We start from the raw sequence: 56505 nt of genomic DNA, 5'->3' as shown, positions 1-56505 counted from the left end.
CGGGTGCCGGTGCCCGCCGCCGTTGAGCAGGCGGCGCAGCGCTGGCACGAGTCGATGCGCCGTTTCGTCAGCCTGCGGGCCACGGTGCCCTCGTTCGGTCCGGCGCTGGACCCGGCCGTCACCGCCCATCTCGACGGGGTGGCCCGGGCCGTACGCGGCACCATCGACTGGACCATGGAGAGCGCCCGCTACGCCGTGCCGGGCAGGTGACCGGCCCCGCAGCCTGTACCGGCCAGTTCCGGCCCGCAGGCCGAGCCGGCCAGCTCCGGGCGTTCGGGCCGAGCCGGCCGGCTCAGGCGCGCAGGCCGAGCCGGACGACCAGGTCGAGCAGGGCGAAGGCGAACAGTGCGATGCCGACGAAGCCGTTTGCGGTGAAGAACGCCCGGTTGACCCGGCTCAGGTCGGTCGGCGTGACCACCAGGTGCTGGTAGCCGAAGGCGACCGCGGTGAGGGCCAGCCCGATCCACCAGAGCCAGCCGAAGCCGATCAGCACGCCGAACCAGCCGAACAGCGCGAAGGTGACCACGTGCGCGACGGTGGAGGCGTGCAGGGCGAAACGCAGGCCGTAGCGGGCGGGCACGCTGTGCACACCGATCTCCCGGTCGACCTCGGCGTCCTGGCAGGCGTAGATCAGATCGAACCCACCGATCCACAGGCCGACGGCGGCACCGAGCAGCCAGGCCGGTCCGGAGCCGGCGAAGGTGCCGGTCACCGCGAGCCAGGCGCCGACCGGGCCGACCATCTGCGCGACGGCCAGGATGGCGTGCGGCCAGTTGGTGAACCGCTTGCCGTACGGGTAGACCACCAGCGGCACCACGGCCAACGGCGCGAGCGCCAGGCAGAGCGGGTTGAGCAGGGCGGCGGCGGCCAGGAACACCACCAGGGCGACGCCCGCGCCGGTCCAGGCCGTCCGCAGGCTCACCGCCCCGGTCACCAACTCCCGGTTAGCGGTACGCGGATTACGCGCGTCGATCCGTCGATCCAGGATCCGGTTCGCCGCCATCGCGAACGTCCGCGCCCCCACCATCGCCACGGTGATCAGGAGCAGATCCACCCACCGAACCCGCCCCCCGTCCACCCACATCGCCGCCAGCGCCGCCAGATACGCGAACGGCAACGCGAACACCGAGTGCTCGATCGCCACGAGCCTCAGAAACGCCCCCACCCGCCCCCGCGATCTTGCACTTTCTGTCGGGGCAGAGCTGGGCGAAGCGGACGAATCAGCGACCGAAAGTGCAAGATCGCGGGGGTCGGTGGGTTGGGTGGCCATCAGATGCCGTACTCCTTCCAGCGCTTGTCGACCAGGGAGACGACCTCGGGGGCCATGGTCATTTCTTCGGGCCAGCCGCGGTGGTAGCCCTCCTCGGGGAGCTTGCGGGTGGCGTCGATGCCGGCCTTGCCACCCCAGAACTGCTGGTACGACGAATGGTCCAGGTGGTCCACCGGGCCCTCGGTGAGCAGCAGGTCCCGGGCGTAGTCGACGTTGCCGAAGGCGCGGAAGGCGACCTCGCGGTAGTCGTGCACGTCGCAGTCCTCGTCGACGATCACGATCAGCTTCGTCAGCGACATCATGTGTGCGCCCCAGATCGCGTTCATCACCTTCTGGGCGTGCTTCGGGTAGCGCTTGCGGATCGACACGATCGCGCAGTTGTGGAAGACACCGGCGGCCGGCAGGTCGTAGTCGACGATGTCCGGGATCAGGAACCGCAGCAGCGGCGCGAAGATCCGCTCGGTGGCCTTGCCGAGGCCGTGGTCCTCCTGCGGCGGCTTCGAGGTGACGATCGAGTGGTAGACCGGGTCGCGCTGCATGGTCATCGCCTCGACGTGCAGCACCGGGAAGGGCTCGACCGGGGTGTAGAAGCCGGTGTGGTCGCCGAACGGGCCCTCCGGCAGCCGCTCGCCCGGCTCCAGGTAGCCCTCCAGCACCACCTGGGCGTGCGCCGGCACCTGCAACGGCACGGTCAGGCAGTCGACCATCTCCACCCGCTCGCCGCGCAGGAAGCCGGCGAACAGGTACTCGTCGATGTCGGCCGGCAGCGGCGCGCTGGAGGCGTAGCTGACCACCGGGTCGCAGCCGATGGCGATGGCGACCGGCAGTCGCTGGCCGAGCCGCTCGGCGACTGCGTGGTGCGCGGTGGAGTTCTTGTGGATCTGCCAGTGCATGCCGAGCGTGTTGTGGCTGTGCTGCTGGAGCCGGTACAGGCCCAGGTTCCGCTTGCCGGTCTCCGGGTGCTTGGTGTGGGTCAGCCCGAAGTTGTGGAAGATCCCGCCGTCGCCCGGCCACACCTGGAGCCCGGGCAGCCGGTTGAGGTCGACGTCGCCACCCCGGTAGACCACCTGCTGGCAGGGAGCGGTCCGGACCTTCTTCGGCGGCATCGAGGTGAGCTGCATGACCTTGCCCAGGCCGCCCATCATGCCGGAGAGGCCCACCGGCAGCTCCGGCTTGAGCATCTCGCCGATCCGGTTGCCGATCTCGTCGAGCGACTCGACGCCGAGCGCCATCGCGGTGCGCTTCTCGGTGCCGAACAGGTTGATCGCCACCGGCATCTCACCCCGGGTGGGCTGCTCGAACAGCAGCGCCGGCCCGTCGTCCCGGACCGTCCGGGTGACGATCTCGCTGATCTCCAGCGTCGGGTCGACCGGGACGCCGACGCGCCGCAGTTCACCCGCGCGCTCCAGCGCCGCGAGGAAGTCCTTCAGATCGGTGTACGGGAAGCCACGAGCCGCCATGCCCGCAAGTCTCCCGCACCGCCCGACCGGCCTGCCAAGCGCGGGCGGACTTTCGGTCGGGGATCACCTCGCACGGGGCATCGGGTGTCGCACTCCACATCTAGGCTCATGACTCCCGACCCAGCCGGCGCACCGGGTGCCGATGTGCCGTCGCGGGTCCCTCCGTTGAAGGAGTCAGATGCGATCTGTGCGTAGTCCGCGCGTCCGGGCGGGGCGTTCCGCCGTGGCGCTGGCGGTCGCCGCCTCGGCCGTGGCGTTCGGGGCTCCGGCCCACGCCGAGACCGGGTCCGGTTGGTTCCAGGCCCAGCTGGACGACGTGGTGATCGGGGCCGCCGGGGCTCCGGGCAAGGTCAAGCAGCTCTACGTGTACGCGCAGGACACGGTGAACCCCCGGGTCGTGGTCGACCTGAGCGATCTGGCCGGCGTCGCCACCGCCGAGTTCCCTTCCTGGTGCACCGCCGCCGGCACGCAGATCACCTGCCCGCTCCCGCCGGATGTCGACCCGACCGCCAGCCTCCAGGCCGGCAGCATCCCGGTGCTGTTCCGGCCGGCGGACGGCGCCACCAGGGGCGACAGCGGCAGCGTCGTCTACCAGGCGTTGGCCGACAACGCCGAGCCCTCGGTGGCGACGGCGACGGTCTCCGTCAGCGACGGAGCGGATCTGGTCAACCTGGGCGACGGCCGGGTGGACAGCGCCGCCGTCGGCGACCGGTTGGCCGCACCGATCCGGCTCACCAACCTCGGCAACCGGACCAGCCGGGGAATCCGGGTCACCTTCACCCTCTCCTCCGGGCTGACCCCGTCCACCTGGTCCAACTGCTGGTACGCGCCGCTCACCGGGCACCGCACCTCGGTCGTCTGCGACCTCACCGGGCGGGTCCAGCCGGGGACGACGATGGAGGTTCCGGGCGGCTTCGGCTTCGAGATCGGCAGCTCGGCGTACGCCGGGGAGAGCCTCGACCAGTTCGTCGAGCCGCTGGCCGGTGCCGCGCCGCTGCCGGCCGAGCTCGGCTACCAGCGTCCAACGGGCGGCACCGAGCTGAAGCTGCGGACCAGCCGGACCACGTCCACGACGGCCCGCACCCTGACCAGGGAGATCGATCCGAGCGACAACTGGGCGTCCTTCTACGTCGACAACGTGCCGAACAGCCTGGACCTGGCCGCTCTGGCGGAGCCGGTCGTCGGCCCGGTCGGCGGTTCGGCGGTCCTGCGGGCCGGGGTGCGCAACAACGGTGCGGGCAGCCTGGACGACTTCCGCAGCGGCGGGGGCGAGGTGGCGCCGTTCTACCTGAGGGTGCCGGCCGGGGTGACCGTGGAGTCGGTGCCCGCGTCCTGTTTCGCCCTGTACGAGTCGGAGGACGGTTGGTACGGCGGTGAGCCGCTGCTCGGTGCCGCCTGGTACCGCTGCGCGGTGCCCAGCTCGATTTTTGCCGCCGGCGAGACCTACCAGGTGGACTTCGGTGTCCGGATCACCGCCGCGGGCGGCGAGGCCGGCGCGGTGAGCCTGAACGCCCCCGGGCCGTACCGGTCCTGGTGGGATGACGACGCCGACAACGACGAGGTTCCGGTCGTCGTGTACGCCCAGTCCTGAACGTGCTCGTCCGCGACCCCGAGACCGACCGGGCCGCGTCGGACCCGGCCCAGGCGGGCCTCGCCTGGGCCGGGCCCGAGCCTGAGCCTGAGCCGGGGTCCGAGCCGGAGCCGGGGTCCGAGCCTGAGCCGGATCCGAGCCTGTCGAGCTGAGGGCGTGAACGGATCGCGGGAACACCGCCATCCGGCAGATCCTGTGATGCTCGCTTCGCCCAGCCGGGCGCACCCGCGCGCCGCGCCGTTCCTGCCCGAGCAGGACGCCGACTTCGAGGAGTGACACGTGGACCAGGACCGGACCAACCTCTCCCGGTACGCCCGGCCGGGCCGGCTGACCTCCGCCGGGCCGTTCGCCCCGCTGCTCGAAGCGGTGCCGGCCGAGCCGGCCGAGATCGCCCGGACGATCCAGGGGCTGCTGATCCACGAGCACATCGCCGACGCGTACGGGGTCGCCCTGACCGACGACGAGCGGCAGACCGTGCACCTGCGACCCGCCGACGAGATTCTCGCCCGTATCGCCGACGCTCCGGGCGGCCAGCCACTGACCGTCCCCCGTCCTCCCGAGCAGCGGGTGGCCGGCAACTGCCGGCACTACTCGCTGCTGCTGGTCACGGCGCTGCGGGCACGGGGTGTGCCGGCCCGTGCCCGCTGCGGCTTCGGCGACTATTTCCTCGACGGCAGGTACGAGGACCACTGGGTCGCGGAGTACTGGCATGCCGAGCAACTGCGCTGGATCATGGTCGACGCCCAGCTCGACGAGCGCCAGCGGGAGTTGTTCGGCATCGACTTCGACGTCCTGGACGTGCCACGAGGCCGGTTCCTGGTCGCCGGTGAGGCGTGGGCCCGCTGCCGGGCCGGTCACGCGGACCCGGACGTCTTCGGACTCAGCTTGACCGACGAGGGCGGCTGGTGGTGGATCGCCGGCAACATTATGCGCGACGCTGCCGCGCTGCACGGGGTGGAGCTGCTGCCGTGGGACTCCTGGGGCGCGATGCCCGCCCCGGAGGAGAAGCTCGACGATGAGCGGATGGCGCTCTTCGACGAGCTGGCCCGACTCACCCGCGAGCCCGACGAGCACGCGGATGAGCTGCGCCTGCTCTACGCCGACGAACGGCTGCGCGTCCCCGCCACCGTCCGCAACGACGTGCGTGGCCGCGACGAGCCGGTGTGACGACCAGTCCCGCCGTCAGGCAGCCGGCTGCCGGGCGTACGCGGCGAGGGGTGGGTCGATCGGTGCCCGGGTGAGCCGGTTGGCGAAGGTGGAGATGGTGTACGTGCCGACGCCGAGCACCACGTCCAGGGCGTGCCGGGGCTGGTAGCCGGCGGCCAGGAAGGCGGACAGTTCCGCGTCGGGCACCGCGCCCCGGTTGTCGAGCACGGCCAGGGTGAAGCACCGCAACGCCTCCAGCCGCTCGTCGGGCAGCGTCGCGCCGGCGCGCAGCGCGTCGATCAGCTCGGAGGCGGCGCCGTGCCGGACGAGGGTGGCGGTGTGCATGGCCACACAGAGATGGCATTCGTTGCGGCCAGCGACCGTGAGCACCACGACCTCCCGCTGGATCCGGTCCAGCCCGCACCTGTCGAAGCTGGCGTTCGCGGCCAGGAAGCCGGTGAGCAGTTCGGGGGACTCGGCCATCAGGCCGACCGCGCCGGGTAGGTAGCCGATCTTGCGGTGCACTCCGGCCATGGTGGGCCGGGCGGCCTGCGGAGCGGTGTCGACGGTGTGGGTGGTGAAGGCGTGCGTGGACATGGTGACACCCCTTGCCGTAGTTTGGACAACGTGATTGACCAAACCGTAAACCAGGTTGTCGAAATTGCCAACACCTGAACCGCAGCGACCCGGCTTCGTACTGCCGCTGCTGCTGCTCGCCGGCTTCCGGGCGCTCATCGACGACCTGCACGCCGAGCTGGCCCGGCAGGGCCACCCGGAGTTGCGGCCACTGCACGGTTTCGTGCTCCAAGCCGTCGGCACCGACGGCACCACCGCCTCCGAGCTGGGCAACCGGCTGGGCGTCTCCAAGCAGGCCGCCGGCAAGACCGTCGACCGACTGGTCGCCCTCGGCTACCTGGAACGCGCCGACGACCCGCGCGACGCCCGGCGCAAGCTGGTCCGGCTGACCCCGTACGGGCTCGACGGGCTGCACCGGTCGGCGGTCGTCTTCGACGAACTGCGGCAGCGCTGGACGGAGACGCTCGGCGCGGATCGGGTCGCCGCCATCGAGGACGACCTGCGGAGAGTCACCCCCGCCAACTGGTTCCGGCTCGACATCCCGGGGTGGTTCACCGGCTGACCGGGAGCACCTCCAGGAACGCCCGCCAGGCCGCCGGGCCGAAGGTCAGCACCGCGCCGTCGCGGTCCTTGCTGTCCCGGACCGCGACCAGGCCGGGCAGGTTGTCGGCCACCTCGACACAGTCTCCGCCGTTGGTGCTGCTCCGGGTGCTGGTGCGCCACCGGGCGTCGGTCAGCTCCGCCATGACTCCGCCACCTCCGTCAACAACTCGATCGACTGCCGGGGCGGCAACGCCTCGCCCTGGATCGCCTCCCAGGAGGCCCGGATCGCCAGCACGTCCTCGGTGTGGTCGATCACCTGACCCTTGAGCTGATCGTCCAGATAGGCCACATCCTCCCCACCGGGAAGGGTAGCCAGCACGAACGCCCCGGCGACACCCGGATACGCGCCGACCGAGGCGGGCACCACGTGCAGCCGTACCCGGGCGTGCTCGGTCGCCAGCTTGACCAGCCGCCACAGTTGCTCGCGCATCACCACCGGCCCACCGACCGGCCGGCGCAGCACGTGCTCGTCGAGCACGGTGACCAGTTGCGGCGGTCGTTCGCCGGTGAGCACCGCCTGCCGGGCCAGTCGCGCCTCCACTCGCCGCTCCACCTCCGCGTCGTCGTAGAGGCCGACGCTGCGGAACAGCGCGCGGGCGTACGCCGAGGTTTGCAGCAGCCCCGGCACCACCGTGTTCTGAAACGAGCGCAGCACGGTGGCCTGCCGCTCGTTGGCCTCCCACTCCCGCATCCACTGCGGCGCACCGAGCCGGGCCAGCATCCGGACGAACGCGCCACCGGTGTCGAGCGCGTCGTCCGCCCGCTCCCAGAAGTCGGGCGGCGGCTTGCGCGCCTCGGTCTCCACCATGGCCACCGTGGAGGGCGAATAGTTGATCGCCCGAGCCAGGTCCTCCTGGGTCACCCTGCGCGCCGCCCGCATGTGCCGCAGCTCCTCGATCAGTACCCGCGACCGCTCGTCCACCCGCACCACTCCTCACCAGCACGCCCGCGTTCTCACCGCCCTCACCAGCGGCCACGTCAGGCACACAGGGCGATCGATTGCCTTCCGAGCGTAGTCGGCGTCTGGCCAGACTGTCCCCATCGGAACCGCCCGAATCCGACCCGAAAGGACGGGCGCAACCGAAGCGGGGCCGTCCGGCACGTCGGCGACGGACGGCCCCGCCTCCAGCCCCGGCAAGGGTGGCAGCACCTGGCCACGACATTCGGCCGCAGCCTGCCAGCCGACGCGGTCCTCGCCGGGGCCCGGGCCGGTTCCGGCGACGAGACGATCGGCGGTGCACCGGCCAGGCAGGGCCGCCGGACCAGCCCGAAACCGGGTCAGCCCGAACCGGGTCAGCAGAGGGGGCACGCGGATGACAGCGCGGTTTCACGTACCGCTCCGGCCGCTTTGGCTGTGTCGAGCCTGCGCCGCACCGTGGCCCTGCGCCACCGCCCGGCTCGCTCTTCTCGCCGAGTACCGGGACAGCCATGTGGCCCTGTCGATCTACCTGGCCGGGATGCTGTACGACGCCGTCGACGACCTGTACCGCCTCAACCCGCACGACGCACCGAAGCCGGCCGCGCTGCACGACCGCTTCCTCGGCTGGGCCGCGCCCCGCGCACCCCGCCCGCAACCCACCGACTGACCGCCCGGCCGTCGGACCACCCGGCCGTCGGACCGCCCGGCCGTCGGACCACCCGGCCGTCGGACCACCCGGCCGTCGGACCGCCCGGCCGTCGGAACGTCGGGCCGTCGGGGACGACCTGTCAGGTCCCGATTGGTCGTACGCTCGCACCTCATGACGACCGTCCCCGCCGACCGGCCTTGCTCCGACGACGAGCCGGCGGTGGTCGAGGAACTGGGCGCGGCGGTTACCTCCCCGGAGTCTGTGGCGGAGGCGGGGCGGATCCAGCAGGAGTTGCGGCAGCGCCTCGACCTGGATGACTGCCTGGACGTCGCGCCGAGGCTGGCCGCGGGTGTGGACGTGTCGTACCACAAGGAATCGTCGCGGATCGTCGCCGCCGCCGTGGTCATCGACCTGGCCACCGGCGTCGAGGTGGAGTCGGCCGTGGTACCCGGTCAGGTGAGCTTCCCGTACGTGCCGGGGCTGCTGGCCTTCCGGGAGGTGCCGATCCTGCTGACCGCGTTGGGCGGGCTCCGCCATCGTCCCGACGTGGTGGTCTGCGACGGGTACGGCATAGCGCATCCCCGGCGGTTCGGGCTCGCCTGCCACCTGGGCGTGCTGACCGGGTTGCCCACCTTCGGGGTGGCGAAGACGCCCTTCGTCGGTGCGTACGACGAGCCGGGCGCGCGCCGGGGCGACTGGTCGGCGCTGTGCGAGGGCGACGAGGTGCTGGGCCGGGTGCTGCGTACCCAGACCGACGTCAAGCCGGTGTTCGTCTCGGTCGGTCACCGCACCAGCCTCGACCTGGCGACCACGATCACGCTCGACCTGAGCCCGCGCTACCGCCTGCCCGAGGTGATCCGCCGAGCCGACTTCCTCTCCCGCGAAGCCCTGCGCCGGCCGCCAACACCATGATGTCGAGTGATTCTTGGACAGTTCCCGTTAGCGCAGAACGGGAACTGTCCAAGATCTCGGCGAATTTGGGGGAAACCTCACCGGCGGTGGACCGGGGACGGCGGGCGACGACAGCATTGAGGAATGTCGGATGCGTACGTCGTGGGCCAGCCGGACGGGCTGTCGCCGCTACAGGTCGAGCTGCGCGACGCCATCGCCCGCGAGTTGCACGCACAGCTCGCCCTGCGGTCCGAGCGAATCGAGCTGTCCGATGTGCCGGAGGTCGCCCACCAGGTCACCCTGCGGGTGAGCGACACGCTGCACCGGCCCCTGTCGGCCCGAGATCGAAGCTGAGACGGCAGCATGGTGCCCATGGGTGCGCGCCTCACCGCAGCATCGGGCGGAACATCGACAGATCCAGGTGACGGGTCAGTCGGCGGTGTAGAGACGCGTGGGGTCGACGAGGAGCACGTCGGACCGCTGGCGGCTGGCCGCCCACAGGTCATCGGTGAACCCCGCGCCACTGGCCAGCAGCAACCGGGTGTCCCGGGCGTCCAGACCGGGACGAGCGACGAGCAGGTCTCGCGCCCGGGCGAGCCGGTCCAGGTCAGCCAGGCCCAACATCCGCCCCCACTTGACTTCGCCGACGGCGAGCAGCGGGCGTGGCCCGTCGCCGAGTGGCGGCTCGCCGAGCGCGACGAGGTCCAGTTCCAGACTGGTCCGGCTGACCGGATCGACGAGAACGGCGGGACTCGCCTCGGCGGCGATGCCGCCAAACGTCTCGGGAGCGGCGAAACGTACTGCCCACTGCCGGACGACCTCTTCGAACGACGGACCGAGCACCGCGCTGGCGTACCGCCGCTGGGAACGTCGCCAGACCTCCGGGCCCCGCCGCTGCTCCAAGGCCGTCCAGGCCGGCCGCATGACCGCCTGATAGAAGGTGATCAAGGGCTCGTTGATGCGGTAACGGCTACGGCCGCTACGCAGCGGGTCCGGCTCCCGAACCAGGAGGCCGGCATCCTCCAGCACGGTGAGCGGGTGGTGCAGGTCAGTGCTCTTGCGCCCGATGAAGCCAGCGATCCCGCCGCGCGTGCCGTTCCCCTCGGCCACCGCCGCGAGAACGGAGTGATAGAGCGCCGCGTCCCGCAGATCCGGATCCTCAGCGAGGAGATACCGCGCCTCGCGGAAGAGCGGCCGGGCGGGATTCAGCACGGCACGCATCACCCAGTCATCGAAGTCGTCAGGCCCTTCCGGTGCGTCGTCCTGGACGTACTCCCGGCGATAGGCCGGTGTGCCACCCACGATTGCGAACACCTTGGCCGCGAGCAACGGATCACTGATCTCCCAGAAGGCCGCGGCCGCCCGGTAGTCGAGGGGAGCGACCGGCAGTTCGAGCCCGGCCCGCCCCCGCAGCGGCGCGGAGCCGGCCAGCAACCCGCCCATGAAGGAAAGCGCGGAGCCGCACAGTAGAAGGCGGGTATGCGAGCCGGTCCGCTCGGGCCGGCCCGGCGTGAACGCATGCTGGATCACCGACGGCAGGTCGCGACTCGCCCGAGCCAGGTAGGGGAATTCGTCGATCACCACCGGGACCGGCCGAGACCGGCCCAGGGCCAACAGCGCGTCGACAGCACTCGACCAGTCCGCCAGGTGCACCGGACCTGGACTGTCCGTGTACCGGCCAAGCGCCTCCCCGAGCCGCCGCAGCGATTCCGTCGAAGTCGCCTCGGTAGCCCCGAAGTAGAAGCCACCCGTGGCGCGAGCCAGCTCGTACAGCAGGAGGGTCTTCCCTTGCCGGCGGCGTCCGCTGACCACGCCCAACGTGGCGCCGGGCCGTTCGTCGGTGGCGAACCGCGCCAACTCGGCCCACTCGACGTCTCGATCGAAGATCTCCGGAGGCTTGATGAGGCTCACGACCACCATCCTGCAAGATGTATAACCACAGTTATTATAAGTGCAGTTATACGTCTTGCGGGTCAGAGGCCGCCGTAGGAGTGCAGGCCCTCGAAGAAGATGTTCACGCCGAAGAGATTCATCAGCACGGTCAGGAAGCCGAGGATGGCCAGCCAGGTGGCGGTGCTCCGGCGCACGCTCGGCGTGGCCCGGGCGTGCAGGTAGCCGGCGTACACCACCCAGGAGATGAACGCCCAGGTCTCCTTCGGGTCCCAGCCCCACGGGCGGCCCCAGGCCGCCTCGGCCCAGATCGCCCCGGCGATCACCGCGAAGGTGAAGATCGGGAACGAGAAGGCGTGCAGCACGAAGGTGAGCCGTTCCAGCCCGGCCGCCGCCGGCAGCCGCTTCGCCAGGGTGTACGGGAAGCTGCGCCGGCCGTCCTCGTAGCCGGCCCGCATCAGGTACGCCGCCGCCGGCACCACGCCCAGCAGGAACAGACCCGACGCGAAGACGATCGTCGACACGTGCACGACGAACCAGTACGAGTTGAGCGCCGGCACCAGCGGCACGATCGGGGTGTAGAGCACCAGCTCGGCGGTGGCCACCAGCAGCACCATCACCAGCGTCAGGAACAGCCCGAGGCGGCGCAGGAACGGCCACTTCACCAGCACGGTCAGCCAGGCGGCGACCCCGATGAACGAGACCGTGAGCACGAACTCGTACATGTTGCCCCACGGCATCCGGTCGGCGGCGAGGCCACGGGTGACCAGGGCCGCCAGGTGCAGCGCGGCGGCCACGGCGGTCAGCCCGACCGCGATCCGACCGCCCAGCTCCGCCCGCCGCGCGGTGCGTCCGGCCCGATTCGGCGCCGCCGGACTCACCACAGCAGCACCGACCGACGGCGACCCGTCGGCGAGATCACCGGCGCTCCGCCCATCCGTGGCGACGCCGTCCGTACCCGGACCGACCACGACCGGGCCATCCACCGCGACGGCGTCGACATGCTCGCTGGCAAGCCGACCACCGGCCGTCACCGCGACGGTCGGGCCCGCGCCCACCCCCGCGCCGACCAGCTCGCGGGCCGGTGCCGCGACCGCCCTGGCGCGCGAGTTGCCCAGGGCGTACTCGACGGCATGACTGATCATCGCCAGCAGGTAAACCAGCGTGGCGATCGACACCAACTGATCGGAGAGTGCGGACATCACTCGGCTCCTTCCCGCGCCCGGGCCGGCGCGCCCGGGTCGGTGCCGGCGTCGCCGGATCGTCCACCGATCGCCGCGACCAGTTGGGCGAACTCGGCGGCGAACCCGGGATGCTCGGTACGCGGCAGACCAGCCACCTCGACCAAACTACTACCGCCCGTCGGAGATCCACCGTCGGGGTCGTCCGGACCGGCGGGCAGCAGCCGGACGAACACCCGCCGACGCCTGACGAACAGCGAGCCCATCAGCCCCAGCACCAGTCCGATCGAGCTGACCAGCAGCAGCATCATGCCCGGGTCGTGCCGTACCGACAGCACGATGTACCGCTCCGTGTCCACGAACTCGACGGTGGTGCCGTCGTCGAGCGTCCAGCTCTCGCCGATCCGCAGTTGCTTCGCACCGATCTCGGTGAGCCGGCCGTTGCGTACCTGCCGCTGGTCGAGCTGGTAGACCGAGCCGGGGATGCCGGCATCGAGTCCCAGGTTCCCCCGGTACGCCACCAGGTCGAGCAGCGGGTTCTGCTCGGTCGGATGCTCCGAGCGGACGAACGGCGGCTGCTGTGGTGCGGTCGGCAGGTAGAGCCCGGAGAAGGCCACCTGGAGGTCCGGGTTCCGCTCGCCGGTGTCCGGGTCGACGTTGGCGTCCGGGAAGGCGGCCAGCCCCTCACCGGTCAGCCCGATGTCACCGGTGGTGAGGAACGGCACGGCGCTGGTCTGCGTGCGGCCGAACCGGTCGGTGTACCTGATCACCGGGGCGTACCCGTGCCCGAGCAGGTAGACGTTCGCGCCGTCGAGGCGCAACGGCGAGTTGACCGAGAACTCGGCCTGGCGCGGCGCGCCGCCGTCCTCGTCCACCGTGACCTTCGCGTTGAACGAGGACGCCTGGCCGTTCGGCAGGAACCGCGCGTCGAACTCGTCGAGCCGCATGCAGAACCGGGGCAGGTTGTCACCGACCCGCGGGCCGAGCTTCGCTTCGGCGTACTGCTGGCGGGTGTTGCAGAAGACCTGGTCCGCTCCGGCGACCAGCAGCCGGTTGCCGTGCCAGCCGTACCAGGAACCGAGCGCCACACCGACCAGCACCAGCACCATCGAGCTGTGGAAGATCAGGTTGCCGGTCTCCTTGAGGTAGCCCTTTTCGGCGGAGACCTCGTCGCCGCGTACCGCCACCCGCCACCGCCGTCGCCGCAGCGTCGCCGCGACCGCCGCCGCGCCGCCCTCGGGCGCGGGCACCACCGCGTGCTGCGGCAGCCGCTCCAAGCGTTTCGGTACGGCCGGCGGACGGGCCCGCAGCGCCCGGACATGGTCCCGCAGCCGGGGCGTGATGCACCCGATCAGCGAGGTGAACAGCAGCAGGTAGATCGCGGAGAACCAGACCGAGCTGAACGCCTCGAACGCGCCCACCCGGTCGAGCAGCGGAGCCAGGTCGGGGTTGGCGGTGTAGAAGTCGCGTACGTCCTCCGGGTTGACCCCGCGCTGCGGCAGCACCGACCCCGGGATCGCCGCGACCGCGAGCAGGAAGAGCAGCACCAGCGCGGTACGCATGCTGGTCAGCTGCCGCCACGAGTTGCGCAGCAGGGCGAGCAGCGGGTTGGGGCGGCGCCGGGGCGCCTCGGCCGGGGTGGCGGGTCGGTCGTCGACGGCGGTCATCAGATGCCCACCTCGAAGTTGCCCACCCCGACGGTGGTCTGCAACCAGATCACCACGTTGGTCCAACCGCCGGTGAGCAGCGCCAGCCCGATCAGGATCAGCAGTGCCCCGCCGATCCGGGTGACCCAGCGGCTGTGCCGACGTACCGTCCGGAAGACCCCGAGCAGGCGGTTGAAGCCCAGCCCGAAGACGACGAACGGCAGGCCCAGCCCGAGGCAGTACGCCACGGCCAGCACCACCGCCCGGTCGGTCTGCCCGCTGGTGGTGGCCATGCCGAGCACCGCGGCCAGCGTGGGCCCGGTGCACGGCACCCAGCTCAGCGCGAACACCGCACCGAGCACCGGCGCGCCGAGCAGCCCGGCGGCGGGTAGCCGGTTGATCCGGAACTCCCGCTGGAACCCGGGCAGCGCACCGAGGTAGCCCAGACCGAGCACGACGATGAGCCCGCCGACGATGATCTCCAGTGTCCGTTCGTGGTCGAAGAAGACCCGGCCGACCCCGCTGAACAGGACCGCGGTGGCGGTGAACACGACGGTGAAGCCGGCGATGAACAGCAGCGTCCCGGCCAGCACCCGACCCTTCACCGCCGGGACGACCCGACTGCGCTCCCGTACGGCCGTGCCGACGCCACCGCCACCCGACGCCGCCGCAGGGGCGGTCGGCTCCTGCCGGCCCTCGAGGTCCGCGCCGGCCAGACCGGTGACGTACGAGAGGTAGCCGGGCATCAGCGGCAGCACGCACGGCGACAGGAAGCTGACCAGACCGGCCAGCGCCGCCGCGCCCAACGCCAGCAGCAACGGGCCGGACTCGGCGAGCTGACCGAACGTCCCGCCCATCAGCGCTGACCGGCCGGCGCGGGTGTCTCGGCGGCGATCCGCTCGACGATGGGTTGCAGCCCGTCCTGTCGGACCGCCGCCCGGATCACCGTGGCGATGCGGCCCTCCCGGTCCAGCACGACGGTGGCCGGGATGGTGTTCGGCGGGATGTCCATGTCGAGGGCGAGCCGGCTGCCCGGGTCGAAGATGCTCGGGTAGCTGACCCGGCCCTCCTCGAAGGCGATGGCCTTGTCCCGGCTGTCCTGCACGTTGATGCCGAGGAAGGTCACCCCGGAGTCCTTCGTCGCCTGGTGGGTGTTCTCCAGGTCGTCGGCCTCGGCCCGGCACGGCGCACACCAGGAGCCCCAGAAGTTGACCACCACGACCTTGCCCCGCTGGTCGGCCACGTCGTAGGAACCGCCGGCCAGCAGCTCACCGACGATCTTCGGGGCGGCGGAACGCTGCTCCGGGGCGCACTCGACGATGCCGCCGGCGCTGTCGCAGGCGGATTCCCTCCCGTCGGCCGTGCAGCCGGTCAGGACCACCGCGGCGGTCGCGGTGGCGAGCAGGCCAGCGGCCAGCCTCCCGGCACCCATCTCAGGCCCCCTTGGCCGTCCGCGCGGTCGGCGACATCGCCACCAGGTGCGCGGCCGGCTCGGAGTAGCCGATGCCGACGATCTTGGCACCGTCGAAGTGGAAGGTGGTGAGCGAGGCCAGTCCACACTGCCGGCGACGTGGGTCGTGCCACAGCCGCTTGCGCTCCACGTAGCGGCGCAGCGTCCAGATCGGCAACTGATGGGAGACCAGGACGGCCTCCCGGCCCTCGGCGGCGATCCGAGCGGCGTGCAGCGCGGCGAACATCCGCTCGGCGATCGCCCGGTACGCCTCGCCCCACGACGGGGTGACCGGGTCACGCAGCACCCACCAGTTACGCGGATCGCGGAACGAGCCGTCGCCCGGGGAGACCTTCTTGCCCTCGAACCAGTTGGCGCTCTCGATCAGCCGCTCGTCCACCCCGACCGGCAGCCGGAACTGGGCGGCGATCGGCTCGGCGGTCTGCTGGGCGCGTTCCAGCGGGCTGGCCGCCACGTGCACGACCTCGCGTTCGGCCAGCCCCTGCGCCGCGGCCTTGGCCATCTGGACGCCCAGTTCGCTGAGGCGGAAACCGGGCAGGCGGCCGTACAGGATGCCGTCCGGGTTGTACACCTCGCCGTGCCGAAGCACATGGACCACCGTCTTGCCCATTACTACCCCCCGTGACCTGCCGCGGCCGCCGCGTTGGCCGCCGTCGGCAGCGCGCCGGCGATCTGTTCCAGGGCGGCATCGTCGATCGCCGCCGAGACGAACCAGGACTCGAACGCGCTCGGCGGCAGGTAGACGCCGGCTGCGAGCATCGCGTGGAAGAACGCCTTGAACGCCGGCACCTGCTGGGTGCGGGCGCTGTCGTAGTCGACCACGTCGGCGTCGGTGAAGAAGATCGAGAACATGTTGCCCGCGTACGACAGTCGATGCGGAACCCCGGCGGCGGACAGCGCGTCGGTGGCGAGCCTGCCCACGGTGGCGGCCGTGTCGTCCAGCCGACGGTAGAGCGCGTCGTCGGCGAGCCGCAGCGTGGTCAGCCCGGCCGCGCAGGCGAGCGGGTTCCCGGAGAGGGTGCCGGCCTGGTAGACGGGACCGGCGGGGGCCAGTCGCGACATGATCTCCGCGCGCCCGCCGAACGCCGCGGCGGGCAGCCCACCGCCCATGACCTTGCCGTACGTCCACAGGTCCGCCTCGACCGGGTCGAGTCCGTGCCAGCCGGCACGGGAGACCCGGAACCCGGTCATCACCTCGTCGATGATCAGCAGGGCGCCGTGCGCGTGCGCGATCCGGGCCAGCTGTGCGTTGAACCCGTCGCGGGGGGCGACCACACCCATGTTGCCCGGTGCGGCCTCGGTGATCACCGCGGCGATGTGCTGGCCCTCGGCGGCGAAGGCCGCCTCGACGGCGGCCACGTCGTTGTAGGGCAACACGATCGTCTCGCTGGCCGCCGCGCCGGTGACTCCCGGCGAATCGGGCAGGCCCAGGGTGGCCACGCCGGAGCCGGCGGCGGCCAGCAGCGCGTCGACGTGCCCGTGGTAGCAGCCGGCGAACTTGATGATCTTCGAGCGGCCGGTGTGACCACGGGCCAGGCGGATCGCCGACATGGTCGCCTCGGTACCCGAGTTGACCAGCCGGACCTGCTCGACGGGGGTACGTGCGACGATCTCGTCGGCCAGCTCGACCTCGCCGGGGGTGGGCGTACCGAAACTGGTGCCGTGGGCGGCGGCGGCCTGCACGGCCGCGACGACCTCGGGGTGCGCGTGGCCCAGGATCAGCGGACCCCAGGAGCAGACCAGGTCGACGTAGCGGCGGCCGTCCGCGTCATGGAGCCACGGGCCCTCACCTCGGACCATGAAGCGTGGGGTGCCGCCGACCGCCCGGAAGGCGCGGACAGGGGAGTTCACCCCGCCCGGCACGATGGCGCAGGCGCGGTCGAACAGGGCCGCTGAGGCCGGCGCGTCGACCGGGTAGCGGTCGGATCCGGCGGTATACACCTTGGTCACGATGCCGCCATTGTGTCAGCGCCCGGCCGCGGATCGGCAGCCACCCCGGCCCCGGGGTTACCGGGCTCACCCCCGGCACGCTGCGCGGGGACAGCACGCCTCGACAGGCCGGGCGACGGAGATCGCGATAGGCTGACCCGGTGGATCGTGCCGAACTGTCCATCACCGTACACCGAACGGGCGACGAAGCCGTGCTCCGCCTTGCCGGTGAGATCGACATGCAAACGGCCGCCCAGCTGTCGACCGTCGTCAATGAGGTTCTCACCGAGCCCCCGCCCCGGATCGTCCTGGACCTCGGAGGCGTGACGTTCTGCGATTCGCAGGGTCTGGGCACCCTGGTCGTCCTCAGCCGCAAGGCCAGCCACGCCCAGAGCCTGCTCGTGCTGACAAACGTCGGCGAGTTCCTGCTCCGCGTCCTGGACATCACCGGCCTACGCAGCGCCCTGATGATCCGCAACGACACCCCCACCCCCTGACCCACCCCTCACCCCACCGACGGCGTTGATCATGAGGTTAGCGGCGATTCGAAGATCGAAATCGCCGCTAACCTCATGATCAATGGGGAGGGTTCGGGGGTGGGACGGGTTAGTCGGGGGTGGTGCCCCAGCGGGCTTGTTCGAGGAGGGCAACCGCGCGGGCTTGGGCCTCGGGGTCGTCGGTGTCGCGGAGCAGGGTGGTGGCCTCGTCGACGGCGTTCGTGAGCAACCGCCACTGGGCGTCGCGCTCGCGGACCATCTCGGACTGCGCGGCCAGTTGGCGGGTCTTGGTCCACAACTCGACGAAGACGGAGACCTTCGCCCGCAGCACCCAGGGGTCGAACGGCTTGGTGAGGTAGTCCACCGCACCGGCCGCGTAGCCGCGCAGGGCCAGTTGGGCGTCCCGGTCGGCAGCGGTCAGGAAGATGATCGGGACGTGCCGGGTACGCTCCCGCCGCTTGATGTGGCTGGCCGTCTCGAACCCGTCCATGTCCGGCATCTGGGCGTCCAGCAGGATCACCGCGAAGTCGTCCACGAGCAACTGCTTCAGCGCCGCCTCACCGCTCTCCACGGCGACCGACTGCACCGGCAGCCCCTGGAGGATCGCCTCCAGGGCCATCAGGTTCTCCCGGCGGTCATCGACCAGCAGTGCCTTCGCCACCTGAGTCACGAGCCCTCCTCGGTACGGCTGCCACTGATCCAGGTACCCATCAGCTCGATCAGCTGGTCCAGGTCGACCGGCTTGGTGATGTAGTCGCTGGCCCCGGCCGCGATCGCCGACTCCCGGTCGCCCGGCATCGCCTTCGCGGTCAGGAACACGATCGGCAGGTCCGCGAACCGGTGGTTACGCCTGATCTGCCGGGTTGTCTCGTATCCGTCCTGATCGGGCATCATCGCATCCATCAGGACGATATCGACCTCCGGGTGTTCGGCCAACAGGCGAACCCCGTCGGTGCCGTTGTCGGCGTACAGCACGGTCATGCCGTGCAGTTCGAGCGCGCTGGTCAACGCGAAGACGTTCCGCACGTCGTCGTCCACGATCAGCACGGTGGCACCGTCCAGCTGACGGGTCTTCGGCGCCTCGGGCGCCTCCGACAGCAGCTCCATCGGCGGCATCAGCAGCGACGACGGCAGCCCCGCCCGCTGCGGTGACGGTGGGGCGGGCGCCACCACCGCGTCCGGCGCCAGTACGTCGGGCAGGTACAGCGTGAACGTCGACCCCTGACCGGGTGCCGAGGCGACCGTGATGGTGCCCCCGATCAGCCGGGCCAGATCGCGGCTGATCGACAGGCCCAGTCCGGTACCGCCGTACCGGCGGCTGGTGGTCCCGTCCGCCTGCTGGAACGCCTCGAAGATCAGCGACAGCTTGTCGTCGGAGATCCCGATCCCGGTGTCGATCACCGTGAAGGCGATCACCTGCCGGGCGTTCGTCAGCGCCGGCACGTCGAACACCGCGTGCTCCGGCGCCCGGGAGATGCGCAGGGTCACCGCACCGTTGTCGGTGAACTTCACCGCGTTCGACAGCAGGTTGCGCAGCACCTGCTGGAGCCGCTGCGCGTCGGTCACCACGGCCGGCGGCAGGTCCTTGCCGATGCGTACCTGGAAGTCCAGGCCCTTCTCCTCGGCCTGCGGGGCGAACGCCTGCTCCACGTAGTTGCAGATCTCGGTGAACCGGACCTCGGTCGGCTCGACGTCCATCCGCCCGGCCTCGATCTTGGAAAGGTCCAGGATGTCGTCGATCAGGCGGAGCAGGTCCGACCCGGAGCCGTGGATCGTGCGGGCGAACTCGATCTGCTTCGGCGTGAGGTTCCGCTCCGAGTTCTCCATGAGCAGCCGCGCCAGCAGCAGCAGCGAGTTCAGCGGCGTACGCAGCTCGTGGCTCATGTTCGCCAGGAATTCCGACTTGTACGCCGAGGCCCGGGTCAGCTGCTGCGCCTTGTCCTCCAGGCCCAGCCGGGCCAGCTCGATCTCCCGGTTCTGGGTCTCGATGTTCGCCTTCTGCTCCGACAGCAGCTTGGCCTTGTCCTCCAACTCGGCGTTGGTCCGCTGCAACTCCGCCGACTGCTCCTGCAACTCGTGTGCCAGCCGCTGCGACTGGGCGAGCAGTTCCTCCGTACGCCGGTTCGCCTGGATGGTGTTGACCGCGATGCCGATGGTGGAGACCAGCCGCTCCAGGAACGACAGGTGCAGCTCGGAGAAGGGGGTGACGGTGGCGAACTCGATCACGCCGAGCAGCTCGCCCTCGAACAGGACCGGCAGGATGACCAGATCCGCCGGTGGGGTGTCGGCCAGCCCGGACCGCAGCGTGATCCGGCCGTCCGGCACGGCGCCGACCCGGATGGTGCGCCGGGACAGCGCGGCCTGGCCGACCAGCCCCTCGCCCGGTCCGAAGGTCACGTCGTGCCCCCGGGACACATAGCCGTACGAGGCGGTCAACCGCAGCCGCATCACGCCCTCGGAGTTGTCCACCAGGAAGAACGCGCCAAGCTGCGCGTCGACGAGCGGCGTGACCTCCTGCATGATCATTCGGCAGACCTCGCCGAGATCACGCTGCCCCTGGAGCAGCCCGCCGATGCGGGCCAGGTTGGAGTCGAGCCACCCCTGCTCGGCGTTCTTGTGGGTCGTCTCCCGCAGGGTGACGATCATCTGGTTGATGTTGTCCTTCAGCTCGGCGACCTCACCCTGGGCCTTCACCGCGATCCGCTGGGTGAGGTCACCCCGGGTCACCGAGGTCGAGACCCGGGCGATCGCCCGCAGCTGGGTGGTGAGCGTCGAGGCGAGCTGGTTGACGTTCTCGGTGAGATCCCGCCAGGTGCCGGAGACCCCCTTGACCTGCGCCTGACCGCCGAGCTTGCCCTCGGTGCCCACCTCACGGGCCACCCGGGTCACCTCGTCGGCGAACGACGACAACTGGTCCACCATCGTGTTGACGGTGTTCTTCAGCTCCAGGATCTCGCCCTGCGCGTCGACCGTGATCTTCTGCGACAGGTCACCGTTGGCCACCGCGGTGGTGACCGAGGCGATGTTCCGCACCTGGCTGGTCAGGTTCGACGCCATCGAGTTCACGTTGTCGGTCAGATCCCGCCAGGTGCCGGCGACGCCGCGTACCTGGGCCTGACCGCCCAGCTTGCCCTCGGTGCCCACCTCACGGGCCACCCGGGTCACCTCGTCGGCGAACGACGACAGCTGATCCACCATCGTGTTCACCGTCGACTTCAACTCCAGGATCTCGCCCCGGGCGTCCACCGTGATCTTCTGGCTCAGGTCACCCTTGGCCACCGCCGTGGAGACCTGGGCGATGTTGCGCACCTGGGCGGTCAGGTTCGACGCCATCGAGTTCACGTTGTCGGTCAGATCCCGCCACGTACCGCTGACGCCCTTGACCTGCGCCTGACCGCCGAGATTGCCCTCGGTGCCCACCTCACGGGCCACCCGGGTCACCTCGTCGGCGAACGACGACAGCTGATCCACCATCGTGTTCACCGTCGACTTCAGCTCCAGGATCTCGCCCCGGGCATCCACCGTGATCTTCTGCGACAGGTCGCCGCGCGCCACCGCCGTGGTCACCGAGGCGATGTTCCGCACCTGGCTGGTCAGGTTCGACGCCATCGAGTTCACGTTGTCGGTCAGATCCCGCCACGTACCGCTGACGCCCTTGACCTGCGCCTGGCCGCCCAGCTTGCCCTCGGTGCCCACCTCACGGGCCACCCGCGTCACCTCGTCGGCGAACGACGACAACTGGTCCACCATCGTGTTGACGGTGTTCTTCAGCTCCAGGATCTCGCCCCGGGCGTCGACAGTGATCTTCTGGCTCAGGTCACCCTTGGCGACGGCGGTGGAGACCTGGGAGATGTTGCGGACCTGGCTGGTCAGGTTGCCGGCGAGCTGGTTGACGTTCTCGGTGAGGTCACGCCAGGTGCCGGAGACGCCGCGCACCTGCGCCTGACCGCCCAGCTTGCCCTCGGTGCCCACCTCACGGGCCACCCGCGTCACCTCGTCGGCGAACGACGACAACTGGTCCACCATCGTGTTGACGGTGTCCTTGAGTTCCAGGATCTCGCCCTGCGCGGCCACGGTGATCTTCTGCGACAGGTCACCCCGGGCGACCGCCGTGGAGACCTGGGCGATGTTGCGCACCTGGGCGGTCAGGTTCGACGCCATCGAGTTGACGCTGTCGGTCAGGTCCTTCCAGGTGCCCGCGACGCCCGGCACCTCCGCCTGACCGCCCAGCTTGCCCTCGGTGCCCACCTCCCGGGCCACCCGCGTCACCTGCTCGGCGAAGAGACGCAGCGTGTCGGTCAGCGAGTTCATCGTGTCGGCCAGCTCGGCGACCTCGCCGCGAGCACTGACGGTGATCTTCTGGGAGAGGTCACCCTTGGCCACCGCGGTCGCCACCTGGGAGATCGACCGCACCTGGCCGGTCAGGTTCGACGCCATGGTGTTCACCGAGTCGGTGAGGTCCTTCCAGGTGCCGGCGACGCCACGGACGTCGGCCTGGCCGCCCAGCTTGCCCTCGGTACCCACCTCCCGGGCCACCCGGGTGACCTCGTTGGAGAACGACGAGAGCTGGTCGACCATGGTGTTGACCGTGCGGCCGATGCGCAGGTACTCACCGCGCAGCGGGCGACCGTCGATCTCCAGCGCCATGTGCTGGGTGAGGTCACCGTCGGCGACCGCCACGATGACCCGGGCGATCTCGGTGGTGGGCCGGCCCAGGTCGTCGATCAGCGAGTTGACCGCCCGCTGACCCTCCGCCCAGGAGCCGTCCAGCCCCTCCTCGTCCAGCCGCTCGGTCAGCCGGCCGTCGCGGCCCACGACCCGACTGATCCGGCGCAGGTCCAGGTGCTGCCGCTCCTGGAGCGACACCACGTCGTTGAAGGCGTCCGCCACCTCACCGGCCGCGCCCGAGCGCCGGGGCAACCGCACCTTGAGGTCACCGCCCCGGACCCGCCGTAGCGCCTCCGCCAGCTCGGTGAGGACCGCCTCGTGGTCGGCAGCGGAGATCTCCGCGGTCACCGACTGTTTAGCCGTGGTCATCATTCCTCGCTCACCTCGGGGTCCACCGGCTCCCACCGGCCACCCCATCATTGTCCCCGTGACCTCGAAAACGCCACGGCACGGCGCCGTCCGACGGCAAAGAGCCGGTGGTGATCAGCTTGGCAGCGGCGGAGTGTCGGTGGAGGATACGAGGGTGTCAGCGGAGGCGGGGCCCGCGACGAGGACGGGCCCAGACGAGCACGTGCGGCGCGTCCGGCTTCCCGCCGACCGCCGTACCCCGGCCGCCGCCCGCGCGGTCGTCCGGTCCGTGCTCGCGGAGGCGGACCTGGACGAACTGCTCAACGAGGCACTTCTGTTGACCACGGAGCTGTCCACGAACGCGGTCGAGCACGCCCGCACGGAACTGGACATCGAGGTCACCGCCGACCAGGCGGGGCTGACCGTGACGGTCTCCGACTTCGCCGCCGGCCCGGTCGACGAACTGACCGTCGGGGTACGCAACCTGGCCACCGACATCGCCGAGGTCGCCGAGCGGGGACGCGGGCTGCTGCTGGTCGACCACTTCGCCAGCCGCTGGGGCACCACCTATCTGCGCACCGGCAAGGGTGTGTGGTTCCGGCTGGACCGAGCCGATCGCAAGGGGAAGGGGCCGACCACCCCCGCACCGCCGGCGAGCGCCACCCAACCGGACGGCGCCGGACAGACCGCCGTACCCAGCGCCGGCGCGATGAACGCGCTGATGCAGACCACCCCCGACCCGTACGCCGAGGATCCGCTGCCGGACTTCGCCGCCGGCCTGCTGACCAGGGTGGCGGAGATGGTCGGCGCCGCCGGTGGAGTGGTGCGGCTGGACCGCGGCGACGGCCAGGGTGCCCAGGTCCTCGCCCGGTACGGCCGTCAGCCCCGGGTCGGCAACGACCTGCTCCGGGTGCCGTTGGCCGTGCACCGCCCGTACGCCGGTGAGCTGGAACTGGACGCCGCGCCCACCGCGTACGCCCAGCCGTTGGCGGTGCTGACCGCCGAGCGGCTCTCGCTGCACCTGGAGAACGACAGGCTGCGCCGGGCGGACGTACGCCGGCAGGCCTGGCTGACCTTCCTCGCCGAGGCCAGCGAGCTGCTCGCCCAGTCGCTCGACGTGGAGCTGACCATGGCGCTCATCCCGCAGCTGGTGGTGCCCCGGCTCGGCCAGTGGTGCGCGGTGCACACCACCGACGAGTGGGGCCGGCTCCGGCTCGCGGCGGCCAGCCACGCCGACGAGTCGATGCTGCCGCAACTGCACGCCGCGCTCCGCGAGGCCGGCCCGGATTCCGTCCCGGCCCGGCTGCGTGAGGCCAGCCGCAACGGCACCCGTACCCCGCTCGGTGCGCCGATGGAGGGCTTCGCCGTACCGTTGATCGCCCGTGGGCAGCGCCTCGGCACGCTGGCGGTCGGACGCCACCAGCGGCACCGGCAGGACCCGGACGAGATCGCCGTGCTGGAGGACGTGGCCCGGCGGGCCGCGCTCGCCATCGAGAACGCCCGCATCCACGCCGAGCGCCGCCGGGTCGCCCAGACCCTGCAACAGTCGTTGCTGCCGCCGGTCCTGCCGGTGGTCGAGGGCATCGGCTTCGCCGCCGAGTACGTGCCGACCGGCGGAGACGTCGACGTCGGTGGCGACTTCTACGACGTGGTGCCGCTGCCGGACGGGCGCTGGCTGGTGGTGATCGGCGACGTCTCCGGCAAGGGCGTGCAGGCGGCGGCGGTCACCGGGCTGGTGCGGGACGTGATCCGGGTGCTGGCCGGCGACGGCAAGCCGCTGCCCGAGGTGCTGGCCCGGCTCAACGAGACGCTCGTCGAGCGGGGTGCCGGCCGCTACTGCACGCTGGCGTTGGCGGCGGTCGGGCCGGGCGAGGGCGACCGGCTCGACGTCGGGCTGCACCTGGCCGGGCACGACCGGCCGGTGCTGCTGCGCTCCAGCGGCGGCCCGGCCGCCTTCGTCGGCACCGGTGGCACCGCCCTCGGGCTGCTCGACGCGATCACCTCGCCCACCGCGCAGCTCAGTCTCGAGCCGGGCGACTGCCTGGTCTTCTACACCGACGGGGTGACCGAGCGTCGCCGGGGCCGGGAGCTGTTCGGCACCGGGCGGCTGCGCGACGCCGCCGCGCCGCTGGCCGGCTACTCGGCGGACGTGGTGGCGGCTCGGCTGCGCGCGACCGCGATCAACTTCTCGGTCGAGGAACCCCGCGACGACATCGCCATCCTCGTCCTCCGCAACGACACCGCCTAACAACCCCACACCCCACGCCACGCCACGCACGCCACGCCACGCCACGCCACGCCCGCGATCTTGCAGTTCTTGTCGGGGCATAGCCGACAAGAGAGGCATTTCGGCGACCAAAAGTGCAAGATCGGCGCGGGCCGGGGGCGGGTGCGGACTCGGGGCGCGGCGGACTGGGGGCGGGGGTGGGTTAGGGGTGGGGGGTCAGAGGCCGCCGGGGAGGCGGCCGGGGGCGAGGCGGTGGGTGGGGTCCAGGTGTTGCTTGACGGCGCGTAGGTGGGCCAGGTCGGCGCGCTCGCCCCACAGGTCGACGGTGCGGCGGACGGCCGGCGGGGCGGCGAGCACCACGCACCGGCCCTGTCGGGCGAGCAGCACGCCACGCACCGCGGCCAGGATCGACGCGACCCGGCTCGGGGCCATCGCCCCGGGCAGGGCGGCGTGCACCACGCCGAGCCCGGCCGAGCCGCGTACCGGCACCGGGCCGCCGGCGGCGTCACGCAGGGCGTAGACGGCGGCGTGCAGGTCGGTCATCGGCACCTCCAGTCGCAGTGCCGTGTCGCCGGGGGCGAAGGGATAGCTGCGCCACCACGGGGGTGCCGCGCGGGCGACCGTCGCGCGGGAGCCGAGGAGACCGACCAGCCGGTCGGTCCGCTCCGCCACCTCGGCAGGGCCACCCTCGAGCAGCACCACGAGCGAGCCGGTGCCCGCCGGGCCGGTCGGCACGCGCCCGGTCATCGACGGGTGCAGCGCCATCGACTCGGCGCGGCGGTCCCGCCGGGGCCGGCAGCCGGTGCCGACCGGCAGGTCCAGCTCGATCGCGGCCGGGTCGAGCCGGGCGGCGAGCACCGCCTGGATCAGGTCGTGCACCTCCAGTGGGGTCCACACCGGTCGGGTCACCCACACCCGCGCGGCCGGCACCGCCTGCACCCGCAGCGTCGCGCCGACCAGCACGCCGAGCGCGCCCTCCGAGCCGCACAGCAGCCGCGCCTCGGCCAGCCCGGCCGCTCCACCACCCGCCTCGGCCAGCTCACCGTCGGCGGCCAGGTAGCGCAGGCCGACGAGTTGGTCGCAGGCGGTGCCGTGCCGGTGCCGCAGCGGGCCGGCCTCGTCCGCCGCCAGCACCCCGCCGAGGGTGGCGCCCGGCGAGGGAGTGTCCAACGCCAGCCGCCGGCCGGTGCGCTCCAGGATGGCCTGGACCGCGCGCAGCGGCGTACCGGCACCGATCTCGGCCGTGCCGTGATCCGGGGCCTGGTGCCCGATGCCGGCCAGTCTCCCGGTGTCCAGCATGATGTCGACCCGCTCGGGCGGCGCACCCCAGTCGATCTTGGTGCCGGCCCCTCGGGGCACCACGCTCAGGTCGTGCCGGGCGGCCAGCCGGAGCACCTGCGCCGCGGCGTGCGGACCGCCGGGCACCGCCACCCAGCGGGCGGTGCTGCCGGCCACCTCGTCGGCGGGGCCGGCGAGGCGGGCGAAGCGCGGACCGCAGATCTCGGTCAGTCGGCGGGTGATGTCGCGGACACCGGACGCACCGGCGGGAGGGGGTGGCACCATGCCGGCGATCGTACATGTGTTCGAACGATCGGAGGTGGAATTGCGCCGCGCCACATGTCGCTACGGCCGGTAACGTGACGCCGTGACCACCGAGACCCCCGTTCCCGCGGCCAGGCGGGTGCCGACCGAACGTGTCCACCACGGCGACACCGTCGTCGACGAGTACGCCTGGCTCGCCACCAAGGACGATCCGGAAACGATCAAGTATCTGAACGCCGAGAACGCCTGGACCGAGGCCCGGACGGCGCACCTGTCCGGGCTGCGTACGGAGTTGTTCGAGGAGATCCGGCGACGGACCCAGGAAACCGACCTGTCCGTGCCGACCCGCAAGGGCCAGCACTGGTACTACACCCGCACGGTCCAGGGCCAGCAGTACGGCGTGCACTGCCGCCGGGCGGTCCACCCCGACGAGACCACCCCGCCGATCAGCACCGACGGTGCTCCCCTGGACGGCGAGCAGGTGCTGCTGGACGGCAACCAACTGGCCGAGGGACGCGACTTCTTCTCGCTCGGTGCCTTCGACGTCAGCCCCGACGGACGCTACCTGGCCTACTCCACCGACTTCTCCGGCGACGAACGGTTCACCCTGCGGGTCAAGGACCTGAGCACCGGTGAGCTGCTGCCCGACGAGATCCCCGGCACCTTCTACGGCACCGCGTGGTCCGCCGACGCCTCGGTGCTGTTCTACGTCACCGTGGACGAGGCGTGGCGCCCCAACCGGGTCTGGCGACACGTGATCGGCACCGCCGCCGCCGACGACGTGGTGGTGCACGCCGAGGACGACGAGCGGTTCTGGGTGGGGGTGGAGCTGACCCGCTCGGAGCGGTTCGTCCTCATCGACATCGCCAGCAAGCTGACCAGCGAGGTGCGGGTGATCCCGGCCGGCAACCCGACGGGCGAGCCCGCGGTGATCGCGCCCCGCCGCCAGGGTGTCGAGTACTCGGTGGAGCACCACGGCCACCGGTTCCTGATCCTGCACAACGACGACGCCGAGGACTTCGCCCTCGCGTACACCTCGGCCGACGCGCCGGGCGACTGGGTGCCGCTGATCGAGCACTCCCCGGGCACCCGACTGGAGTCGGTCGACGCCTTCGCCGACCACCTGGTCGTCTCGGTACGCAGCAACGGACTGACCGGGCTGCGGGTGCTGCCCGTCGGCGGCGGCGACGCCCACGACATCGAGTTCCCGGAGCCGCTGCACACGGTCGGCCTGGACGCCAACCCCGAGTACCGCACCGGGCGGCTGCGCCTGCGCTACACCTCGCTGGTCACGCCCGACTCGGTGTACGACTACGACCTGGTCACCCGCGAGATGACGCTGCTGCGCCAGCGACCGGTGCTGCCCGGGCCGGACGGTCAGGTGTACCGCTCGGAGGACTACGAGCAGCAGCGCGACTGGGCGCTCGCCGACGACGGCACCAAGGTGCCGATCTCCCTGGTCTACCGGCGCGGCACCCCCCGGGACGGTTCGGCGCCCTGCGTCATCTACGGCTACGGCTCGTACGAGGCGAGCATGGACCCGTGGTTCTCGGTCGGCCGGCTGTCCCTGCTGGACCGTGGGGTGATCTTCGCGGTGGCACACATCCGGGGCGGTGGCGAGATGGGTCGCCGGTGGTACGACCACGGCAAGATGCTCGCCAAGAAGAACACCTTCACCGACTTCGTGGCCTGTGCCCGGCACCTGGCCAAGGCCGGCTGGACGGCGCCGGACCGGCTGGTCGCCCGGGGCGGCTCGGCGGGCGGGCTGCTGATGGGCGCGGTGGCGAACCTGGCACCGGACGCCTTCGCCGGCATCGTCGCGCAGGTGCCGTTCGTGGACGCGCTCAACACGATCCTGGACCCGTCGCTGCCGCTGACCGTCACCGAGTGGGAGGAGTGGGGCAACCCGCTGGCCGACCCGGAGGTGTACGCGTACATGAAGTCGTACACGCCGTACGAGAACGTCGCGCCGCTGGACTATCCCGCGATCCTCGCGATGACCAGCCTCAACGACACCCGGGTGCTCTACCACGAGCCGGCGAAGTGGATCGCGCGGCTGCGGGCGGTCGCGCCGCAGGGTGACTACCTGCTCAAGACCGAGATGGAGGCGGGTCACGGCGGGCCGAGCGGGCGCTACGACGCCTGGCGGGAGGAGGCGTTCATCAACGCCTGGACCCTGGACCGCCTCGGCCGCGCCTGAGGCGTCGACCGGCCTGGTGTCTCAGCGACGCGACCGCGTCGCCGGGGCATCAGGCCGGGCCGTCTGCTCCGCCTCGGGACGGGGACCGAGTCCGCTGCCGATCACCACCGTCCAGAGCAGGAACGGCAGCACGGCCACCCGTTCCATCCCGCCGACACCGAAGCCGAGATCAACCTGCCCGAGAAAGAGCAGGGTTCCGGCGACCCCGGTCAGGCCGAGCAGGAGGTTGACCCGACGGGCCGGACCGAGCACCGCTGACCGCTGGGGCAGCGCCGCGAGCAGCAGCGCGCCGTTGCCCGCACCGAACACCAGCAACGCGGCCAGGAAGTGCAGGTTCTCGTCGACGTCCGCCGGGTGGACGCCGGCCAGCACGTACCCGCCGGCCGCGGTCAGCGCCGCGAGCTGCACGGCCCGTACGGCCGCACCACGGCCGAGCATCGACCAACTGAGCAGCAGGCCGGCGACGATGAGCAGCCCGGTGGCGATCATCGTGCCGTTCATCAGCGGGTGCCACGGCGAGCAGACCGGACGCGGCCGGCTGGTGTCCCAGACGCCACAGGTGACGTTCCCGAGGTCACTGAAGTTGTGGGTACGCCAGTCGTACGGCGGCTGCCGCCAGCCCCGGGCGGTCACCGCGATCCCGGCGGCGAACAGCGGCGCGGCGAGCAGCAGGGCGTAGGAACCCAGACGGTGCACAGGCATGCGTCCACTTCAGTCGATGCGGTGGCGCGGACGCACTACCGCTGCGCCGAGGAACGAGGTAGTGCTGGCCATACCCGGGACACGGGGTCCAGCGGGCTGGGGCCGTCCGGCTCGGATCACTAGCGTCGGCGGCATGACCTCAGCCGCGCCGACCCACCTCGCCCAGGCCCTGCGGCGGCCCCGCTACCCGCTCACCGGCTGGCCGTGGCGCGCCCTGGCGTACCTGGTGACCAGCGTGCCGCTGGCCGGTGTGCTCTCCCTCGGGCTGCTCGTCCTGCTGGCACCACTTGTCGCCGCCACGAACGGGGCACGGCAGGGCCGACCGATGCCGCTGGCACTCACCGTCTTCCTGACCGGCGGCGCACTGCTCATCGTGGCGCTGGCACCGCTGCTCAGCGTGCCGGTGGCGGCGTTCGAACGGCACCGGCTCGGCCTGGTCGACAATCGGCCGGTACCCGCGGTGCCGTGGCGTGGTCTCGCCGCCCGCTACACCACCGGCACCGCCTGGCGGGAGGCCGCCTACCTGTTCGTCCTCGGCGGCCTGGTCCCGGCCGTGTACTGGCTGTTCGCCATAGTGGTGCTGTTGGCCGCCGTGCTGATCGTCAGCCCCTTCCTGGTCGCCAACGGCGACGAGGTGGCGCTGCTCTGGGCCACCCCGGACACGGCGGCCGAGGCGGTACCGCACGCGATCGTCGGGGTGCTGCTCGTGCCGGTCCTCTGGTACGCGGTCGGGGCCCTCGCCATGGCGCAGGGCACCGTCGCGCGATGGCTGCTGCGGGGCGCTCCGGACGGCCTCGCGCTGCGCGAGGTGACCCGGTCGCGGGCCCGGTTGGTCGACGCGTACGAGGCGGAGCGCCGGCGCATCGAACGTGACCTGCACGACGGCGCGCACCCCCGGCTGACCAGCCTCAGCCTGCAGATCGGTCTGGCCCGGTTGGACGTACCGGAGGACTCGCCGGCCGCCCGGCCGCTCGCCGTGGCGCACGAGCAGGCGAAGGGACTGATGGTGCTGCTCCGGCAGATCGTCCAGGGCATCCGTCCGCAGAGCCTCACCGACCTGGGGCTGGCCGGTGCGGTCCGGGAACTCGCCGACGAGGCCACCATCCCCGTCGAGGTGCACGCCGACCTGCGCCGCGCGGTGCCGGAGACGGTCGAGGCCACCGCCTACTTCGTGGTGTCGGAGGCCCTCGGCAACGTCGCCCGGCACGCCGGGGCGACCCGCGCCGAGGTCCGGCTCACCGACACCGGCACCAAGCTGGTCGTCGAGGTCAGCGACGACGGCCGGGGCGGCGCGGACCCGGCACGGGGCACCGGGTTGACCGGGCTCGCCGACCGGGTGGCCGCCGCCGAGGGCCGGCTGCTGCTGGCCAGCCCGGCGGGCGGTCCCACGGTCGTCCGGGTGGAGCTACCGTGCGAGGCGTGACCCGGGTCGTGCTCGCCGAGGACGAGGTGCTGCTGCGGGAGGGACTGGTGGCCCTGCTCGCCCGCTTCGGCTTCGACGTGCTCGACGCCGTCGGTACCGCTGCCGCGCTGGTGGACGCCGTCCGGACGCACCGGCCGGACCTGGTGGTGACCGACATCCGGATGCCGCCCCGGCACCGCGACGACGGGTTACGGGCGGCGGTGGACCTGCGCGCCGAGCAGCCCGGTCTGGCCGTGGTGGTGCTCAGCCAGCACGTGCAGCCCGAGTACGCCTCCGCGCTGCTCGACAGCGCCGACGGTCGGCGGGTCGGCTACCTGCTCAAGGACCGGGTCGCCGAGGTCACCGAGTTCGTCGAGAACCTGCGTACCGTCGTCGGCGGCGGCACGGTGGTCGATCCGGACGTGGTGCGCCGGTTGCTGCACCGCCCCCGCGATCCGCTCGCCAACCTCTCCGCCCGCGAGCGGGAGGTGCTGGTGCTGGTCGCCGAGGGGCGGTCCAACGCGGCGATCGCCGGCCGCCTGCACGTCACCGAGGCGGCGGTCGGCAAGCACATCGGCAACATCCTGGCCAAGCTGGGCCTGCCGCCGGACGACGACACCAACCGCCGGGTGTTGGCGACGCTGACCTACCTGCGGGCCGCTCCCACCTGACCGCCAGCGCGGTGCCCGGGACCGTCGGTGCTGCCCCGGCCGGCGTTCCCGGCGCCGGGTCTAGCCGGCCCGCAGTTCCGTCACCTCGGTGGCGGACCGCAGGAACAGCAGTCCCAGCCCGATCACGACCAGCACCGCGACGATGGCACCAGCACCCTGCACCGCCAACTGCTCCAGCGGTACGTCGGGCGTCCGACCGTCCTGGCTGAGGTCGCCGGTGAGCAGTCGACCGATGGCGTACCCGGCGCCGAGCGCGATCAGCACGGCCGGCACCACGGGGGCCAGGATCTGCCAGGCGATCGAGGTGCCGATGGTGGCCCGGGGCACGCCGGTCGCCACCAGGGCGGCGTAGGTCCGGCGACGGGAGACGATCCCCTCCACCAGCGTGACGAGCAGACCGGTGGCGGCGATGGCCACCGCCACGGCCACGGCGAGGTCGACCAGATCCATGGTGTTCAGGTAGAAGGAGTCGTACGAGCCGTCGCCACCGAAGCCGGCCAACCGGTTCTGCTCCTGTTCCAGTTCGGCCCTGAGCTGGAACGAGGCTCGGAAGGCCGCCGCGCCGCCAGCGATGATCAGAGCAGCCAGCAGGGCGGCGAAGGTACGGCTGCTGGCCCAGGGGTCGTCGGTCAGCCGGCGGGCCGCCAGCAGGGCGGCCGGACGCCGGGCGTGACGGTGCAGCGTCCGCCCGGCCAGATGCGAGATCCAAGCGGTCCCGAAGATCACCCCCATCACCGCACCGAAGATGCCGAGCAGCACGACGAGGGCCAGCCATTCGACGGCGGCGCCCCGCAACGCCCACTGGATCGGTTCGACCATCGCCGCCGCCAGCACGCCGAGCCCGATGAGCAGCGCCGGCCACGGCCGGGGCGACCCGGTGCGACCGGCCCGGCGGACCACGCCGAGCGGCGTGGTGGCGACCCGACCCAGCAGGACGACGGTGGCCGCCGCGGCGAGCAGCGGCAGGCCGAGCACCACGATCGCCATCGCCGGCACCGGCGGCAGCACGTCCGTGGGCAGGGCCAACTGGCCGTTGGCGTCGGGACGGTGCAGCACCGACCGCCCGACGAGGTAGCCGGCCAGTCCGACGAAGGTGCCGACCAGGCCGGCGAGCCCGGTCTCCAGCATCGCCACCCGGGTCACCTGGCCGGGGGTCGCACCGGCCAGCCGGAGCGCGGCGAGCCGACGGTCCCGCGCCGGCGCACCCAGCCGGGCGCTCTGCCCGGCCAGGGCGAGTACCGGGATGGTCAGCAGCACCAGCGCGAACGCCGTCCCGCCGCGCAGCCCCGGCTCGCGCAGCAGCGCGCTGACGTACTGCTCGGACTGCTGCCACGGGTCACCCGGTGGCCTGGGGATGGCCAGCATCGTCAGGGCGGCGAACCCGGCCAGGCTGGCCAGCATGGCGCTCAGCGCGGTCAACGCCACCCGGGCGGCGTCGGTGCGGTTGCCGGCCAGCGCCAGCCTGGTCAGGGTCGCGAGGCTCACCGGGAGCCGCCGGCGAGCGGCGCGTCGAGGCCCAGGCCGGTGTGGTCGATCACGCCGTCGCGCAGGGCCACCTCACGATCGGCGTACGCGGCGATCCGTGGCTCGTGGGTGACCAGGACGACGCTGGTGTGCTGCTCCCGGGCCAGCCGGACCAGTTGGGTGAGCACCTGCTCCCCGGCGAGGGTGTCCAACGCACCGGTCGGCTCGTCGGCGAAGAGCACCCGTGGTTCGGTGACCAGTGCCCGGGCGGTGGCGCAGCGCTGCTGCTGACCACCGGACATCTCACCGGGGCGCACGTCGGCGCACTCCGCCACACCCAGCCGTGCCAGCCAGGTGAGCGCCGCCGTCCGTGCCGCTCGCCGCCCCGTGCCGGCGAGCAACAACGGAAGGGCGACGTTCTCCGCCGCGGTCAGCTCGGCGACGAGCTGACCGAACTGGAACAGCACCCCGAATTCGGTACGCCGCAGCCGGGACCGGGCCGCCTCGGACCAGGTGTCCAGCCGGTGCCCCCGCCAGTTCACCTCACCGGCGTCCGGCCGCAGGATGCCGGCGAGGCAGTGCAGCAGGGTGGACTTGCCGCAGCCGCTCGGCCCGGTCACCGCGACGATCTCCCCCTCGTCGATGTCGAGGGTGATGCCCCGCAGCGCGGGTGTGGGTCCGTACGACTTCACCAGACCGCGAGCCTGAAGTAGCGTCACGAGTGCACCTCCCGGTGCCAGTCGGCGACCCGGTCCAGGGTGGTGTGCAACCACCGCAGGTCGGCGTCGAGATGGGCGATGGCGAAGTCGGCCGCCACGACGTCGTCGACGCTGGCCGACCGGGCCGTCTTCAGTGCGGTCAGCTCACGCAGCCGCTCGGTGTGGGCACGCCGCTGCGCGACGAGGTACGCCCGCGCCCGGTCCACGTCGGCCACCAGCAGCGCCACCACGACCTTCGCGAACAGCGGACTGTTCACGTACGGCATCGGTGGCTCGACGCTGCTGAGCCACCGGTCCAGCGTGGCCCGCCCCTGCTCGGTGAGCGTGTACGCCGTCCGGTCCGGGCCGGCGAGGCGCTCCGGGCCGGTGGACGCCACCAACCCGTCCCGCAGCAGCCGACCCAGCGTGGCGTAGACCTGCCCGAACGCCAACGGGCGGGCCTGCGGCAGCCGCGTGTCGTGGGCCCGCTTCAACTCGTAACCGTGCATGGTGCCGGTGGCGAGCAGACCCAACAGCAGGTGCGGTGTGGACACCACGCCACTATTCACTGAGTGAATAGTGGCGTCAAGGTCGTTGCGGGCGGGTCGCCGTTCAGTCGACCGGGGACCAGGCCGGGTCGCGGCCGGTCACGCCGAGCAGCCGAGGCAGGTCCGGCGGGCCAGCCTCGACCGGCACCGCCTCGGCGAACACGCCCATCTGCCGCGCAGTCGGACCGAGCTGGCCGGTCAACTCGTGCAGCGCGGGCAGCACCTCGGCCGCCGCCCCGTACGGCTGACCTGTGGCGACCGCGAGGTCCCAGCCGTGCACGGTCAGGTCGAGCAGCGCCATCGCACCCACCATCGGCTGCGGCATCCCCATCCCCGGCGAGACGCCCTGCTCGCTGGCCGGGTCCGACCACGCCTCGACCAGTCGGCGGGTCTCGGCCGCGAACCGGTCGCGCCAACCCTCGGTGAGGTGGTCGGGCTTGTCGACCCAGGTCACCGGCGAGCGACGGGCGAGGGTCTGGAAGTTGACCACCACCTCGTACAGGTGGTTGATCAGGTCACGGACCCGATAGTCCCGACAGGGAGTCGGCAGGTCGAGCTGGTCATCGGTGATCTGCCGAAGCACCGCCACGGTTCCCGGCGCCGCGGCCGCCAGCAGGTCGCTAGTGTGAGTGGCCATAGGGCCAGCGTATGAGGGTGGTCTTGAACAAATGCGACAGCCGCGCGCAGATCACCGGGGGATCCTCGACCCGGCCCGGTTGAGGCGGCGGGTGCGGTTCCGACGGCACCTGCCCGCGGTTCCGTTACGCCACTGGGTGGAGCACTACTGGCTGGTCGACTGGGACCTCACCGAACCGTTCGAGCAGCGGATCGTCCCGCACCCGGCGGTCAACGTGGTGTTCCAGCGCGACGGTGACGGCCCGGAGCGCGCGGAGGTCGCCGGCGTCGGCACCGAACTCTTCTCGATCACCCTGACCGGCGCCGGGCGGGTCAGCGGAGTGCAGTTCCGGCCCGGCGGGTTCCATCCGTTCTGGCGGCGGTCGGTCACCGAGCTGACCGACCGGCGACGTCCACTCGCCGACCGGGCAGACCTCGACGTGACCCCGGTCTGCGCCGGCACGGACGCCGAACGCGGCCAGGCGCTGGACACCCTGCTGACCGGCTGGGCACCCCGACCGGATCCGGTGAACGACGAGGTGATGCGCCTGGTCGAGACGATCCGGACCGACCGGAACGTACGCCGGGTCGACGAGTTCGCCCGCGCGCACGCGGTGTCCGTCCGCCGGTTGCAGCGGCTCTTCCTCACCCACGTCGGAGTCGGTCCCAAGTGGGTGATCCGCCGCTACCGGCTGCACGAGGCGATCGAGCGGGCGGCGGACGGGCTCGACTGGGCCGGGCTCGCCGTCGAACTCGGCTACAGCGATCAGGCCCACCTGGTGCGCGACTTCACCGCGACGACCGGCGTCTCCCCGGCCGCGTACGCCCAGCGCCGCCGGTAGGTCGGTTGCTGGCGTCGAGAGGGGGTGCCGCCCAGCACCTCAGCGGCGGCGGAGAGCGACCACGGCCACGTCGTCCTGGATCTCGTCCGGGGCCAGTTCGACGAGCAGTCGCTCGCAGAACCGGTCGAGGTCGTCGTCGACCTGGCTGGCGCACGCCGAAAGGGCGGTAAGGCCCTCGTCGATGGTGGCGTCCCGTCGTTCGATCAGACCGTCGGTGTAGAAGACCATCGTCGCACCGGCCGGCAGCACGAACTCCAGATCGGCGGGGCGGGGCGCGCGCACCCCGAGCAGCGGCGCGGCGTGCTGCACGTACTCGGCCTTGCCGTCCTGCACGATCAACGGCGGCAGGTGACCGGCGCTGGCCAGCCGGACGTGACCGGTGGTCGGTTCCAGCAGCAGCACGCAGATCGTCGCCAGCTCGTCGGGCAGCAGCGTACGCATCAGCTCGTTGACCCGGTGCAGGATCTCACCCGGCTGGTGCCCCTCCACCGCGTACGCCCGCAGCGCGTGTCGCAGCTCGGCCATGATGGTGGCGGCGTGCAGGGAGTGACCGGCCACGTCCCCGATGGCCAGCAGCAGGTGACCGTCGAGCATCACCAGTTCGTAGAAGTCACCGCCCACCTCGGTCTGGGCACTGGCCGGCTCGTAGCGCACGGCCAGGTCGAGGCCGGTGATCCGTGGGATCTGCCGGGGCAGCAGGCTGCGTTGCAACGTCACCGCGATCCGGTGCTCCTCGTCGAAGGAGCGTTGCGCCTCCACGGCGGAGGCCACCGCCTGGGCGAGCTGGACCAGCACCGGGGTACGCGCGGTCTGCGTCGCGGTGGGTACCACGACGTAGAGCGGCGCGCGGTCCTCGCGCAGCCGGGCGGCGGCGACGGTGACGGTGTCGCCGGCCGGCCAGTCGACAAGCGACCAACCGTCCGGCTCCTGCACCACGACGGTGGCGCCGGTGGGCACCCCGGTGTCGTCGACGATCCAGGGCACCACGCGGGGCTCGGCACCGGGCCCGGCGCAGATCCCGGCGAGGCAGTCCCCGTCGAAGGTCTCGGCGACCACCGCGGCGGGGCTCTTGAAGATCTTCGCGGCGCCGGACGCGGCCGCCTGCAGCAGCTTGGTGAAGCTCGGCGCGGCGTGCACCGCCACGCTCGTGTCCGCCAGCCCGGTGAGCCGCTCGGCGAGCAGCTCGGCCCGCTGCCGGGCCTGGTAGTACCGCAGCACCGACTGGGCGGTGGCGACCAGTTCCTCCGGTTCGATCGGCTCGGCCAGGTAGGCGTCCGCGCCCCGGGTCAGGCCCTGGGTCCGGTCGTTCGTGTCGATCGCGTGCGCGGACACGTGGATCACCGGCAACGCCGGGTGCGCCGACTTGATCCGCTCGCACACCTCAAAACCGCTGAGGTCCGGCAGCCGGACGTCGAGCACGACCAGGTCGATCGGGTCCACTCCGACCCGGCTGAGCGCCTCGCCACCCGTTTCCGCCTCCAGCACCGTGAAGCCGGCCCGGGTCAGCCAGTTCACCAGGAGGTAGCGCTTGGTGCGACTGTCGTCGACCACCAGCACTGTCGCCGCGCCGTCCACGTCACGTCCCGTCCGTGGGCAGCCGCACCGTGAAGGTGCTGCCGCGACCCGGCTCACTGGCCAGGTCGAGAGTGCCGCCGAGCAGGTTCACCAGCCGCCGGGCGTACGGCAGGCCGAGGCCGGTGCCGCCGACCCGGGTCGGGCCGGGCGCCTGGTAGAACTCCTCGAACACCCGGTCTTGCAGCTCCGGCGGGATACCCGGTCCGGTGTCGGAGACGGTCAGCCGCCAACCGTCACCGTGCCGCTCGGCCCGCAGCCGGACCTCGCCCGCGGTGGTGAACTTCAGGCCGTTGTGCAGCAGGTTGCGCAGCACCTGGGCGAGCAGCACCTCGTCGGAACGCACCGTGGCCGGCGTGGCCGGCTCCTCCACGACCAGGGCGACGCCGTCGGCGGCCGGCAACGCCCGCAGCGTGCCGCGCAACTGGCCGAAGACGGCCCGCAGGTCCACCTCGGACCACTCCGGCTCGATCCGCCCCGACTCCGCCTTGGCCAGGTCGAGCAGCTCGTTCACCAACGTGAGCAGATCCGACGCCGAGGCACGGATGAGGCCGACCTGGCGTTCCTGCTCAGTGGTCAGCGGGTCGGACGCGGAGTCGCCGAGCAGGCGGGCCAGCCCGATGATCGCGGTCACCGGTGCCCGCAGCTCGTGGCTGACGTTGGCCAGGAACCGGCTCTTCGACTCGCTGGCCGCGCGCAACTGCGCCGACTTCTCGTCCAGCTCCGCGTAGAGCGCCACCACGCCCTGGTTGGTCGCCTCCAACTCGTCGGTGAGCTGCTGGTAGAGCGCCATCACGCCCTGGTTGGTCTGTTCCAGTTCCTCGTTGAGCCGGGCCAGCTCGTCGCGCTGGTTGCGCACCTCGTCCAGGGCGTTGATCAGTTGGAGGTTCTGGGTGGCGAGTTCCTCCTCGGCGGTGCCCGGGGCGCTCTCGCCGAGTTGGGCACGCAGCTCCGCCAGGCGCTCGTCGGTGAGCGCCCGGGCGGTGGCCGGAACCCGTCGTGACATCCTGACGACCGTAACCCCCTGAACCGTCAGCACGCTCAATGTGTCCACCAGGCGTGCCACCGCGCCCGATTCCGGCTCGTACCGCCCGCCTGGCAGGAGCGCCACCGGAGTGAGATCGACGTGCAGGTGACAACGGCCGTCCGGCGATTCGGCGACGGCGAAGACCACGTCGGCACCGCCGACCGCCCGCAGCAGGTCCCGGGCGACCTCGCTCAACGCGGTGGCGATCCGGACCTGGTCCTGATGCTCCAGACCGACCGCCGCGGCGACCTCCCGGCCACGCTGGCGGACCACGAAGATGTCCTGCTCCACCCGCAGCGCCATCCTCAGCACCGGCGTCGTGGTCATGACCAGGACCTCGCCACCAGCACCCCGGCGTCGTCGCGCCGGATGCCGGCGTCGCGTAGCAGGGTGGCGGCCACCACCAGGGGTGCCCGCCCGGCCAGACCCGGGTAGTCGGCCAGTCGCCACCTGTCGACCACGCCGTCGGTGTGCATGACCAGCAGGCTGCCCGCCTCGAACGGATAGTCGTACTGCCGGATCACCGGTCGTTGGTGCCCGGCGATGCCGGGCAGCGAGACCAGGCCGCGACGGCGGCCGTCGCCGGTGGCCACCACGCCGGTGATGTTGCCCAGCCCGGCGTAGCGCAGCATGCCGGCCGCCGGATCCGGCTCGGCCACGGCGAGGGCCGCACCACGGGTGTGCGACATCGCCCGGTGCAGGTGACCGACCACCTCCGCCGGTGAGTCCGCTGGGGCGTCCCGGAAGGCGGCGAGCGCCGCGTCGGTGGCCGCCGCGGCCAGCGGCCCGTGCCCCAGTCCGTCGGTGACCAGCACCTGACGGCGGTCGCCCACGATCCGGACCGCGTAGCCGTCCCCGCTGACCGTCTCCCCGGTCAACGGCCGGGTCAGTCCGCCGACCCAGGACGCCGCCGGGTCGGGGGCGGCGAACACCCGTACGGCGATGACCGTCCCCCGGCCCGGCCGCGAGTACGCGTCGAACCAGCTCGCCTGCCGGACGATCGCGCCCAGACCGATGCCCAGGGTGCCGACGGTGGAGTGCCCGTCGCGGGCGGAGTCGGCGAGGTCGACCATGCCCGGACCGGTGTCGACGGCGATCATCTCCACGCCGGCGTCCAGCTCGCGGCGTACCGGTCGGAGCAGCAGCAGCCCGTCGTCGGCGTGCTTGATGAGGTTGCTGGTCAGCTCGGCGGCCACGATGGCCAGGTCGGCGATCCGCCCGGCGGGCAGACCCAACTGGCCGCCCAGCCGCTCGGCGGCCCGCCGCACGGCACTGCCGGCGCTGCCGTTCTCCACCCGGAACCAGGTGCCCCGGTCGGCGACCGGCTCGACGGTCACCGGGACCACTTGGTGATCGTGATCCGGGTGCCCTGGCCGGGCGCGGTCTGGATGTCGAACTCGTCGACGAGTCGGCGGGCGCCGCTGAGGCCGAGGCCGAGGCCACCACCGGTGGTGTAGCCGTCGGTCAACGCGAGATCCAGGTCGGCGATGCCGGGACCGGAGTCGGCGAAGACGATCCTGATGCCGGCTCGCCGGCCGTTGTCGATGGCGGTCACCTCGACCGTCCCGCCGCCACCGTAGACGAGCGTGTTGCGGGCGAGTTCGCTGGCGGCGGTGACCACCTTGGTCTGGTCGACCAGGGAGAGCCGGACCGCCACGGCGACGGTACGCACCAGCTGACGGACGCGTACGACATCCTCGTCGCTGTCGACCGCCTGCGCCTGGGGGCGGCCCAGGTCGACCCCGCTCGTCACGGTGACGCCGTCGGCTCTGGGACCGGATCGTCGTCCGGCTCGTCGTGGTCGTCGGCCCGGTCCATCGCGATGAGTTCCATCCCCCGCTCGACGTTGAGTGCGGTCCGGATGCCGTTGAGCGACAGCCCCAGCTCGACGAGGGTGATGGCGACGGCCGGGCGCATCCCCACCACCACGGTCTCCGCGTCCAGCACGCGGGAGATCGAGGCGATGGTGGAGAGCATCCGACCTACGAAGGAGTCGACGATGTCCAACGCGGTGATGTCGATGATCACGCCGTGGCAACCGGTCGCGACGATCCGCTCGGCCAGGTCCTCCTGGAGGGCGACCGCCGTCTGGTCGGACATGTCGACCTGGATGGAGACCAGCAGGATTTCGCCGATCTTGAGGATCGGCACCCGCTCCATCACGCCTCCCGACGCGACTGGCGGCGGGACGTCTCGACCCCGGTGAGTCGCAGCACGTGCCGCAGCGCGTCAGCGAGGCTCGCCTTGGTGGCGATGTCACCGAACTCGATGCCGAGCGCCACGATGGTCTGCGCGATCTGCGGCCGGATGCCGGAGATGATGCAGTCGGCGCCCATCAGCCGGGCGGCCACCACTGTCTTCAGGATGTGCTGCGCCACCTGCGTGTCCACCGCCGGTACGCCGGTGATGTCGATGATCGCGTAGGGCGAGCCGGTGTCGACCAGGGTCTGCAGCAGCCGTTCCATCACCACCTGGGCGCGGGCCGAGTCGAGCGTGCCGACCAGCGGCACCGCCACCACGCCCTCCCAGAGCTTGACCACCGGAGTGGAGAGCTCCAGCAGTTGCTCGGCCTGGTCGGCGATCAGGCTCTCCCGGGTGCGGACGAAGGTCTCGAAGGTGAACAGGCCCATCTGGTCGACGAGCGCCGAGAAGGAGACGTAGTCACGCAGCGTCGCCGCATCCTGGTCGATCTCCAGAACGCTGAGCAGCGCCTCCTTGAGAGCGAACACGCCGGTGGCCGTCTCGGTGGCGGAGAAGCCCTGCCGGGCCTGGCCGCGGGAGAACTCGGCGAGCACGGCCCGCAGCTCGGTGGCGTCCTCGGCGTTCAGGTCCACCGCGCCCTTGCTGAGGGCGTCGACCACGGCGCGGTGCAGCTCCTGCACCTGCCGGACCAGTTCGGCCTGACTGAGCCGGCCCCGCAACTGCCCGGCGATGATCTCCGTCCACCGCTGGGTGACCAGCTCGGCCCGGCTGGTCAGCAGCTCACCCAACCGGCCGCTCTCGTCAGCGCTGAGCGCCATGGCAATACCCCCTAGACCTGGACCGGCCGGACTCTATCACCGGGGCCCGACGAACTACTTGTCGCAGAGCAACGGAATGACGGTGACCACCTGATACTGCTCCCGTTCTGCGCACCACGGTCCCGGTGGGATACCGTTCCACCGATAAACAGGAGGTCTGGCGAATGTCCTTGACGGTGCACACGGAACAGCGCGGTGACGTGGTCGTCGTGTCGGTCGCGGGCGAGTTGGACATGGCCACCGCACCGCAGTTGCAGGACCAGATCACCGACCTGCTCGACAAGGGGCGCAGTCGCCTCGTGTTCGACCTGTCGGACGTCTCGTTCTGCGACTCTACCGGTCTGTCGGTCTTCGTCCGCGCGAAGAACAGCTGCGACGAGGCCGGCGGCGTGGTCCGGCTCGCCGCGCCCCAGCGCGGCGTGCTGCGGATCCTGGAGGTGAGTGGCCTGGTCGAGGTGCTGCACACGTATCCCACCGTCGAGCAGGCGGTCGCCGGCGATCCCACGCCGGCCTCCTCCTGACCGTGACGACTCAACGCTCGTCCTCGATGTAGCGGGGGCGAGCGATCAGCACGCCCGCGCAGGTCTGCACGGCCAGGGCGACCAGCAGGAAGCCGATCGGCGCCAGCCATCCCCCGGTCGCGTCGTGCAGGATCCCGACCAGCAGCGGCCCCAGCGCCGCGATGACGTAACCCGTGCTCTGCGCGAAGGCCGACAGCGCCACCGTGCCGTCGGCGGTCCGGGCCCGCAGCCCGATGGTGGCCAGGATGAGCGGGAAGGCACCCTGCCCGAACGCCAGCAGCACCACCCACACCAGCGCCCCGCCGCGCGGCGCGAACGCCAGACCCAGGTACGCCAGGCTGGAGGCGGCGGTCAGCGCGAAGACCAACGGCCGCAGGCTGCCCAGTCGGCCGGCGAGCGTCGGCATCAGCAGCGCGATCGGCACCCCGAGCGCGGTCACTCCGGCGAGCAGCAGCCCGGCGTCCTGCGGGCGGAAACCCGCGTCCCGGAACATCTGGGCCAACCAGCCCATGATCGCGTAACCGCTCAGCGACTGCGCCCCGAAATAGACCGCCATCGCCCAGCCGAGCCGGGTGCGTCCCGGTCGGACACCCGATCGGGCGGCGATGCCACCGCGCCGTGCGGCGGTGCCGACGCGCAGCGCCGCCGGCAGCCACGGCAGTACGGCCACCGCCGCCAGCCCGGCCCAGACACCCAGCCCGGCCCGCCAACTGCCGAAGGCGTGCGCCACCGGCACCGCGGACGCGGCGGCCACCGTCGTACCCACCGTCAGCGCCATCGTGTACGCCCCGGTGACCAGCCCGGTGCGATGCGGGAAGTGCTGCTTGACGAGCATCGGCAGGAGGATGTTCGCCACCGCGATCCCGGCCAGCGCGAGCGCGCTGGTGACCAGGAACACCACGGCGGAGCCGGTGACCGCCCGCAACACCTGCCCGACGGTGAGGGCCAGCATCGCCAGCACCAGCAGCCGGGCCGGGGAGAACCGGCGGACCAGCCACGGGGTGGCCGCGCCGAGCCCGGCGAACGCGATGGTGGGCAGGGTGGTGACGAGTCCGGCCATCGTCCCGGAGAGGGCCAGCCCGACGCGTACCTCGTCGAGCAGCGCGCCGAGGCTGGTGACGGCGGCCCGCAGGTTGAGCGCCACCAGCAGCATCCCGGCCAGCACCAGCCATGTCGGGTTGACCCGGGACGTGGTCGGAGCCGCGCCGCCGGCCGGGCCGACCGCGCCCGCCAACCCCGCAGTCGTCGCCACCTCGCGGGTCGGGACGCCCTGACCGGTGACCGCATGCGTCGGGCGGGCCAACGTCACCCGCGCGTGGCAAGTCCGGGCGGCCTCGCGGGTGACCGCGTCCGTCGGGATGGCCTGGCGGGTGACCGCGTCCGTCGGGATGGCCTGGCGGGTGACCGGGTTCCTCGGGACGGCGGGGACGGCAGGGGATGACGGGGGCATGACCTCGAACCTACAATCATGGGATGAATTTCGGCGAGAGGTTGTAACCAGTGCCACCGGCAGTCGATGCCACCCCGGTGCCGCCGCGCGGCCGGCGGGTCCGGGAGACGATCGCCCAGCTCCGGCAGCGGATCATGGACGGCGAATGGCCGGTGGGCGGCCGGATCCCCACCGAACCGCGACTGGTCGAGATCCTCGGCGTGGGGCGCAACACGGTCCGCGAGGCGGTCCGCGCGCTGGCCCACGCCGGGGTGCTGGAATGCCGTCAGGGCTCCGGCACCTACGTCCTCTCCACCGACGAACTCGCTCCGGTGGTGGCCCGCCGGCTCACCGACGACCGGATGACCGAGGTGATCGAGGTACGCCGCGCCTTCGAGGTGGAGGCCGCCCGACTCGCCGCTCGGCGGCGTACCCCCGAGGACCTGGCCGCCCTCGACGACGCGCTCGCCGCCCGCGAGGCGGCCTGGCGCGGCGGCCGGGTCGCCGAGTTCGTGGCGGCCGACGCCGCGCTGCACACCGCGGTGGTCGCGGCGGCCCACAACGCCATGCTCGCCGAGCTGTACGCCTCGGTCGGCACCGCGATGCGCAGCACCCTCACCCAGGCCATGGGCGACGCGCTGACGCCGGACCGGCACGTCGACCACGCCCGGCTGGTGGCCGCCATCCGGGCCGGCGACCCGGAGCTGGCCGCCCGGGAGGCCGGCACTTTTCTGGAGCCCCCGCCCGGGGCATAGGTTGTCCCCGACATAGACGGGACACCTCGGGAGTACGGATGCTCAAGGGCTTCAAAGACTTCATCATGCGCGGCAACGTCATCGACCTCGCGGTCGGCGTCGTCATCGGTGCCGCCTTCACCGGCGTGGTCACCCAGCTCACCAAGTCCTTCCTGGAGCCACTGATCCGGGTCTTCGTGCTGCTCATCACCGGCAGCGACGAGGGCATCGCCGGCAGCGCGCCGACGATCCGGGGCATCGCCTTCGACTGGGTCGCCTTCGTCAACGCGACGATTACGTTCCTGCTCACCGCCGCCGCGCTGTACTTCCTGGTGGTGTTTCCGATGAACCGGCTGGCGGAGCGTCGCCAGCGGGGCGAGGAGCCGCCGCCGGCCGCGCCGAGCGAGGAGATCAAGCTGCTCACCGAGATCCGGGACGCACTTGTCGCCGCCGGCCGGACCACCCCCGCCCAGCAGCGCGGCGCCCTGGACGACGTGCTCGGCCGACGGGACGAACCGCCCGCCGCGCGCTGAATCCGGCAACCGCACATCGGCCCCTGCGGGAATCCCGCAGGGGCCGCCTTGTGTCGAACAGATGTTCGATAGAGTCCGAGCCATGGAGCAGCGGAAACACCTGTGGAACGGGAAGTGGGGGCGGCTGGCCCGGCGGGACGTCTTCCTTCGGGCGGATGCCGACCGATGGTTCGTCGAGCAACGCGCCGGCGGCGCCGAGGGCGTCTCCCGGTTCTACGAGTACGACACCGTCGACGAGGCCGAGGACACCATCCGCGCACTGCTCCAAGGCACCGACACCTGGCGCGAACTAACCCCCCGCCCCCCAACCCCCTAACCCACCCACCCCACCCCACCCCACCCCCCGCTCGCGTTGATCAAGAAGTTTTGGTCGGGATTCGCGGCGCTGGCGACCAAAACTTCTTGATCAACCGGGTGAGGGTGGGGGTGGGGCCAGGGGGTGGGTGGGGGTGGGGTGGGTTTAGGGGGTGGGGAGGGTGGGAACCGCGCGGGGATGGAGCAGCAGGGCATCGATCAGCGGACAACCCTCTCGCGGGTCACCACCGGCATGCGGGTGGTCGACTCGGCCGGCGTCGACGTGGGCACCGTGGACCTCGTGCAGCGCGGCGACCCGAACGCGGTGACCGTGCAGGCACCGACCACCGACCCCGGGAGCAGCCTGGACGAACTGATCGAATCCGCGACCGTGGCGGAACCGGACGTGCCGGCGGACCTGGCCGCCCGACTGCTACGCACCGGCTACCTCAAGGTCTCCACCGAGCTGGTACCCACCGGCGCCGTCTACGTCCTCGCCGACCAGATCTCCACCGTCACCCCCACCGAGGTAACCCTCAACACCCCCGCCGCCACCCTCCCCCCAGAAGACTGACCCACCCCACCCCTTGGTCGATCATGAAGTTATTGCGGCGGGTAAGCGCTTGCCGGGGTAATAACTTCATGATCGGCGCGGTGGCGGGTGGGATGTTGACGGACCGCCTAGAGGGCCACCTCGGTGCGGGAGGCGGTGCCGGTCTTACGAAGCAGGTTGGAGACGTGCACGGTGACCGTGCGGACCGAGATGCCCAGGGCGCGGGCCACCTGTTTGTTGGACATCCCGGCGACCAGGCAGTCGAGCACCTCCGCCTCCCGGCCGGTCAGGCAGACCGGGAGCGTGGCCGCCGGCCCGTCGGTGGATCCGGACTCCGGCGCGGCACGGCGGCGCGTCGACCGGCCGGGAGCGGACTCCGGCACGGCAGCCCGGGAGGCGGGCACGGCCGGACGGGACGGGGGCGGCGTGGACTCGGCCAGCACCGGCGAGCCGGCCGGGGCCAGCAGGGTGTCGGGATCCTGCCCGGCGTACGCGGCGAGCAGTTCGGTGAGCGCGTACGGGTTGCCGTCGGTGCGCCGCCAGACCTCGTGCACCAGTTCGGGGCGCGGGTCCGGGTACACCTGGGTCAGCACCTCGGCGACCTCGGCCGGGCGCAGCGGGCCGAGGTGCTGTCGCACGACGCCGCGTACCCCGCAGAGGCGGGCCAGGGTGCGGCCGGCGAGTTCCGGTGAGACCGCGTGCGCGGCGGGCCTGGTCGCCACCACCAGCAGGGCCGGCAGTCCGTCGGCGGTGGCCAGTTCGCCGACCAGGTTGAGGCTGGCCGGGTCGAGGGCGTGCAGGTCCTCCACCACGAGCACCGCCGGACCGGCACCGACCAGCACCCGGACGGTACGCACGGCCAGCCGGAGCAGGGTGCCGGGGGCGTAACGCTCACGCGGCGCGGTGGGCTGCTGGGCCAGCCAGGCCAGCGCGTCGGCCGGCAGGTCGAGCCGGGCGGTGTCGCGTCCGCTCAACACCGCGGCCAACCAGTCGTACGGGGCGGGGCTGTGCACCCGGGCGGCGCCGTTGAGCACCACCGCCGGTCGCGGGGAGAAGGTGTCCAGCGCGGCGGCGACCAGCAGGCTCTTGCCCACCCCCGGTCCCCCGGTGACGACCGCGACGGCCGGGGAGCGGCGGCGGCCCGGGACCACGCTGGACCAGGCCCGGTCCAGCTCAGCCAGCTCACCGGCACGCCCGACCATGGACACCGGCAACATTCCTCAACCCTACGCAGTAGTGCGTAGAGACGCGGGAAGGGTCTTCTTGGCAAGCTTGTCCCATGACGCTGATCCTCCGCTCGGCCATCCTCAACGACATCGGTCTGGTCCGGACCAACAACGAGGACTCCGCCCTCGCCGGCGAGCGCCTCGTCGCGGTGGCCGACGGCATGGGTGGCCTGCCCGCCGGTGAGGTGGCCAGCGAGATCGTCATCCGGATCCTCGACGAGCTGGTCCCGCCGACCGCGCCGGACGCCGCCACCGAGGCGCTGCGTGCCGTGGTGAGCACCGCCAACCAGCGCATCCACGCCGCGATCACCGCCGACCCGGCCCGCGACGGCATGGGTACGACGCTGACCGCGGCCCTGCTGGCCGGGGAGACGCTGGTGCTGGCGCAGGTCGGCGACTCCCGCTGCTACCTGCTCCGCGACGGGCAACTACGCCAGCTGACCCGGGACGACACGTTCGTGCAGGCGCTCGTCGACCAGGGTGCCCTCTCCCCCGAGCAGGCCCGCCACCACCCGCAACGCTCGCTCGTCACCCGGGCGGTGCAGGGCGCCGACGCGCCGCCGACGATGGGCGCGGTGACCGTCGCCGCCGGTGACCGGCTGCTGCTGTGCAGCGACGGGCTCTCCGACTACGTGGCCCACGACGCGATCGCCGCCACGCTGGGCATGCACGCCGACCGCCACCAGTGCGGCGAACAGTTGGTGAAGCTCGCCCACCAGGCCGGTGCGCCCGACAACGTGACCGTGGTGATCTCCGATGTGGTGACCGGCTGACGTGCGCCGGCACCGGTCCGTCGGTCCGCCGTACCGCACTAGGTAGTTGTGCCATCTAGATAGCGGCACTAGGGTTTCGGACTGTGGATTCCGACCGTCGGGGGCAGTGGCTGCGCGGGGTGCTCGACCTCTGCGTACTCGCCCTGCTGCGCGACGGCGAGTCCTACGGCTACCAGCTCGCCCAGTCCCTCGACGCCGCGGGCATCGGTCCGATCCAGGGCGGCACGCTCTACCCGGTGCTGCTACGGCTGCAACGCACCGGGCTGGTCACCGCGCGGTGGCGGGAGGGCGACTCCGGTCCGGCCCGCAAGTACTACCAACTCACCGACGACGGGCGAGCGGCACTGCGGCACGGCGGCAACGCCTGGTTGGCGTTCGTGGCCCCGGTGACCGGCATCGTCACGAAGGGGGTCGACGGGTGAACGCCGACGACTGGCTGCGCGCGTTCGCGGCCGAGCTGTACCAGCGCCGGGTGGGCGGGGACACCGCCCGGCACGTGGTCGCCGAAGCGGCCACCCACCTGCGCGAGGGCGGCGGTGACCCGTGGCTGGTCTTCGGCTCGCCACAGGCGTACGCCGCCGCCATCGTGGAGAGCATCGGCACCGCACCCGGCCCGCGCCCGGGCCCCGTCCGGCTGCACGCCCGGGGCCTAACCAAGCGGTACGGCCGACGCGTGGTGCTCCGCGACGCGTCACTGACCGTACGGGCCGGACAGATCGCCGCGGTGGTCGGCGCGAACGGCTGCGGCAAGAGCACCTTCCTACGGATCTGTGCCGGCCTGGTCTCGCCGGACGCCGGGGAGGTGACCGTCTCGGGCCGGTTGGGCTACTGCCCCCAGCAGGGCGGCACCGCCGACTTCCTGCTGCCCGACGAGCATTTCGTGCTGGTGGGCGCCGGCCAGGGCGTGGCACGGGGGCCGGCCCGGCAGGCCGGCCGGGCGGCGGCCCGACAGCTCGGCTGGGACGCCGAGAACGCCGTGCCCGCCCGGCACCTCTCCGGCGGTACGCGGCAGAAACTGAACCTCACCATGTCCACCCTGACGCAGCCGGACGTGCTGCTGCTCGACGAGCCGTACCAGGGCTTCGACCAGGGCAGCTACGTCAACCTCTGGGACCAGCTGACCCGGCTGCGCGACGAGGGACGGGCCATCGTCGTGGTGACCCACCTGCTCAACCAGCTCGACCGGGTCGACCTGGTGCTCGACCTGACCCCCGCCCACCAGGGAGGCCGTTCGTGAACCGGCTGGTCACCGTGGCCGAGATGACGCTGCGCGAGCTGGCGCGCCGCCGGGGCGTACTCCTGCTCCTGCTGTTGATGCCGTTGACCTTCTGGCTGATCCGGCGGGACTCCTACGTCGGGCAGTCCGTGCGTGCGCTGCTGCTCGGCATCAGCTGGGCGGTCAGCACGGCGGCGCTCTTCGCCACCAGCGCGGCCCGTGAACTCGAACCCCGGCTCCGGCTCGCCGGCTACCGACCGCACCACCTCTACCTCGGCCGGATGCTCGGCCTGTGGGCGCTCGGACTGGCGATCTCGGTGCCGTTCTTCCTGCTCACCGTCATCGACGCGAACAACCTGCGGTACGGCGGCATCGCCGTGGCGATGCTCTGCTGCGTGGCCGTGGCCGCACCGTTCGGCATGGTGATCGGTGTCCTGCTGCCCCGCGAGCTGGAGGGCACGCTGCTGCTGCTCACCGTGGTGGCGATGCAGATGCTGCTCGACCCGGCCGACGCGGGCGCGAAGCTGACGCCGTTCTGGTCGAGCCGGGAGATCGCCACCTGGGCGGTGGACCACACCGACGACGGTTACCTGACCCGCGGTTTCCTGCACGGGTTGGTGGTCACCGTGCTGCTGATCGTGACGGTGGCGGCCGTCTTCGCCGTCCGGCTACGCCGACGGCGGCACCTGCACCACGTGCCGAGCGCCTGATCCTCGCGCCCACGGCGGGGCCCAGGTTCGTTGACACAGGCCCTAGCATCACGGAGTGCGCCTCAGACCCTCCATCGTCGCGGTCGCGTGCGGCGTCGCCATCGCCACCCTCACCGCGTGCAGCCCGTCCGTGCCGAGCGCCGACCCGCGCGGCGCGCAGGCCCCGGGGAGCGACACGTCCGCGACGCCGAGCGCGGGGCAGGCACCGGGCGCGCAGACCACCCCGGCGGCTCAGACCGGGCTGGGCAGCAGCCCGAGTGCCAGTGCCAGCCCTACCCCGTCCCGCGCGTCCCGGGCCGCCCCCGACAGCGGCAACCCGAGCGGACGGGTGACCGTGCCGGCGGCCGGGCGGGCGGTCGACACGTCGAAGCCGACCCGCACCGTCGGCAACGGCACCGCCGACAGTTGCACGTCCGCCGCCGTCATCCGGGCGGTCGCGGCCGGCGGCATCATCACCTTCGACTGCGGTCCCGACCCGGTGACCATCCGGATGACCGCCACCGCCAAGGTACGCAACGCCAACGGCCCGCAGGTGGTCCTCGACGGTGGCGGCAAGGTCACGCTCAGCGGGCAGGGCAGACGGCGCATCCTCTACATGAACACCTGCGACGCGTTGCAGGGCTGGACCACCTCGCACTGCGACGACCAGGATCACCCGCGCCTGACCGTGCAGAACCTCACCTTCGCCGACGGCGACGCCACCGGCCAGCGCACCGACGGTGGTGGCGGTGGGGCGATCTTCGTCCGGGGTGGCCGGTTCAAGGTGGTCAACTCGCGCTTCGTCGACAACCGCTGCGACCGGACCGGCCCGGACCTCGGCGGCGCGGCGATCCGGGTGCTCGACCAGCACGACGACCAGCCGGTGTACGTGGTCAACAGCACCTTCACCGGCGGTTCCTGCGCCAACGGCGGTGCGCTGAGCAGCATCGGGGTGTCCTGGGTGGTGCTCAACAGCGTGCTGCGGGACAACGAGGCGGTCGGCGAGGGCGCCAACCCGGCCCGCTCCGGCACGCCTGGCGGCGGCAGCGGCGGGGCGATCTACTGCGACGGCAACACGTTCTCCGTACGCCTCGCCGGCACAGTCGTCGAGGACAACGACGCCCGGGAGGGCGGCGGGGCGATCTTCTTCGTCAGCAACGACCGCACCGGCACGCTGCGCGTCGAGAACTCGACCCTGCGTCGCAACCCCAGCCGCGGCTTCGAAAACCACCCCGGCATCTTCTACCTGGGCTCCGGCAAGCCCACCTTCACCGCCTCCACCGTCCGCTGACCCGTCGACCCTTCCCCGTTGATCAAGAAGTTTGCGTCACCGTCGAGGCGGTTCCTCGACGCGAAGCTCTTGGTCAACAGCGGCGGAGGCGGGGTCAGTAGGGGTTGCCCTGGCCGGCCGGGAGGCTGGGGGGAACGGCGAGGGGCGGGCTCTCGGTTCCGGCGCGCTCGGCCATGCCGGCGAAGAGTTCCCGCAGGGCGGTGACCGAGTCGACGCTCGGACGCCAGCCGAGCTCGGTCTCGGCCCGCTCGCTGGACATCAGCGGCGCGTTGAGCGCCAGCTCGATCCAGCCGGCGTCGACCGGTTGCAGCCGGGCCCGCCAGGTGAGCGTCGCGGCGGCCCGCAGCACCGGGGCGGCCACCGGCACCGTCCAGCCGTGGAAGTGCCGGGCCACCAGCTCCGGAGTCAGCACCGGGTCCGACGCGACGTTGAACGCACCACGCGCGTCACCCATGATCGCCCGGGCGTACGCGTCCGCCACGTCGTCGGCGTGCACCACCTGCATGCGCAGCCGCCGGTTGGTCGGCACCAGCGGCAGCCGGCCGAACCGCAGCAGCCGAACCGGTGCCAGCGGGCCGAGGAAGTAGCGGCTGATCTCGGTGCCGGCCTCCCGCTGGAAGATCAGACCAGGACGCATCCGCACCAGGCGCAGCTCCGGATGGCTCCGCTCGATCCCGTCGAGCATCTCCTCCACCGTCGCCTTGTCCCGGCTGTACGACGACCCGGGTACCCCGGTGGTCGGCCAGCGCTCGCTGACCGGCACGTCCTTCGGACCGGGCGCGTAGGTGCCGACCGACGAGGCGTACACCAGGGCCGGCACCCGCGCCCGCAGCACCGCGTCGACCACCGCCCGGCTGCCACCGACATTGGTCCGGTGCAACACGTGCTGGTCGTGGCTGGGCTGGATCTGCCAGGCCAGGTGCACCACCACATCGGCACCGGCGAAGACTCCGGCCAACTCGTCCGCCGCGCCCGCCAGGCCGATGTCGCAGGAGTGCCACCGCACCCCGTCGTACGGCTCACCCGCACCCGGAGGCGGCAGCCGCCGCGCCACCCCGACGATCTCCACGTCGGGCTCCCGCCGCAACCGACGCAGCACCGCCGAGCCGACGTTCCCGCTCGCACCCACGACCACGATCCGCATGCCCGGTCCGTACCCGGCCAGCCACTTTCCAAGCTTGCCGCCGCCGCCTCGGTGCCCGCCGCGCGCTCGGGCGTCACCGGCACCGGCCGCTCAGCGGGCGAGCAGCGCGCCGATCAGGCAGGCGAAGGCGGCGACCGAGCTCACCGTCCGGACCAGGTTCCAGCGCGCCCAGGGCGACTCGAACCACTGCCGTACCCCCGCCAGATCGTCGATCCCGTCGACCGGCCCGGCGGCTTCCAGCCGGTTGTTGAGCGGCACGTTGCACCGTCCTGTGACAGCGAGCGTGACCAGGTGGCCGACCAGCGCCGCGACGAGCCAGCCGAGCACCGCACCGCCGCTGCCGAGCTGACCGACGACAGCCACCACCACGAGCAACGGCCCACCGAGAAACGCCGACAGGAACCAGCCGTTGATGATCTTCCGATTGATCGACTGCATGGTGCCGACCAGGGTCCGACCGTCGGTCGCGGCAAGACCCGGCATCACCGAGCAGGCGTACGCGAAGAACAGCCCCGCCACCAGCCCGGTGGTGAGCGTCGCCCCGGCCAGCACGGCGAGGCGGATCGGCTCCGACATTGCGGCACCTCCAGGAAGCGGGCAGCCCGGCCAACGACGAGACCGCGGGGCGCTCAGCCGATCCTGCCAACCGGCGTCCACCCGCACCTGACGGGAGCCACCACGACCACGCATCGACCGCGGGCCGGAAGCCGCGAGCCCGCTTCCGCCGGTGTCCGGTAACCTGAGCGGCGCGGGCCGCTAGCTCAATGGCAGAGCTGTGGACTTTTAATCCATAGGTTCAGGGTTCGAGTCCCTGGCGGCCCACTCCGTTCCAGCTCAGCGGCCCTTTGCGGGGCCGCTGTTGCAGTTATCCGGGCCGGTACAGCAGCGAAGTACAGCAGTGGGCCGGTTACCGGTCGAGGGCTTGGCCGAGCCGCTTGAGCGCGTCGCGGGTGGCCGCCGAGGACACCACCGTGTAGATCTCCATCGTGATGGCGAACTGGGCGTGCCGAAGGATCTGCATTGCCACCCGGGGGTGGACGTCCAGGTCGGCCAGGAGCGAGGCGCAGGTCCGCCGGGCGTCCCTGACGGTGATCCGCCGGACGCCTGCCGCATCGCAACGCCGGTCCCGGAAGCGGTTGAAGTTGCGCGGCTCGACCGGCCTGCCGTAGCGGATGGTGAAGATCAGGTCGGATGGCTGCCAGGCCGGGCCGGCGGCATCCTGGGCAGCCGACTGTGCGGTGCGGCGGCGGTCGAGCGCCACGGTGCAGATGTCCGGCAGCGGCAGGGTGGCGTCCGAGGCGGCCGTTTTCGTCTCCCGGTGCAGCAGTTCGGCACCGACCCGCTGGAGCTGCCGATCGATGGTCAACTCCCCCGCGTCGAGATCGACGTCGGCCCAGGTGAGCCCCAGCATCTCGCCCTTCCGTAGCCCGAGCACCAGGACCAGGACGTAGGCGGCGTAGAGCGGGTCGTCGTCGGCGCGGGCCGACTCCAGAAAGCGCCGCGCCTCGTCGCTCGTCCACGCCTTCCGCTTGCGCTTCCGTACCGGCGGCAGCTTCGCCAGGGATGCGACGTTGCGGGAGATCAGCCCTTCGGTGATGGCCTGGGAGAACAGCGTCCGGAGCACAGTCCGCAGGTGGGTGACGCTGGTCGCGGAGGGCAGATCCCGGCAGCAACGGCCTAGAGCACAGCAACGGCGCTGGGTGGGCTTCCGCCGCTCGTCCTTGCCCTGGGCGCAGCACTGGCAGGTCCGCCCCACCTCGTTGATCCACGTCTGGACGTCGCTGACCCGCAGCTTGTCGAGGCGCTTGCGACCCAGCCCCGGTACGAGGTAGAGCCGCACCACCACCTCGTAGGTGACGTAGCTGCCCGGAGCCAGGTTCGGCTTGACGATCTCCCGCAGCCAGTAGCCGGCGTACTCCCCCACCGTCGGCGAGCGCGTCGCCACCGGACCGGCCTTGGCCTGCCCGTGCAGCTTGATCCACTTGTCGTGGACCTCCTCGCGGGTCTGGCCGTAGACCCACTTCCGGCCCCGCTTACCGTCCGGCTTCTCCACCCAGACGTACGCGGCGAACCCGTTGCGGTACGGGAAGATCGAGCCTTCCCCGTTCGCGCGTGACCGTCCGGGCATCAGGCCGCCTCCTGCCGCTCGACCTGGTTACGGATGTAGCCGTCAAGGTTCGCTTGACATGGCGGGCCGGGCGGAGGCCCGCTCCCCCCGAAAGGGCGGGTCGACGGCAGACGGGATGGCCACGGCCTTCTGAATGCATAGCATGACGATGTGGATCAGACTCCTTGGTGGGGCGTTCCGCTGATTGCCGGCCTTTTCGCGATTGGTGGCGTCGTAACATCCCAAGCCGTGGCCTTTGTGCTCGTGAGGCGACAAGAGTACCGCGAGGACAGGCAGCGGTGGGATGTGAATCGAAAGGAATTGTACGCCTCGTTCCTTGTGGCCTCGCACAAAATGACGTTCGCCTTAATGCATAATTGGGAAACAAGCGCACGCGAAGAAACGTTTTCAGAATACGTCGATGCGCTTATCTTTCTCGGAGAGGAAGTGCGTTTGTTGGCGTCGGTGGCCACAAAAGATGCCGCCGTCGCCCTGTATCAAAAGACCGTGCCGATAGCAAATGATCCGGATGCTCGTAGAAAAAAGAACTGGAACGATTTCGAGGACGAATACCTACAGCTAGTGACCTACTTTCATGAGGCGGCCCGAGCTGAGCTAAACGTTCCTGAGGTGCCGACTTTCGCGCGGCGTACTGGCCGACGGACTAATGAGTAGCGCTTGCCTGCAACGGCGTTGCAAGCTCAACGAGAAACGCCGAGCCGACCCCGGCGGGGCCAAGCGTGTGAGTGATCAACTGGGTGACGACCACGACGTTCGACGGCGAACGGCCCTGGACGACGGTGGACGGTGGATCGCCGGTCTTGAGGCTGGCGGCGCCAGGTGGAGACCGGCTGGTGGTTGCCTGGGGGGCAAGGGGTCGACGAGATCCGGGTTCAGGCCGTCGCCAAGCTGCCGGAGGTCGACGGAGAGGGACGACCGCTCTGGACGTGGACGTCGGCGGGTCCTGGCCAGATCGCGTCGGCCGCTCAGGTAGGTTGGGTCGCCGCGATCTTCCGAAGCGTAAGGGCATACGATATGGCGTTGCTTTGCGGTTGAGTGACAGGAGTGGTTTATGATCGTTCAATTGTGGGACTGGCTCTCAAAAACCAATCCCGATGCATGGGCTGCTGGCGCAGGCTGGACGACAGTAGTGATTGCGCTTATTGCAAGCATCGCTGCCTTGCGGCAGGTTCGAGAGGCGCGGCGACTCCGTGAGGAGCAGGCTCAACCATATGTGGTGGCCTACATGGAGCATAGCCCAGCGGACATGCAATTCATCGACCTTGTTATTAAAAATTTCGGGACAACGGCAGCGCGTGACGTTCGCATCTATGCCCAGCCGGCGCTGAAAAGGAGCACTGGACAAGGTGCCGATACCGAGGATGTGGGACTCTTCAAGGTGCTGCCGATCTTGGTGCCGCAACAGGAATGGCGAACCTTCTGGGACTCCGGCATGAACCGCAAAGACACTGACCTCCCCGACGAACATGTCGTGAAGGTCGAGTACAAGGACTCTCGCGGGCGAATAATGGAGCCAACTACGGCTGTCCTTGATTGGTCCGTATACAACAATAGTCAATGGCTTGTGATTTACGGATCTCACCACTCTGCCAAGGCGCTCCGCGAGATCAAAGATGTGGTTAAGAAGTGGGGCGAACATGGTGGTAGGGGGATTTCCGTGTATGCCCGCAGTGGGGACCGTAAGGACGCCAGGCTGAGGCAGGAGTTCGAACGGAGGCGCAGCGCTACCGAGCTGCGCAAGAAGCTGCTTCCGGCAGCTGCGGAAAAGCCGGAGGTTGCAGAGGTCGAAATAACGCCGGCTCCGCCCAGTCAGGCCGGATCGCCCACACAAGAGCAGGTGCTCAACCCCTCGCCCCGCTCAGAACAAGGGGTCGAGCAGGTGCCCGACTCTGCGACTGACCAACAATAAGTGGTGACGGTCCTGATGCTGTTGACAGCAACGGTGACAGCAACCGGGCCGGACGGAGTGGGACAGGGCCGGAAAGCTACGGACTAACCCCTGACGTCAAAGACGTGGACGGACCCTGCCGGACGAAGCGCCTAGAACTTACAAGCGAGGGATCGGCCTGGGTCGTCGCCGGCCGCCAAAGACGACTAGCAGCACCCGAAGAAGTAGCACGTCAGCCACCATCCGAAAGCGGCTAACCTGATGGGCGACGGACGAGCCGACCTGCACGCCGGCTTTGTCTCGGGGCCTACTGCCTTCCGCTAGTCGAGGTGTCGGCCGCTCGCTCCGCGTCCTTCACGAAGAATGCCCGTGACCTCCTGGCTCTGCGGTGGCCGAGCCTCCAGGCGATCCCGGATGGTGGGTCTGCGATTCGATGGATCTCGTTAATCCTCATTGTTAGCTCGCGCACCCGGTCACGGGCACCCTGCGGAGACATGCCTTCCAAGTCTAGCGTGAGTAGCTGGCGAGCGTCGTTGCGCACCTCAAGTGCGGCGTTTGCGCAATTCTGTGCGGTAAGCTCCTTGCGTGCTGGGTTTAGAGCAGCTTGTACACCAGCAAGGGCAGAGGCCACTAGCGCTAAGACTCCTGCCAAGTTCCCTGACGAGGGATCGGACAACGAAATGCCTCCAGCTAGCGCCGCAAGCGCCGCCGCAGGAACCACAAGGCAATTGCTAATGAGTCGCCATAGACGAGCCTGGGCGAACTGGGTACTCGCCCCGTAGTGGGCGTTGTTCTGAAGCAGGATCAGTTCTTGCGCAACT

General features: G+C 71.3%; 57 protein-coding genes and 1 tRNA gene (1 of these 58 only partly in view). 26 read left to right on the top strand and 32 right to left on the bottom strand.

Features of this window, described 5'->3' with window-relative positions; genetic code table 11:
* Positions 1-210, top strand: the 3' portion of a protein-coding gene (locus V5O40_RS12400) for a terpene synthase family protein (RefSeq protein ID WP_332905569.1). Its footprint begins 786 nt before the window's first position; only the last 210 of its 996 coding nucleotides appear in the window; its start codon lies beyond the left edge, outside the window; its stop codon occupies positions 208-210.
* 82 nt (positions 211-292) lie between these two features.
* Here V5O40_RS12400 and mqnP read toward each other — a convergent pair whose 3' ends face one another.
* Both mqnP and V5O40_RS12390 read right to left on the bottom strand, forming a co-directional pair.
* Positions 293-1270: a menaquinone biosynthesis prenyltransferase MqnP gene (gene mqnP / locus V5O40_RS12395; protein ID WP_332905568.1), complete on the bottom strand. Its 978-nt coding sequence runs from the start codon at positions 1268-1270 to the stop codon at positions 293-295.
* Positions 1270-2730 (bottom strand): menaquinone biosynthesis decarboxylase, encoded by a 1461-nt coding sequence (locus V5O40_RS12390; protein WP_332905567.1) that lies wholly within the window; start codon positions 2728-2730, stop codon positions 1270-1272. The genes mqnP and V5O40_RS12390 overlap by 1 nt, the downstream gene beginning before the upstream one ends.
* 178 nt (positions 2731-2908) lie before the next feature.
* On the opposite strand from V5O40_RS12390, the gene V5O40_RS12385 reads away from it, so the two are divergent.
* Positions 2909-4321, top strand: coding sequence for a hypothetical protein (locus V5O40_RS12385; protein ID WP_332905566.1), 1413 nt, complete (start codon positions 2909-2911; stop codon positions 4319-4321).
* Between the two features lie 279 nt (positions 4322-4600).
* Positions 4601-5488 carry a transglutaminase-like domain-containing protein gene (locus V5O40_RS12380; RefSeq protein WP_332905565.1) on the top strand — a complete coding sequence of 296 codons (888 nt, stop codon included), beginning with the start codon at positions 4601-4603 and terminating at the stop codon, positions 5486-5488.
* Positions 5489-5503: 15 nt separating this feature from the next.
* On the opposite strand, the gene V5O40_RS12375 is transcribed toward V5O40_RS12380, so the two are convergent.
* Positions 5504-6064, bottom strand: coding sequence for a carboxymuconolactone decarboxylase family protein (locus tag V5O40_RS12375; RefSeq protein ID WP_332905564.1), 561 nt, complete (start codon positions 6062-6064; stop codon positions 5504-5506).
* Between the two features lie 64 nt (positions 6065-6128).
* Here V5O40_RS12375 and V5O40_RS12370 point away from each other — a divergent pair, with 64 nt between their 5' ends.
* Positions 6129-6605 (top strand): MarR family winged helix-turn-helix transcriptional regulator, encoded by a 477-nt coding sequence (locus V5O40_RS12370; RefSeq protein WP_332905563.1) that lies wholly within the window; start codon positions 6129-6131, stop codon positions 6603-6605.
* Here the strand turns inward: V5O40_RS12370 and V5O40_RS12365 are convergent.
* Together V5O40_RS12365 and V5O40_RS12360 are read right to left on the bottom strand one after the other, a co-directional pair.
* Complete coding sequence (locus tag V5O40_RS12365) at positions 6595-6789, bottom strand: DUF397 domain-containing protein (protein WP_164446551.1); 195 nt, start codon at positions 6787-6789, stop codon at positions 6595-6597. The genes V5O40_RS12370 and V5O40_RS12365 overlap by 11 nt on opposite strands.
* The gene (locus V5O40_RS12360; protein ID WP_332905562.1) at positions 6777-7568 is read right to left on the bottom strand and encodes a helix-turn-helix domain-containing protein; all 792 of its coding nucleotides are present in this window, start codon (positions 7566-7568) and stop codon (positions 6777-6779) included. The genes V5O40_RS12365 and V5O40_RS12360 overlap by 13 nt, the downstream gene beginning before the upstream one ends.
* Before the next feature lie 508 nt (positions 7569-8076).
* Between V5O40_RS12360 and V5O40_RS27935 the strand changes: the two genes are divergently transcribed.
* From V5O40_RS27935 to V5O40_RS12345, 3 genes are all read left to right on the top strand, one after another.
* Positions 8077-8232 carry a hypothetical protein gene (locus tag V5O40_RS27935; protein ID WP_408631867.1) on the top strand — a complete coding sequence of 52 codons (156 nt, stop codon included), beginning with the start codon at positions 8077-8079 and terminating at the stop codon, positions 8230-8232.
* A 273-nt stretch (positions 8233-8505) separates the two neighbouring features.
* Positions 8506-9126 (top strand): endonuclease V, encoded by a 621-nt coding sequence (locus tag V5O40_RS12350; RefSeq protein ID WP_332905596.1) that lies wholly within the window; start codon positions 8506-8508, stop codon positions 9124-9126.
* Between the two features lie 123 nt (positions 9127-9249).
* The gene (locus tag V5O40_RS12345) at positions 9250-9459 is read left to right on the top strand and encodes a hypothetical protein (protein WP_332905561.1); all 210 of its coding nucleotides are present in this window, start codon (positions 9250-9252) and stop codon (positions 9457-9459) included.
* 75 nt (positions 9460-9534) lie between these two features.
* Here V5O40_RS12345 and V5O40_RS12340 read toward each other — a convergent pair whose 3' ends face one another.
* The 7 genes from V5O40_RS12340 to hemL all read right to left on the bottom strand — a co-directional run bounded on the left by V5O40_RS12340 (position 9535) and on the right by hemL (position 17243).
* On the bottom strand, positions 9535-11016 hold the full coding sequence (locus V5O40_RS12340) for an AAA family ATPase (protein WP_332905560.1): 1482 nt from the start codon (positions 11014-11016) through the stop codon (positions 9535-9537).
* Between the two features lie 62 nt (positions 11017-11078).
* The gene (gene ccsB, locus V5O40_RS12335) at positions 11079-12197 is read right to left on the bottom strand and encodes a c-type cytochrome biogenesis protein CcsB (protein ID WP_408631866.1); all 1119 of its coding nucleotides are present in this window, start codon (positions 12195-12197) and stop codon (positions 11079-11081) included.
* Positions 12197-13843, bottom strand: a complete 1647-nt coding sequence (locus tag V5O40_RS12325) for a cytochrome c biogenesis protein ResB (RefSeq protein WP_332905559.1) — start codon at positions 13841-13843, stop codon at positions 12197-12199. The genes ccsB and V5O40_RS12325 overlap by 1 nt, the downstream gene beginning before the upstream one ends.
* Positions 13843-14679: a cytochrome c biogenesis CcdA family protein gene (locus tag V5O40_RS12320; RefSeq protein WP_332905558.1), complete on the bottom strand. Its 837-nt coding sequence runs from the start codon at positions 14677-14679 to the stop codon at positions 13843-13845. The genes V5O40_RS12325 and V5O40_RS12320 overlap by 1 nt, the downstream gene beginning before the upstream one ends.
* Positions 14679-15254: a TlpA family protein disulfide reductase gene (locus tag V5O40_RS12315; protein ID WP_332905557.1), complete on the bottom strand. Its 576-nt coding sequence runs from the start codon at positions 15252-15254 to the stop codon at positions 14679-14681. Before V5O40_RS12315 ends, V5O40_RS12320 begins: the two co-directional genes overlap by 1 nt.
* 1 nt (position 15255) lies before the next feature.
* A complete protein-coding gene (locus V5O40_RS12310; RefSeq protein ID WP_269740309.1) occupies positions 15256-15903 on the bottom strand; it encodes a histidine phosphatase family protein in 648 nt (215 codons plus the stop codon).
* A 2-nt stretch (positions 15904-15905) separates the two neighbouring features.
* Complete coding sequence (gene hemL, locus V5O40_RS12305) at positions 15906-17243, bottom strand: glutamate-1-semialdehyde 2,1-aminomutase (RefSeq protein WP_332905556.1); 1338 nt, start codon at positions 17241-17243, stop codon at positions 15906-15908.
* 140 nt (positions 17244-17383) lie between these two features.
* On the opposite strand from hemL, the gene V5O40_RS12300 reads away from it, so the two are divergent.
* Positions 17384-17719, top strand: coding sequence for an STAS domain-containing protein (locus V5O40_RS12300; RefSeq protein WP_093403944.1), 336 nt, complete (start codon positions 17384-17386; stop codon positions 17717-17719).
* A 109-nt stretch (positions 17720-17828) separates the two neighbouring features.
* Here the strand turns inward: V5O40_RS12300 and V5O40_RS12295 are convergent, their stop codons facing one another.
* Together V5O40_RS12295 and V5O40_RS12290 are read right to left on the bottom strand one after the other, a co-directional pair.
* Positions 17829-18389 (bottom strand): response regulator, encoded by a 561-nt coding sequence (locus V5O40_RS12295; protein ID WP_332905555.1) that lies wholly within the window; start codon positions 18387-18389, stop codon positions 17829-17831.
* Positions 18386-22756 carry a hybrid sensor histidine kinase/response regulator gene (locus V5O40_RS12290; protein WP_332905554.1) on the bottom strand — a complete coding sequence of 1457 codons (4371 nt, stop codon included), beginning with the start codon at positions 22754-22756 and terminating at the stop codon, positions 18386-18388. The genes V5O40_RS12295 and V5O40_RS12290 overlap by 4 nt, the downstream gene beginning before the upstream one ends.
* Positions 22757-22910: 154 nt before the next feature.
* Between V5O40_RS12290 and V5O40_RS12285 the strand changes: the two genes are divergently transcribed.
* Positions 22911-24983, top strand: a complete 2073-nt coding sequence (locus tag V5O40_RS12285; RefSeq protein WP_332905553.1) for a SpoIIE family protein phosphatase — start codon at positions 22911-22913, stop codon at positions 24981-24983.
* 195 nt (positions 24984-25178) lie between these two features.
* On the opposite strand, the gene V5O40_RS12280 is transcribed toward V5O40_RS12285, so the two are convergent.
* Complete coding sequence (locus tag V5O40_RS12280; protein WP_332905552.1) at positions 25179-26525, bottom strand: FAD-binding oxidoreductase; 1347 nt, start codon at positions 26523-26525, stop codon at positions 25179-25181.
* 82 nt (positions 26526-26607) lie between these two features.
* Between V5O40_RS12280 and V5O40_RS12275 the strand changes: the two genes are divergently transcribed.
* Positions 26608-28704 (top strand): S9 family peptidase, encoded by a 2097-nt coding sequence (locus tag V5O40_RS12275; protein WP_332905551.1) that lies wholly within the window; start codon positions 26608-26610, stop codon positions 28702-28704.
* 21 nt (positions 28705-28725) lie between these two features.
* Here the strand turns inward: V5O40_RS12275 and V5O40_RS12270 are convergent, their stop codons facing one another.
* The gene (locus V5O40_RS12270; RefSeq protein ID WP_332905550.1) at positions 28726-29406 is read right to left on the bottom strand and encodes a DUF998 domain-containing protein; all 681 of its coding nucleotides are present in this window, start codon (positions 29404-29406) and stop codon (positions 28726-28728) included.
* 133 nt (positions 29407-29539) lie between these two features.
* On the opposite strand from V5O40_RS12270, the gene V5O40_RS12265 reads away from it, so the two are divergent.
* Together V5O40_RS12265 and V5O40_RS12260 are read left to right on the top strand one after the other, a co-directional pair.
* Positions 29540-30829 (top strand): sensor histidine kinase, encoded by a 1290-nt coding sequence (locus tag V5O40_RS12265; RefSeq protein WP_332905549.1) that lies wholly within the window; start codon positions 29540-29542, stop codon positions 30827-30829.
* Entirely contained in the window at positions 30817-31479 is a 663-nt protein-coding gene (locus V5O40_RS12260) for a response regulator transcription factor (protein WP_332905548.1), read from the top strand. The genes V5O40_RS12265 and V5O40_RS12260 overlap by 13 nt, the downstream gene beginning before the upstream one ends.
* Positions 31480-31539: 60 nt before the next feature.
* Here V5O40_RS12260 and V5O40_RS12255 read toward each other — a convergent pair whose 3' ends face one another.
* The 4 genes from V5O40_RS12255 to V5O40_RS12240 are packed head-to-tail and all read right to left on the bottom strand — an operon-like array spanning position 31540 to position 34826.
* Complete coding sequence (locus V5O40_RS12255) at positions 31540-32964, bottom strand: FtsX-like permease family protein (RefSeq protein ID WP_332905547.1); 1425 nt, start codon at positions 32962-32964, stop codon at positions 31540-31542.
* Entirely contained in the window at positions 32961-33662 is a 702-nt protein-coding gene (locus V5O40_RS12250) for an ABC transporter ATP-binding protein (RefSeq protein ID WP_332905546.1), read from the bottom strand. The genes V5O40_RS12255 and V5O40_RS12250 overlap by 4 nt, the downstream gene beginning before the upstream one ends.
* Positions 33659-34195, bottom strand: a complete 537-nt coding sequence (locus V5O40_RS12245; RefSeq protein ID WP_269740320.1) for a PadR family transcriptional regulator — start codon at positions 34193-34195, stop codon at positions 33659-33661. The genes V5O40_RS12250 and V5O40_RS12245 overlap by 4 nt, the downstream gene beginning before the upstream one ends.
* A 58-nt stretch (positions 34196-34253) precedes the next feature.
* Positions 34254-34826, bottom strand: a complete 573-nt coding sequence (locus tag V5O40_RS12240) for a TIGR03086 family metal-binding protein (protein WP_332905545.1) — start codon at positions 34824-34826, stop codon at positions 34254-34256.
* Positions 34827-34917: 91 nt separating this feature from the next.
* Here V5O40_RS12240 and V5O40_RS12235 point away from each other — a divergent pair, with 91 nt between their 5' ends.
* Entirely contained in the window at positions 34918-35646 is a 729-nt protein-coding gene (locus tag V5O40_RS12235) for a helix-turn-helix domain-containing protein (protein WP_332905544.1), read from the top strand.
* Positions 35647-35685: 39 nt separating this feature from the next.
* Here V5O40_RS12235 and V5O40_RS12230 read toward each other — a convergent pair whose 3' ends face one another.
* From V5O40_RS12230 to V5O40_RS12205, 6 genes are read right to left on the bottom strand one after another with little or no spacing between them, the layout of a single operon-like run.
* Positions 35686-37221, bottom strand: coding sequence for a SpoIIE family protein phosphatase (locus V5O40_RS12230; RefSeq protein ID WP_332905543.1), 1536 nt, complete (start codon positions 37219-37221; stop codon positions 35686-35688).
* A gap of 1 nt (position 37222) precedes the next feature.
* A complete protein-coding gene (locus V5O40_RS12225) occupies positions 37223-38572 on the bottom strand; it encodes a sensor histidine kinase (RefSeq protein ID WP_332905542.1) in 1350 nt (449 codons plus the stop codon).
* Entirely contained in the window at positions 38569-39591 is a 1023-nt protein-coding gene (locus tag V5O40_RS12220; RefSeq protein ID WP_332905541.1) for a SpoIIE family protein phosphatase, read from the bottom strand. The genes V5O40_RS12225 and V5O40_RS12220 overlap by 4 nt, the downstream gene beginning before the upstream one ends.
* Positions 39579-39998, bottom strand: coding sequence for an ATP-binding protein (locus tag V5O40_RS12215; RefSeq protein WP_332905540.1), 420 nt, complete (start codon positions 39996-39998; stop codon positions 39579-39581). Before V5O40_RS12215 ends, V5O40_RS12220 begins: the two co-directional genes overlap by 13 nt.
* Positions 39995-40405 carry an STAS domain-containing protein gene (locus V5O40_RS12210; protein ID WP_332905539.1) on the bottom strand — a complete coding sequence of 137 codons (411 nt, stop codon included), beginning with the start codon at positions 40403-40405 and terminating at the stop codon, positions 39995-39997. Before V5O40_RS12210 ends, V5O40_RS12215 begins: the two co-directional genes overlap by 4 nt.
* A complete protein-coding gene (locus V5O40_RS12205) occupies positions 40405-41265 on the bottom strand; it encodes an STAS domain-containing protein (protein WP_332905538.1) in 861 nt (286 codons plus the stop codon). The genes V5O40_RS12210 and V5O40_RS12205 overlap by 1 nt, the downstream gene beginning before the upstream one ends.
* A gap of 164 nt (positions 41266-41429) precedes the next feature.
* On the opposite strand from V5O40_RS12205, the gene V5O40_RS12200 reads away from it, so the two are divergent.
* Positions 41430-41786, top strand: coding sequence for an STAS domain-containing protein (locus tag V5O40_RS12200; RefSeq protein WP_093403921.1), 357 nt, complete (start codon positions 41430-41432; stop codon positions 41784-41786).
* Between the two features lie 10 nt (positions 41787-41796).
* Here V5O40_RS12200 and V5O40_RS12195 read toward each other — a convergent pair whose 3' ends face one another.
* Entirely contained in the window at positions 41797-43236 is a 1440-nt protein-coding gene (locus V5O40_RS12195) for a CynX/NimT family MFS transporter (protein ID WP_332905537.1), read from the bottom strand.
* Positions 43237-43286: 50 nt separating this feature from the next.
* Between V5O40_RS12195 and V5O40_RS12190 the strand changes: the two genes are divergently transcribed.
* From V5O40_RS12190 to V5O40_RS12175, 4 genes are all read left to right on the top strand, one after another.
* A complete protein-coding gene (locus tag V5O40_RS12190; RefSeq protein WP_281582842.1) occupies positions 43287-43970 on the top strand; it encodes a FadR/GntR family transcriptional regulator in 684 nt (227 codons plus the stop codon).
* A 38-nt stretch (positions 43971-44008) separates the two neighbouring features.
* Positions 44009-44482, top strand: coding sequence for a large conductance mechanosensitive channel protein MscL (gene mscL / locus V5O40_RS12185; protein WP_332905536.1), 474 nt, complete (start codon positions 44009-44011; stop codon positions 44480-44482).
* 82 nt (positions 44483-44564) lie between these two features.
* Positions 44565-44798 (top strand): hypothetical protein, encoded by a 234-nt coding sequence (locus V5O40_RS12180; protein ID WP_332905535.1) that lies wholly within the window; start codon positions 44565-44567, stop codon positions 44796-44798.
* A 192-nt stretch (positions 44799-44990) separates the two neighbouring features.
* Positions 44991-45350 carry a hypothetical protein gene (locus V5O40_RS12175; protein ID WP_332905595.1) on the top strand — a complete coding sequence of 120 codons (360 nt, stop codon included), beginning with the start codon at positions 44991-44993 and terminating at the stop codon, positions 45348-45350.
* A 107-nt stretch (positions 45351-45457) separates the two neighbouring features.
* Here V5O40_RS12175 and V5O40_RS12170 read toward each other — a convergent pair whose 3' ends face one another.
* Positions 45458-46546 carry a helix-turn-helix domain-containing protein gene (locus V5O40_RS12170; protein WP_332905534.1) on the bottom strand — a complete coding sequence of 363 codons (1089 nt, stop codon included), beginning with the start codon at positions 46544-46546 and terminating at the stop codon, positions 45458-45460.
* A gap of 62 nt (positions 46547-46608) precedes the next feature.
* Between V5O40_RS12170 and V5O40_RS12165 the strand changes: the two genes are divergently transcribed.
* The 5 genes from V5O40_RS12165 (at position 46609) to V5O40_RS12145 (ending at position 50524) form a co-directional block, all read left to right on the top strand.
* Complete coding sequence (locus V5O40_RS12165; protein ID WP_269740333.1) at positions 46609-47328, top strand: PP2C family protein-serine/threonine phosphatase; 720 nt, start codon at positions 46609-46611, stop codon at positions 47326-47328.
* Between the two features lie 83 nt (positions 47329-47411).
* Complete coding sequence (locus V5O40_RS12160; RefSeq protein ID WP_332905533.1) at positions 47412-47750, top strand: PadR family transcriptional regulator; 339 nt, start codon at positions 47412-47414, stop codon at positions 47748-47750.
* Positions 47747-48565, top strand: coding sequence for an ATP-binding cassette domain-containing protein (locus V5O40_RS12155; protein ID WP_332905532.1), 819 nt, complete (start codon positions 47747-47749; stop codon positions 48563-48565). The genes V5O40_RS12160 and V5O40_RS12155 overlap by 4 nt, the downstream gene beginning before the upstream one ends.
* Complete coding sequence (locus V5O40_RS12150; protein WP_332905531.1) at positions 48562-49254, top strand: ABC transporter permease; 693 nt, start codon at positions 48562-48564, stop codon at positions 49252-49254. The genes V5O40_RS12155 and V5O40_RS12150 overlap by 4 nt, the downstream gene beginning before the upstream one ends.
* A 55-nt stretch (positions 49255-49309) precedes the next feature.
* Complete coding sequence (locus V5O40_RS12145; RefSeq protein WP_332905530.1) at positions 49310-50524, top strand: hypothetical protein; 1215 nt, start codon at positions 49310-49312, stop codon at positions 50522-50524.
* A 94-nt stretch (positions 50525-50618) separates the two neighbouring features.
* On the opposite strand, the gene V5O40_RS12140 is transcribed toward V5O40_RS12145, so the two are convergent.
* Positions 50619-51668 (bottom strand): NAD-dependent epimerase/dehydratase family protein, encoded by a 1050-nt coding sequence (locus V5O40_RS12140; RefSeq protein WP_332905529.1) that lies wholly within the window; start codon positions 51666-51668, stop codon positions 50619-50621.
* A 90-nt stretch (positions 51669-51758) separates the two neighbouring features.
* Positions 51759-52244, bottom strand: a complete 486-nt coding sequence (locus V5O40_RS12135; RefSeq protein WP_332905528.1) for an anthrone oxygenase family protein — start codon at positions 52242-52244, stop codon at positions 51759-51761.
* Positions 52245-52418: 174 nt separating this feature from the next.
* On the opposite strand from V5O40_RS12135, the gene V5O40_RS12130 reads away from it, so the two are divergent.
* A tRNA-Lys gene (locus V5O40_RS12130) sits at positions 52419-52490 on the top strand.
* 85 nt (positions 52491-52575) lie between these two features.
* On the opposite strand, the gene V5O40_RS12125 is transcribed toward V5O40_RS12130, so the two are convergent.
* Positions 52576-53796, bottom strand: a complete 1221-nt coding sequence (locus tag V5O40_RS12125) for a tyrosine-type recombinase/integrase (RefSeq protein ID WP_332905527.1) — start codon at positions 53794-53796, stop codon at positions 52576-52578.
* Positions 53797-53946: 150 nt separating this feature from the next.
* Here V5O40_RS12125 and V5O40_RS12120 point away from each other — a divergent pair, with 150 nt between their 5' ends.
* A complete protein-coding gene (locus V5O40_RS12120) occupies positions 53947-54450 on the top strand; it encodes a hypothetical protein (protein ID WP_332905526.1) in 504 nt (167 codons plus the stop codon).
* 397 nt (positions 54451-54847) lie between these two features.
* On the top strand, positions 54848-55705 hold the full coding sequence (locus V5O40_RS12115) for a hypothetical protein (protein WP_332905525.1): 858 nt from the start codon (positions 54848-54850) through the stop codon (positions 55703-55705).
* Between the two features lie 286 nt (positions 55706-55991).
* Here the strand turns inward: V5O40_RS12115 and V5O40_RS27930 are convergent, their stop codons facing one another.
* Positions 55992-56486 (bottom strand): SLATT domain-containing protein, encoded by a 495-nt coding sequence (locus V5O40_RS27930; protein WP_408631868.1) that lies wholly within the window; start codon positions 56484-56486, stop codon positions 55992-55994.
* Positions 56487-56505 lie beyond the last annotated feature (19 nt).

It is taken from the genome of Micromonospora palythoicola, assembly GCF_036689795.1.
Taxonomy (GTDB): Bacteria; Actinomycetota; Actinomycetes; order Mycobacteriales; family Micromonosporaceae; genus Micromonospora; species Micromonospora palythoicola.
Note: the sequence above shows the minus strand (reverse complement) of the source record. Positions and strands in the feature narration are given on the sequence as shown.

Coding starts and splice junctions, on each gene's coding strand:
- V5O40_RS12315 (WP_332905557.1), bottom strand. CDS start 15,254: ATGGGTGCCGGGAGGCTGGCCGCTGGCCTGCTCGCCACCGCGACCGCC.
- V5O40_RS12325 (WP_332905559.1), bottom strand. CDS start 13,843: ATGACCGCCGTCGACGACCGACCCGCCACCCCGGCCGAGGCGCCCCGG.
- V5O40_RS12205 (WP_332905538.1), bottom strand. CDS start 41,265: ATGGCGCTCAGCGCTGACGAGAGCGGCCGGTTGGGTGAGCTGCTGACC.
- V5O40_RS12290 (WP_332905554.1), bottom strand. CDS start 22,756: ATGACCACGGCTAAACAGTCGGTGACCGCGGAGATCTCCGCTGCCGAC.
- V5O40_RS12170 (WP_332905534.1), bottom strand. CDS start 46,546: ATGTTGCCGGTGTCCATGGTCGGGCGTGCCGGTGAGCTGGCTGAGCTG.
- V5O40_RS12200 (WP_093403921.1), top strand. CDS start 41,430: ATGTCCTTGACGGTGCACACGGAACAGCGCGGTGACGTGGTCGTCGTG.
- V5O40_RS12165 (WP_269740333.1), top strand. CDS start 46,609: ATGACGCTGATCCTCCGCTCGGCCATCCTCAACGACATCGGTCTGGTC.
- V5O40_RS12265 (WP_332905549.1), top strand. CDS start 29,540: ATGACCTCAGCCGCGCCGACCCACCTCGCCCAGGCCCTGCGGCGGCCC.
- V5O40_RS12125 (WP_332905527.1), bottom strand. CDS start 53,796: ATGCCCGGACGGTCACGCGCGAACGGGGAAGGCTCGATCTTCCCGTAC.
- V5O40_RS12375 (WP_332905564.1), bottom strand. CDS start 6,064: ATGTCCACGCACGCCTTCACCACCCACACCGTCGACACCGCTCCGCAG.
- V5O40_RS12270 (WP_332905550.1), bottom strand. CDS start 29,406: ATGCCTGTGCACCGTCTGGGTTCCTACGCCCTGCTGCTCGCCGCGCCG.
- V5O40_RS12180 (WP_332905535.1), top strand. CDS start 44,565: ATGGAGCAGCGGAAACACCTGTGGAACGGGAAGTGGGGGCGGCTGGCC.
- V5O40_RS12225 (WP_332905542.1), bottom strand. CDS start 38,572: ATGACCACGACGCCGGTGCTGAGGATGGCGCTGCGGGTGGAGCAGGAC.
- V5O40_RS12390 (WP_332905567.1), bottom strand. CDS start 2,730: ATGGCGGCTCGTGGCTTCCCGTACACCGATCTGAAGGACTTCCTCGCG.
- V5O40_RS12135 (WP_332905528.1), bottom strand. CDS start 52,244: ATGTCGGAGCCGATCCGCCTCGCCGTGCTGGCCGGGGCGACGCTCACC.
- V5O40_RS12195 (WP_332905537.1), bottom strand. CDS start 43,236: ATGCCCCCGTCATCCCCTGCCGTCCCCGCCGTCCCGAGGAACCCGGTC.
- mscL (WP_332905536.1), top strand. CDS start 44,009: ATGCTCAAGGGCTTCAAAGACTTCATCATGCGCGGCAACGTCATCGAC.
- V5O40_RS12320 (WP_332905558.1), bottom strand. CDS start 14,679: ATGGGCGGGACGTTCGGTCAGCTCGCCGAGTCCGGCCCGTTGCTGCTG.
- V5O40_RS12365 (WP_164446551.1), bottom strand. CDS start 6,789: ATGGCGGAGCTGACCGACGCCCGGTGGCGCACCAGCACCCGGAGCAGC.
- V5O40_RS12240 (WP_332905545.1), bottom strand. CDS start 34,826: ATGGCCACTCACACTAGCGACCTGCTGGCGGCCGCGGCGCCGGGAACC.
- V5O40_RS12385 (WP_332905566.1), top strand. CDS start 2,909: ATGCGATCTGTGCGTAGTCCGCGCGTCCGGGCGGGGCGTTCCGCCGTG.
- V5O40_RS12115 (WP_332905525.1), top strand. CDS start 54,848: ATGATCGTTCAATTGTGGGACTGGCTCTCAAAAACCAATCCCGATGCA.
- V5O40_RS12345 (WP_332905561.1), top strand. CDS start 9,250: ATGTCGGATGCGTACGTCGTGGGCCAGCCGGACGGGCTGTCGCCGCTA.
- V5O40_RS12210 (WP_332905539.1), bottom strand. CDS start 40,405: ATGGAGCGGGTGCCGATCCTCAAGATCGGCGAAATCCTGCTGGTCTCC.
- V5O40_RS12310 (WP_269740309.1), bottom strand. CDS start 15,903: ATGGGCAAGACGGTGGTCCATGTGCTTCGGCACGGCGAGGTGTACAAC.
- ccsB (WP_408631866.1), bottom strand. CDS start 12,197: ATGTCCGCACTCTCCGATCAGTTGGTGTCGATCGCCACGCTGGTTTAC.
- V5O40_RS12280 (WP_332905552.1), bottom strand. CDS start 26,525: ATGGTGCCACCCCCTCCCGCCGGTGCGTCCGGTGTCCGCGACATCACC.
- V5O40_RS12140 (WP_332905529.1), bottom strand. CDS start 51,668: ATGCGGATCGTGGTCGTGGGTGCGAGCGGGAACGTCGGCTCGGCGGTG.
- mqnP (WP_332905568.1), bottom strand. CDS start 1,270: ATGGCCACCCAACCCACCGACCCCCGCGATCTTGCACTTTCGGTCGCT.